Origin of the sequence: Pseudomonas sp. Sample_20 (assembly GCF_004307585.1) — a bacterium.
GTDB lineage: Bacteria > Pseudomonadota > Gammaproteobacteria > Pseudomonadales > Pseudomonadaceae > Aquipseudomonas > Aquipseudomonas atacamensis.
Window position 1 is genome coordinate 401,612 of sequence record NZ_RCOA01000020.1, and the last position, 56,590, is coordinate 458,201.

Consider the following 56,590-nt stretch of genomic DNA (forward strand, 5'->3'; position numbering starts at 1 on the left):
CGGAGATCACTGACTTCTACCTGCCGCCGGAAGGCTGCTCGTACCGCATGGCTGTGGTGACGATGAAGAAGTCGTATCCGGGGCATGCCAAGCGCGTGATGCTCGGCGTCTGGTCGTTTTTGCGACAGTTCATGTACACCAAGTTCGTTATCGTCACTGACGACGATATCAACGCACGGGACTGGAACGACGTGATCTGGGCCATCACCACGCGCATGGACCCCAAGCGCGACACGGTGATGATCGACAACACGCCGATCGACTACCTCGACTTCGCTTCGCCGATTTCCGGCCTGGGCTCGAAAATGGGCCTGGATGCCACCCACAAGTGGCCGGGCGAAACCACTCGCGAGTGGGGCCGCGTGATCGTCAAGGACGACGCCGTCACCCAACGGATCGATGCCATCTGGAATCAGTTAGGAATAGATTGATGCGTGTAACCCTGCAGCCTTCCGGAGCCGTGCTCGAGATCCAACCCGGTGAGCGGATTCTCGACGGTGCGCGGCGCCTGGGCTATGACTGCCCGCAAAGCTGCCGCAACGGCAATTGCCACGTGTGTGCAGCGCTGCTGGTCGAGGGCCGCGTCGAGCAGGCCGGCAAAGTCCACGATCATGGCGAGTTCTACACCTGCATCGCCGCACCGCTGGAAGACTGCGTGCTGCTGTGGGATGGCGTGCTCGCGCTGGGTGAACTGCCGGTGCGCAGCCTGTCGTGTCAGGTCATCGAGTGTCGCGAGGTCGGCGGCGACACCTGGCGCGTGCGTCTGCGTGCGCCAGCAGGCAAGCCGCCGCGCTATCACGCCGGGCAATATTTGATGATCGAGCGCGAGAGCGGTGAGAAGTCGGCGTTCTCCATGGCTTCGGCACCCCACGGCGGACGTGATCTGGAAATCCATGTGCTGGCGCGCGAAACCAGTGCGTTGAGCCTGATCGAGCAGCTGCAACGCAACCCGATGGTGCGTGTCGAGCTGCCCTTTGGCGACACCCATCTTGCGGAGCTGCCCGACGGTCCGCTGGTGTTGATCGCCGCCGGCACCGGCATGGGCCAGATTCACAGTCTGATCGAACATTGCCGCGCCGAAGGCTTCAAGCATCCAGTGCATCTGTATTGGGGCGTACGCCGCCCGGAAGATTTTTATCAGATCGAGCACTGGGATGAATGGCTGAAGCTGCCCAATCTGTTCCTGCACAAAGTGGTCAGCGACCAGTGCGGCTGGGAAGGGCGCTGCGGGATGCTGCACGAGGCGGTTTGCGAAGATTTCCCCGATCTGAAGGCGCTGCACGTCTATGCCAGCGGTTCGCCAGCGATGGTTTACGGCACCTTGGACGCGCTGGTCGAGGCGGGCATGGATGCGCATCAGATGCGCGCCGATGTGTTCGCCTACGCGCCGCGCTCCTGATACTTATAACTTGGCATATAGCCGATTGGTATTTATCTAATTAGGCAAATACCGCTAGGTTATATATCAATCAGGCAATTAAGCAGTGGCACTTAATTTGCCTTAAAACATATGTGCCTTATTGTTACAGCGGTGCGTTCTATTAAGTAATTCTTCACCCGCGGGGAGCTGAACGCTATTCGCCATGAGCGCCATTGAAAACGCAATTCTGAACCTGGCTTACCCTCCGCGGCTCGATCTTGGGCCGCAGCTGACGCACGAACAACTTCTCGCTTCCATGCAATCGACCATGGCGCGCCACAAGGGCGGGCCGGTGTGGCTGTTCGCCTATGGTTCGCTGATCTGGCGGCCGGAATGCACGGCAGTCGAGCGCATGCGCGGTCGCGTGCATGGCTATCATCGCGGCTTGTACCTGTGGTCCCACGAGCATCGGGGTACCCCGGAAATGCCCGGTCTGGTGTTCGGTCTGGATCGTGGTGGTTCATGCAGTGGCTTTGCCTACCGCTTGCCGGAAGACAATCTCGATACCGCGCTGTATGCGCTGTGGAAACGCGAGATGCCGTTTCCCTCGTATCGCCCGCACTGGCTCAATTGCCGGCTCGAAGATGGCACTCAGGTGCAGGCCTTGGGATTCGTTCTGGAGCGTCACCTGCCGAGCTATGCCGGCAACTTGCCGGATCATGTGCTCAGCCAGGTGTTCGCCAGCGCCAGCGGGCGTTACGGCACCACTCGCGATTATGTCGAGCAGACCGCGCACGCCCTGCGCAGCCACGCCATGCCGGATCGAAATCTGGAGGCGCGGCTCAAGCGCTGTAAATCACACAGCGATCAGGCGACCGCTTCACGGCTCTGACTGGCGACTTGCTTGTGCCACAGCGTTGGCGCAAGGAAGGCCATCGCCAGCAGGCAAGCGCCGACCAGCAGCACGAAACCGCCATCCCAGCCGAAGTGGTCAACGGTGTAGCCCATCGCCGCACTGGCCGCGACCGAACCCCCAAGATAACCGAACAGACCGGTGAAGCCCGCTGCAGTACCGGCGGCTTTCTTCGGCGCCAGTTCCAGCGCTTGCAGGCCGATCAGCATCACCGGGCCGTAGATCAGGAAGCCGATCGACAGCAGGGCGATCATGTCGACCATCGGATTGCCGGCCGGATTGAGCCAGTACACCAGAGTCGCCACAGTCACCAGGGCCATGAACACCATGCCGGTCAGACCACGGTTGCCACGGAAGATCTTGTCCGACATCCAGCCGCACAGCAGCGTGCCCGGGATGCCTGCCCACTCGTAGAAGAAATAGGCCCACGAGGTTTTATCCACGGTGAAGCCCTTGGCTTCCTTCAGGTACGTCGGCGCCCAGTCCAGCACGCCGTAGCGCAGCAAGTAGACGAAAACGTTGGCCAGAGCGATGTACCAGAGCATTTTGTTGCGCAGCACGTATTTGACGAAGATTTCCTTGGCGCTGAATTCGTCTTCGTGGCTGGCGTCGTAGCCTTCCGGGTAGTCGTTCTTGTACTGCTCGATCGGCGGCAGGCCGACCGATTGCGGGGTGTCGCGCATGGTGATGAAGGCGAATACCGCCACGCCCAGCGCGACCGCTGCCGGGACGTAAAACGCCGCATGCCAGTCATTGAACAGGCCCATGCCGATCAGGAACAGCGGGCCGATCAGACCGCCGCCGACGTTATGCGCTACGTTCCACACCGACACCACGCCGCCGCGTTCCTTCTGCGACCACCAGTGCACCATGGTCCGCCCGCTCGGCGGCCAGCCCATGCCCTGCGCCCAGCCGTTGATGAACAGGAGAATGAACATCATCGTCACGCTGGACGTTGCCCACGGCGCGAAACCGAAAATGAACATCACCCCGGCCGAGACCAGCAGACCGAACGGCAGGAAGAAGCGCGGGTTGGAACGGTCGGACACCAGGCCCATGAGGAACTTCGACAAACCGTAAGCGATGGCGATCGCCGACATCGCCAGACCAAGGTCGCCACGGCTGTAGCCTTCATCGATCAGGTACGGCATGGCCAGGGAGAAGTTCTTGCGCAGCAGGTAGTAACCGGCGTAGCCGATAAAGATACCGGCGAAGATCTGCCAGCGCAGGCGGCGGTAGGTGCTGTCTATTTTTTCTTCAGGCAATGGAGCCTGATGTGCGGCAGGACGAAAGAAAGCAAACATTCAAGAGCTCCAGTTTTCTTGTTTTGACTGCGGATGCGAATGTTACAGTTTCGTTACCGAAAATAGCATCGCTTCACGTCGGCAAAACAGCGGAAATTTGGGCAGATGAGCGTTCCTTTATGAACATGTCGCTCTGAGATAAGAAGGCGGCGCTGAGGGGATGGTGGCTCGGGTGGGTTTCTGCGGTTTAACGTATTGGCGAGGCGGATCTCAGCGTTAAAGCGATCCGGATGGTTGCTCCGGATCGCTCCATGTTTTAACGAACCTGAACAACAACCTTGCCCACAGCCTTGCGCTGGCCGAGATCATCGATCGCCTGCGCCGCATTGCTCAGCGGATACACCTGCGATACCAGAGGTTTCAGCTTGCCCTCGGCAAACCAGGCGAACAGCTGCTGGAAGTTGGCTGCGTTGTCCTGGGGCTGGCGTTGGGCAAAGGAGCCCCAGAACACGCCGAGTACCGCCGCGCCTTTGAGCAGGGCGAGGTTGACCGGCAGTTCCGGGATGCGTCCGCTGGCGAAGCCGATCACCAGCAGGCGACCGTTCCAGGCGATGGCGCGGATGGCCTGGTCGAACAGGTCGCCGCCGACCGGGTCGTAGATCACGTCGGCGCCCTGGCCGTCGGTGAGGCGTTTGATCTCCTCCTTGAGGCTGGCTTCGCTGTAGTTGATCAGCTCATCGGCGCCGGCAGCCTTGGCCACCGCGAGTTTTTCGGCGCTGCTGGCGGCGGCGATCACGCGGGCGCCCATGGCTTTGCCGATCTCCACCGCGGCGAGGCCGACGCCGCCCGACGCGCCGAGCACCAGCAGGGTTTCGCCCGGTTGCAGTTGGGCGCGTTGCTTGAGTGCGTGCATCGACGTGCCGTAGGTCATGCTGAATGCAGCGGCAATGTTGAAGTCCATCGACGGTGGAATCGGCAACACGTTGTAGCCCGGCACCGCCACCTGCTCGGCAAAACTGCCCCAACCGGTCAACGCCATGACCCGGTCGCCGACTTTCAGATGGCTGACCTTTTCCCCCACTTCACGCACCACGCCCGCCGCTTCACCGCCCGGCGAAAACGGGAAGGGCGGTTTGAACTGGTACTTGCCCTCGATGATCAGCGTGTCCGGGAAATTGACTCCGGCAGCGTGCACGTCCAGCAGGATTTCATTCTTCTTGGCGACAGGACTGGCGACGTCTTCCAGCACCAGCGATTCGGCAGGGCCGAAGGCTTTGCACAGCACGGCTTTCATCAGGGCTATTCCTTTGGGAGTGATGGCCGATAAGTGTAGGTGTGTGAATCAACGGGTCAACGAGCATGCCCGGCCCTGATAGTCAGCCATAAGCTTGTGCTTGCGCGGCGGGTCGTTATGCTAGGCCGCAAACCGGATAAGGAGCGAATTGTGAAAGCGTGGATCATGTTGTTGCTGGCCCTGTCTCTGCCTGTGGCAGCACTGGCCGAAGAAGCCAAAGAAGGCGAGGCGCCGAAGGTCAATTACATCACCCTGAGCCCGCCGTTCGTCGGCAACTATGGCCTGGACGGCACCGCCAAGCTCAAGGTCTACAAGGCCGATGTGGCATTGCGTGTGACTGGTGAGGAGGCGACCAAACTGGTCAAGGCCAACGAGCCGCTGATCCGCAATCAGCTGGTGGCGTTGTTCACTCAGCAGTCGACCGAGGCGATGGGCAGCATCGAGGGCAAGGAAAAGCTGCGTCAGGAAGCGTTGAAGCAGACCCAGCAGGTCATGAATGACGAGACCGGCAAGCCTGTTGTTGAGGATCTGTTGTTCAACAACCTGATCATTCAGTAAGTCATTCGCTGTCCGGGCAGGCCTCTTCGCGAGCAGGCTCACTCCCACATTGGACTGCATGTTCCTGTGGGAGCGAGCCTGCTCGCGAAAGCTATTTATCAGGCAAAAATGAATCAGGGTTTGAGCGCGATGACTGCCGCCCACTGCTCCGCCGTCACCGGCATCACCGACAACCGCGAGCCCTTGTGCACCAGCGGCAGCTCCGCCAGCGCCGTCTGCTGCTTCAGATAATCGAGCTTCAACACCCGTTTGAACGTCTCGACATGCTCGACATCGATCGCGCTCCAGGCATTTTTTTCTGCAGTAGCCTTCGGATCGAAGTAATGGCTGTCGGGCTCCAGCGCCGTCGGATCGGGATACGCTGCTTCGATAATTTTGCCAATTCCGGCAATCCCCGGCTCGGGGCAGCTGGAATGGTAGAAAAAGAACTCGTCACCAACGGCCATCGCCCGCAGGAAATTGCGCGCCTGATAATTGCGAACCCCGTCCCAGCGCGCCTTGCCGAGCTTTTCCAGACCCTTGATCGAGAGTTCGTCGGGCTCTGATTTCATCAGCCAGTAGGCCATGTCGTGTGCTCCTGAAGCGGTCATTGGGCAGGTTGTCGGGCAATTTTATGACAAACCGACAGTCGGTTGACGTCAGCGTTTGCGCACAGGTTCACGTTGCCGCAAAATGCCGGCCTTTAAAGCTTGACGCTGCTGCACGGCCTACGAACGGAAACCGCTGCTGTCATCGTGATGATGTGCCTTGAGGGGGGCAATCGATGAAACGCAAACCGGATTTGCTATGGACTTTGGTAATTTTGTTTGGCCTGGGCGTGGTGACCACCGGTTACGCGCAGAGCCTGTGGGCGAACAAGACCGACGCGCCGATTGAAGTGGCGCAACAGGTGCAACAGTCGACCGCTTTCAAACGCTGAACCTGTCTCTTCGACGCCGCTGTTCCATGCGGCGTCTACTCTGCGAAATACCACGCCTTGTCGGTAACCGTGCCTTGTAACGGCACATCCCAACTCGCCTGCGCTAAACGCTCGACCTTCTGACACTCATGGGCCAGGCCCAGCAGCGTCGGCTTGCGCCAGTTCTTGCGCCGGGCCAGATAGGCGAGGCTGCGATCATAAAATCCGCCGCCCATGCCCAGGCGCCCGCCGACATCGTCAAACCCCACCAGCGGCAACAGCACCAGATCCAGCGCCCAGACCTTGCGTTGCCGAGCCAGATTGGCCCGGGGCTCGAGGATGCGGAAGCGATTGGGCGTGAGCTTTTCGCCGGGGCGGATGCGCTGGAAGACCATTTTCGTTCGTGGCCACGCGCTGAGTACCGGCAGATAAGTCGCCTTGCCACGACGCTGGGCTTCGCGCAGCAGCAGGCGCGGATCGATTTCACCGTCGGTGGGCAAATACAGAGAGATATGTTTCGCCCGGCGAAAGTGCGGGTCTTGCGCCAATTGCCGGAACAGGCCTTTGGCCGCCCGGCGTTGTTCGCCCGGCGTCAGTGCGCGGCGCGCCTTGCGCAGCAGGCGGCGGAGTTGCGGGCGGGGCAGCAGCGCGGGTTCGGTCATGGTTCGGCTTCGGCAGGTGGATGCAAAAACGTACGCATAAAAAATCCGATGTCGGCATACACCGACATCGGATTCGAATCAGGCTCCCCGGATGAACCGCTGTCAACTCAGCCCTTGAACCCGAAAGTTCAAGGTGGAAGAAGCAGTAGACTTTAAGGCTTTCCGTCTAGCGGACATGCACACCAGCCCAACGTGCAACTTCCAGGGTAGTGCGAATCGGCTCCGGGACATCGTCAACTGGCAAGCACCCCAGGGAGTGCCGCGAGTATACCTCAAGCTGTCAGTCGAATCAGCCCTTGGCGGTGTTCTGATCGTCGGCCAGGACCAGATCGACACGATCGAGCAAGTCGCGCACCTGTTCGCGGGTCGAACCGCTGGCCTGGATGTCCGGGCGCTCTTCTTTGTGCAACAGGTCGTGGGTGATGTTCAGCGCGGCCATCACGGCAATGCGGTCGGCACCGATGACTTTGCCGCTGCTGCGGATCTCGCGCATCTTGCCGTCCAGGTAGCGGGCGGCGCTGACCAGATTGCTGCGTTCTTCCGGCGGGCAGATGATCGAATACTCTTTGTCGAGGATCTGCACGGTAACGCTATTGCTTGAACTCATGAGTCTTGCTCCAGGGCCTTGAGGCGCGAAATCATCGATTCGACCTTACGCCGGGCGATTTCGTTTTTTTCAATGAGGTGAGCGCGTTCCTCGCGCCAGGTTTTTTCCTGAGCTAGTAAGAGTGCGTTTTGACTCTTAAGTTGCTCGACTCGGCCAATCAGCAGTTCGAGTCTGGCCATCAGCGCTTGCAGGTCGGTGTCTTCCATTGGGTCCACGTGTTCGTCTGATGGGTGGTAACTGGCGGACAGCCTTTAATGGTCTTGGCGGGGCTGTCGATGTAGGATACAAGGCCTTCATTCTAGACATAGCGCCGTCTGGCGCCTAGCTGCCCATGACCATTGCGAATTCCCCGTACCAAGCCTTTGCCACCCTGCTGACTGCCAGCGGCCACAACGTCTCGCCTGCCGAACTGCACGGCGTGCTGCTCGGGCGCAGTTGCGCCGGGGCCGGCTTCGATCACGAAGGCTGGCTGATCGACGCCGCCGAACTGCTCGAAGGCGATATCCAGGACAACGTCCGCAATGCCCTGATCGGTCTGCAGGAGATGGTCAAAGGCGAGCTGACCGGCGACGACGTCACTGTCGTGCTGCTGCTGCCGACCGACGATGCACCGCTGGCCGACCGCGCTGCTGCACTGGGCGAGTGGTGCCAGGGCTTCCTCAGCGGTTTCGGCCTGAACTGCCGCGACAGCAGCATGCTCAGCACTGAAGCCACCGAAGTGCTGCAGGATCTGGCAGCCATTTCCCAGGTGCAGGACGCGCTGGAAGAATCCGATGACGGCGAATCCGACTACATGGAAGTCATGGAATACCTGCGCGTCGCGCCGTTGCTGCTGTTCTCGGAAACCAAGAAGTCCGATGTGCCGCCAGCCGCCAAACCTTCGCTGCATTAATCGCGTGCCAGGGAAAGCCATCTGCCCATGACCCATATCCCCAAAGCGGAATACAGCCGTCGCCGCAAGGCCCTGATGGCGCAGATGGAACCCAACAGCATCGCGATCCTGCCCGCCGCCGCGGTGGCAATCCGCAACCGCGACGTCGAGCACGTCTATCGTCAGGACAGCGACTTCCAGTACCTCAGCGGTTTCCCCGAGCCACAAGCCGTCATCGTCCTGATGCCCGGCCGCGAGCACGGCGAGTACATCCTGTTCTGCCGTGAACGCAACGCCGAACGCGAATTGTGGGATGGCCTGCGCGCAGGGCAGGAAGGCGCGATCCGCGAGTACGGCGCCGACGATGCTTTTCCGATTACCGACATCGACGACATCCTCCCGGGCCTGATCGAAGGCCGCGATCGGGTGTATTCGGCGATGGGCAGCAACCCTGAATTTGATCGGCACCTGATGGACTGGATCAACGTGATCCGTTCCAAGGCACACCTCGGCGCGCAGCCGCCGAATGAATTCGTTGCCCTGGATCATCTGCTGCACGACATGCGCCTGTATAAATCGGCGGCAGAAGTGAAGGTGATGCGCGAAGCCGCGCGGATTTCGGCGCAGGCGCATATCCGCGCGATGCAGGCCAGTCGTCCGGGGATGTATGAATACAGCCTCGAAGCCGAACTGGATTACGAATTCCGCAAGGGCGGGGCGAAGATGCCGGCCTACGGTTCGATCGTCGCCGCCGGGCGCAACAGCTGCATCCTGCATTACCAGCAGAATGACGCGTTGCTCAAGGACGGCGATCTGGTGTTGATCGACGCCGGTTGCGAGATTGATTGCTACGCCAGCGACATTACCCGCACGTGGCCGGTGAATGGCAAGTTCTCGCCGGAGCAGAAGGCGATCTACGAGTTGGTGCTGGCTTCGCAGGAAGCGGCATTCGCCGAGATCGCCCCCAATAAGCACTGGAATCAGGCGCACGAAGCCACGGTGCGGGTGATCACCGCAGGTCTGGTCAAGCTTGGCTTGTTGCAGGGCGAGGTTGACGAGTTGATCGCCAGCGAAGCCTACAAGGCCTTTTATATGCACCGCGCTGGCCACTGGCTGGGTATGGACGTGCATGACGTCGGCGAGTACAAGGTCGGCGGCGAATGGCGCGTGCTGGAGGTCGGCATGGCGCTGACCGTGGAGCCGGGCATCTACATCGCGGCGGACAATCAGAACGTGGCGAAGAAATGGCGCGGCATTGGCGTGCGCATCGAGGATGACGTGGTCGTGACCCGATCCGGTTGTGAAATCCTCACCAGCGGCGTGCCGAAAACCGTCGCCGAGATCGAAGCGCTGATGGCACAAGCAAGGACACACGCAGCATGAGTCGAGTCAATCTGGCAATCATCGGTGGCGGTCTGGTCGGCGCCAGTCTGGCGTTGGCGTTGCAGGCCGGGGCCAAGGCGCAGGGCTGGAAGATCGTCCTGATCGAACCGTTCGCCCCCGGCGACAGTTGGCAGCCGAGCTACGACGCCCGCTCTTCGGCGCTGTCGTTCGGCTCGCGGCAGATTTATCAGCGCCTGGGCGTGTGGCAGGAAATTTCCCGCCGCGCCGAGCCGATCAAACAGATTCACGTCTCCGACCGTGGCCGCTTCTCCACCGCGCGCTTGTCGGCGATGGAAGAGGGTGTGCCAGCGCTCGGTTACGTGGTGGAAAACGCCTGGCTCGGCCAGTGCCTGTGGCAGCACCTCGACAAAGACGTGATCACGTGGCGCTGCCCGGCGGAAGTCACGCGCATGGAACCGTTGGCCGATGGCTACCGCCTGACCCTCAACGACGAAACCACACTGGAATGCGATCTCGCGGTACTCGCCGATGGCGGCCGCTCCGGGTTGCGCGAACAGTTGGGCATCAACGTGCGCACGCGCCCGTACAACCAGAGCGCGCTGATCGCCAACATCACCCCGAGCGAAGCGCACAACGGCATGGCCTTCGAGCGCTTTACCGATGAGGGGCCGATGGCCCTGCTGCCGCTGCCGGACAATCGCTGCGCATTGGTGTGGACGCGGCTGGGCATGGACGCGCAGCGTCTGACTGAATTGAGCGAGCGTGATTTTCTCCGCGAGCTGCAAGGCGTGTTCGGTTACCGCCTCGGCACTTTGAAACAGGTCGGCGCACGGCATCTTTATCCGCTGTCACTGATCGAAGCTGAAGAACAGGTGCGCTCGCATCTGGCCGTGCTCGGCAACGCCGCACACAGCCTGCACCCGATCGCCGGCCAGGGCTTCAACCTTTCGCTGCGTGACGCCGATGCCTTGGCTGCCGCGCTGCTGGCCAGCGACAAGCCGCTGGGCGACTTCGCCACGTTGCAAGCCTATCGCGAACGGCAGCGCCTCGATCAGGACCTGACGGTGGGCTTCTCCGATCAGGTCACGCGCCTGTTCGGCAGCACCCAGCCGCTGGTGTCGCTGGGGCGCAATCTCGGCCTGCTCGGCCTCGACCTGCTGCCGCCAGCCAAGCGCTGGTTCGCCCGGCAGGCGATGGGCCTGGGAACCCGTCCGGATGCTTGAGTGGCTGAGCAAAAAATTCGGCAAGGCGCGGTTGATGCGCTGGGTAATGACCTTCTACCCACCGTATCTCGGCGCCGGAGTGCGCGTTCCGCACATCAGTGACGACTTTCGCGATGTGCAGGTGTCCATGGGTTTGGGCTGGTACAACCGCAACTACGTCGGCACCCAGTTTGGCGGCAGTCTGTATTCGATGGTCGACCCGTTCTTCATGTTGATGCTCATGGAAAACCTCGGTCCGAAGTACATCGTCTGGGACAAGGCCGCCGACATCGATTTCATTGCGCCGGGCAAAGGCCCGGTGTTCGCCCGGTTCAACATCGACCAGACTCTGCTCGACGAGATCCGCCGGCAGACCGCCAACGGCGATAAATACCTGCCGCAGTTGCAGGTCGACATTCATGACGGCGCCGGCAACCTCGTGGCGCGGGTCGGTAAAACCCTTTACGTGCGGCTCAAGCCGCAAGCGAGACAGGCCTAAAGCATGGAAATGCGCGCAGATCTGCTGATTGTCGGAGCCGGAATGGTCGGCAGCGCCCTGGCGCTGGCGTTACAGGACAGTGGGCTGGAAGTGCTGTTGCTCGACGGTAGCCCGCTGAGTGTCAAACCCTTCGCTGCCGACGCTGCGTTCGAACCGCGCGTCAGCGCATTGTCCGCGGCGAGTCAGCGCATTCTCGAACGCCTTGGCGTCTGGGACGGCATCGCCCAGCGGCGCAGCAGCCCGTACACCGACATGCACGTCTGGGACGGCAGCGGCACCGGGCAGATTCATTTCTCGGCAAGCAGTGTGCATGCCGATGTGCTCGGCCACATCGTCGAAAACCGCGTGGTCCAGGATGCTCTGCTCGAGCGTTTGCATGACTGCGACCTGGGCATGCTGGCCAATGCGCGGCTGGAACAGATGCGTCGCTCCGGCGATGACTGGCTGCTGTCCCTGGCCGATGGCCGCACCTTGCGCGCACCGCTGGTGATCGCGGCGGACGGCGCCAATTCAGCGGTGCGCCGTCTCACTGGGGTGGCGACTCGCGAGTGGGATTATCTGCATCACGCCATCGTCACCAGCGTGCGCTGCAGCCAGCCGCACCGCAAAACCGCCTGGCAGCGCTTTACCGATCACGGGCCATTGGCGTTTCTGCCGCTGGAACGTGATGGTCAGCAGGACTGGTGCTCGATCGTCTGGTCGACCACACCGGCTGAAGCCGAGCGCTTGATGGCGCTGGAAGAGACTGCGTTTTGCGCTGAGCTGGAGCGCGCGTTCGAAGGGCGCCTCGGTGAAGTGATCAGCGCCGACCCGCGTCTGTGCGTGCCGCTGCGTCAGCGTCACGCCAAACGTTATGTCGCTGAAGGCCTGGCCTTGATCGGTGATGCGGCGCACACCATTCACCCGTTGGCGGGGCAGGGTGTGAACCTTGGTTTCCTCGATGCAGCGGTGCTGGCGGAAGTGTTGCTGCAAGCGCATCAGCGCGGTGAGCGACTGGCAGACGTGAAGGTGCTGAGCCGCTACGAGCGTCGGCGTATGCCGCACAATCTGGCGCTGATGGCGGCGATGGAAGGCTTCGAGCGGTTGTTCCAGGCCGACCCGCTGCCACTGCGCTGGTTGCGCAATGCCGGGTTGAAGCTGGTCGAGCAGATGCCCGAGGCGAAGGCGTTGTTTGTGCGCGAGGCGCTGGGGCTGACCGGTGATCTTCCAGCTCTGGCAAAGCCCTGACCGCCTCATTGAGGCTGATGCCCCTTCGCGAGCAGGCTCGCTCCCACAGTTGAGATGCATTCCAATGTGGGAGCGAGCCTGCTCGCGAAAGCGTCCGCCCACTTACCGCAGTTTTGAGTCGTGCAACATCTGGTAACGCCTTCCCCCAGTGTTCGATTGTGGTGGTAAATGTGAGTCCTTATCATTTGGCCCACCTTTCCCGACCGTGAGACCACTCCCATGTTGGCACCCAAGCGTCTTCTGACCGCACTGGCCTTGACCCTGATCGGCAGCACCACTGCCCAGGCCGCCGATGAGGTGGTGGTTTACTCGTCGCGTATCGATGAGCTGATCAAACCGGTATTCGATGCCTACACCGCCAAGACCGGGGTGAAGATCAAGTTCATCACCGACAAGGAAGCGCCGCTGATGCAGCGCATCAAGGCCGAAGGTGAAAACGCCACCGCCGATCTGCTGCTTACCGTCGATGCCGGCAACCTGTGGCAGGCCGAGCAGATGGGCATCCTCCAGCCATTCACCTCGAAAACCATCGACACCAACATTCCCGCGCAATATCGCTCGTCCACCCACGCCTGGACCGGCCTGAGCCTGCGCGCGCGGACCATCGCCTATTCCACCGAGCGGGTGAAGCCGGGTGAACTGACCACCTATGAAGCGCTGGCCGACAAGAATTGGGAAGGCCGCCTGTGCCTGCGCACGGCGAAGAAGGTCTACAACCAGTCGCTGACTGCGACCATGATCGAAGTCCACGGCGCCGAGAAGACCGAGAAAATCCTCAAGGGCTGGGTCAACAACCTGTCCACTGACGTGTTCTCCGATGACGTTGCAGTGCTGGAAGCGATCAACGCCGGGCAGTGCGACGTCGGCATCGTCAACACCTACTACTACGGTCGCCTGCACAAGCAGAAGCCTGAATTGCCGGTGAAGCTGTTCTGGCCGAATCAGGCCGATCGCGGTGTGCATGTGAACCTGTCGGGCATCGGCCTGACCAAACATGCACCGCACCCGGAAGCCGCGAAGGCGTTGGTCGAATGGATGACCACGCCTGAGGCACAGAAGATTTTTGCCGACGTGAACCAGGAATTCCCGGCCAACCCGGCGGTGGCGCCATCGGAAGAAGTGGCGGCGTGGGGCAAGTTTGTCGCCGATACCTTGCCGGTTGAAGTGGCGGGCAAGCGTCAGGCCGAGGCGATCCGGATGATGGATCGGGCGGGGTGGAATTGAGGCGTTTCGTGTAACTGTTGATCGTTCCCACGCTCCGCGTGGGAATGCAGCCCTCGACGCTCTGCGTCGTGCCGCTGAAAGCGTGACGCGGAGCGTCACAGGATGTGTGCCCACGCAGAGCGTGGGCACAATCATTTGAACGAGATTGTTTCCTTGGCCCACCCCGCCCAACGCCGCTGGTACCCCATCGTCTTCGCCATCGCCGCGCTGGTGTTGTTGCCGCTGAGCGTGCTGCTGCTGTCGTGGCAGACCATCGATCAGCAGATCTGGTCGCACCTGTGGCAAACCCAGATGCCGCGTCTGCTCGGCAATACCCTGACGCTGATCCTCGGCGTCGGTGTCGGCGTGACCCTGCTGGGTGTCAGCCTCGCGTGGCTGACCAGCCTCTGTGAATTCCCCGGTCGGCGCTGGCTCGACTGGGCGCTGATGCTGCCCTTCGCCATTCCAGCGTATGTACTGGCGTTCGTTTTCGTCGGCCTGCTCGATTTCGCCGGCCCCGTGCAGTCCCTGTTGCGCGAATGGTTCGGCACCGGCCTGCGCCTGCCTCGGGTACGGTCCACCGGCGGGGTGATCGTGGTGCTGGTGCTGGTGTTTTATCCCTACGTTTATCTGCTGGCGCGCACCGCGTTTCTGGCTCAGGGCAAAGGCCTGATGGAAGCGGCGCGGGTGCTCGGCCAGTCGCCGTGGCAGGCGTTCTGGCGGGTTGCGCTGCCGATGGCGCGTCCGGCGATTGGCGCGGGCGTGGCGCTGGCGCTGATGGAAACCCTGGCCGATTTTGGCGCGGTCTCGGTGTTCAACTTCGACACCTTCACCACGGCAATCTACAAGACCTGGTACGGCTTCTTCAGCCTGCCCAGCGCCGCGCAACTGGCCAGTCTGTTGCTGCTGGTGGTGATGCTGGTGCTGTACGGTGAACGCCGTGCACGCGGGGCGAATCGAGCCGCCAACGAGCGGCCACGGGTGAAAGCGCTGTATCACCTGCGGGGAATCAAGGCCTTCGCGGCGACAGGCTGGTGTGGATTGGTGTTCGCCTGCGCCTTCGTCATCCCGGTGCTGCAACTGATCGTGTGGTTCTGGCAGCGTGGACGCTTCGATCTGGACGAGCGCTACGCCGGACTGATTCTGCACACGCTGTACCTGGGTGCCATGGCGGCGCTGATCACCGTCAGCGTTGCGCTGTTGCTGGCGTTTGCCCGGCGCCTGGCACCGACCCAAGCGATCAACTCCGGGGTCGGTCTGGCCAATCTCGGCTACGCCTTGCCCGGTTCGGTGCTGGCGGTGTCGATCATGCTCGCCTTCAGTTATCTGGATCGTGAACTGGTGATTCCGCTCTCCGCCTGGCTCGGTGGTGCCGGCAAACCGTTGCTGCTCGGCAGCCTCGCGGCGTTGCTGATGGCTTATCTGGTGCGCTTCATTGCCGTCGCCTATGGGCCGCTGGAAAGCGGTCTGGCGCGTATACGGCCATCTTTGCCCGAAGCGGCACGTAGTCTAGGTGTCAGTGGGCCGCGACTGTTTTTCAAAGTGTATCTGCCGCTGCTGCTGCCCGGCACCTTGAGCGCCGCGTTGCTGGTGTTCGTCGATGTGCTCAAGGAAATGCCTGCGACCCTGCTGATGCGCCCGTTTGGCTGGGACACGCTGGCGGTGCGCATCTTTGAAATGACCAGTGAAGGCGAATGGGCGCGCGCCTCATTGCCGGCATTGACCCTGGTGCTGGTCGGGCTGTTGCCGGTCATCGGCCTAATCCGACGTTCGGCGCACCGAAACACTTAGTCGTCAGTCCTACATCATGCGGCTACAATGCGCGGCATTCGGTGCGGTTCGTCTGACAGACCCGTGCGCTGGGATCGGCTGCAAGCCTTATTCATCAAGGCTTTCCGCCGTATAGCGGCGGTCCGCACCCTCGCCACGCCCGGAAGGAGAAACCCATGGGACAGCGTACGCCTCTGTATGACCTGCACCTCGCGCTCGGCGCGAAGATGGTCGATTTTGGCGGTTGGGACATGCCACTGCATTACGGCTCGCAGGTCGAGGAGCACCACGAAGTGCGCCGCGATTGCGGGGTGTTCGATGTTTCCCATATGACCGTGATCGATGTCACCGGCGCCCAGGCCAAGGCCTGGCTCCAGCATCTGCTGGCCAACGACGTCGAACGACTGCACCGCCCCGGCCGGGCGTTGTACAGCACCATGCTCAATGAGCGCGGTGGCATCGTCGACGACATGATCGTCTATCGCCTCGACGACGCGTACCGGCTGGTGTTCAACGCCTCGACCCGCGATCAGGATCTGGCCTGGATGAACGCCCAGCTCGGCGCCTACGACGTGCAACTGCACGAGCGCGCCGAGCTGGCGATGCTCGCCATCCAGGGCCCGCAGGCCCGGCACAAGATTGCCGAACTGGTGACCCAGTCGCGCGCCACGCTGATCCAGCAACTCAAACCTTTCGAAGGCGCTATCGACGGCGACTGGTTCATCGCGCGTACCGGTTACACCGGCGAGGATGGCCTGGAAATCTGCCTGCCCGCGAATCAGGCGCCGGGTTTCTTCAACGATCTGGTCGGTGCGGGTATTTCGCCGATCGGTCTCGGTGCTCGCGACACCTTGCGGGTCGAGGCCGGAATGAACCTGTACGGTCAGGACATTCATCAGGACGTTTCACCGCTGGCCTCGAACATGGCCTGGAGCATCGCCTGGGAGCCGGCCTCGCGGCAGTTCATCGGCCGTGCGGCGCTGGAGGCGGAAAAAGCCGCCGGTGTGGCGCACAAACTGGTCGGTCTGGTACTGGAAGAGCGCGGCGTTTTGCGCGCTCACCAGGTGGTTCGCATCGCCGATGTTGGCGAAGGGGAGATCACCAGTGGTAGTTTCTCTCCTACGCTGAGCAAATCGATTGCCCTTGCGCGTGTACCGATGGCAACCGCCGACCGCGCCGAAGTGGAAATCCGTGGCAAGTGGTATCCGGTGCGAGTGGTCAAACCGACCTTCGTACGCCATGGCAAAACCTTGATCTAACCTTTTCTGGCGGGTATGACCGCTGACCAATTTCCGAGGAACCGAAGATGAGCGATATCCCTGCCGAACTGCGTTTTGCCGAAAGTCATGAATGGGCGCGTCTGGAAACCGACGGCACCGTCACCGTGGGCATCAGCGATCACGCGCAGGAAGCGCTTGGCGACGTGGTGTTCGTCGAACTGACCGAAGTCGGCAAGGTGTTCGCCGCCGGTGACCAATCCGGCGTGGTCGAGTCAGTGAAAGCCGCCTCCGACATCTACGCCCCGGTCAGCGGTGAGGTCATCGCGATCAACGAAGACCTGAGCGGCTCGCCCGAACTGCTGAACTCCGACCCGTACGGCGCGTGGATCTTCAAGCTCAAGCCAAGCGACAAGGCCGAGCTGGACAAGCTGCTGGATGCTGCGGCTTACAAGGCTGCCATCGGCGAGTAAGTCGCCGGCAACACGCAAAGCCCCGATTCGTCGGGGCTTTTTTATGGGTGACGAGTATCCCTTTGTGGGAGCGAGCCTGCTCGCGAAAGCGCCATATCAGTCAATGCCAAGGTTTCTGAAACACCGCTTTCGCGAGCAGGCTCGCTCCCACAGGGGCGGCGTGATCTTGAAAATTCGCCTGCTATGCTGGTTTGACCGTGTCGATTGACGCCAAGCGCCAGCCAGGAGAGCCCGTCATGTCCCAGTCGCCGTCCCTGAGCCAGTTACGCGATCCCGAAGCCTTTCTGCGCCGCCACCTCGGCCCGGATGCCGCCGAGCAGCAGGCGATGCTCGACAGCCTCGGCCTGGGCAGTCGCGCCGAGCTGATTGAGCAGACCGTGCCGCCGGGCATTCGCTTCAATCGCGCACTGGATCTGCCGCCAGCCCTCGACGAACAGACTGCGCTGGCGAAACTCCGCGGTTATGCCGAGCAGAATCAGCTGTTCACCAGCCTGATCGGCATGGGCTATCACGGCACCGTCACGCCGACCGTCATCTTGCGCAACGTGCTGGAAAATCCCGGCTGGTACACCGCGTACACCCCATATCAACCTGAGATCGCCCAGGGCCGGCTCGAAGCCCTGCTGAATTTTCAGCAGCTGACCATCGACCTCACCGGCCTGGAACTGGCCAACGCCTCGCTGCTCGATGAGGCTACCGCAGCGGCCGAAGCCATGGCTTTGGCCAAGCGCGTGGCGAAGTCGAAGAGCAATCTGTTTTTTGTGGATGAAAATTGCCATCCGCAAACCCTCTCCGTGGTACAGACCCGCGCCGAAGGTTTCGGCTTCGAGCTGATCGTCGACGCGGTGGATAACCTGGCGCAGCACGAGGTGTTCGGCGCGCTGCTGCAATACCCCGACACCCACGGCGAAATCCGCGATCTCAAACCCTTGATCAACCACCTGCACGCACAACAGGCCCTGGCCTGCGTCGCCACCGATTTGCTCAGCCTGCTGGTGCTGACGCCGCCGGGTGAGTTGGGTGCCGATGTGGTGTTCGGTTCGTCCCAGCGTTTCGGTGTGCCGATGGGTTATGGCGGCCCGCACGCGGCGTTTTTCGCCAGCCGCGAGGAATACAAACGAGCGATTCCGGGGCGGATCATCGGTGTGTCGAAAGATGCTCGCGGCAACGTCGCGCTGCGCATGGCCCTGCAAACCCGCGAGCAACATATCCGCCGCGAGAAAGCCAATTCGAACATCTGCACAGCGCAGGTGCTGCTGGCCAATATCGCCAGTTGCTACGCGGTGTATCACGGCCCGGAGGGTTTGAAGCGTATCGCCCAGCGCGTGCATCGCCTGACCTGCCTCCTTGCGGCGGGACTCGAGCGCAACGGCATCAAACGGCTCAACAGGCAGTTCTTCGACACGCTGACTCTGGAGGTCGGCGGTGCGCAAACGGCGATCATCGAAAGTGCTCAGGCAGCGCAGATCAACCTGCGCATTCTTGGGCGCGGCCGCGTCGGTCTGAGTCTGGACGAGACCTGTGATGAACACACCGTGGCGAAGCTGTTCGATGTGCTGCTCGGCGCCGATCACGGCCTGAGCGTTGATGCGCTTGATACGCAGGACATCGCCTCGGGAATTCCCGACGAACTCCAGCGCAGTACGCCGTACCTGCAACATCCGGTGTTCAACGCTCACCACAGCGAAACCGAGATGCTGCGTTACCTCAAACAGCTGGAAAACAAGGATCTGGCGCTCAACCAATCGATGATCCCGCTGGGCTCGTGCACGATGAAGCTCAACGCCACCAGCGAGATGATCCCGATCACCTGGCCGCAGTTCGCCCATCTGCATCCGTTTGTGCCGAGGGAGCAGGCTGTCGGTTACACGCTGATGATCGAGGAGCTTGAGCGTTGGCTCTGCGCGATTACCGGTTTCGATGCGATCTGCATGCAGCCCAACTCCGGCGCGCAGGGCGAGTACGCCGGGCTGCTGGCGATCCGTAAATATCACGAGAGCCGAGGGGAGGGCGCGCGGGATATCTGCCTGATTCCGTCGTCGGCTCACGGTACCAATCCAGCGTCGGCGCAGATGGCTGGGATGCGTGTGGTCATTGTCGAATGCGATGAGGCGGGCAATGTCGATCTGGATGATTTGCAGCTGAAAGCCGCCGAGGCCGGGAACAAGTTGTCGTGCCTGATGGCGACTTATCCGTCGACCCATGGGGTTTACGAGGAAGGCATCAGCGAAATCTGCGCAGTGATCCATCAGCACGGCGGCCAGGTGTATATGGATGGCGCCAATCTCAATGCCCAGGTCGGCCTGGCCAGACCGGCGGACATTGGCGCCGACGTCTCGCACATGAACCTGCACAAGACCTTCTGCATTCCCCATGGCGGCGGCGGGCCGGGCATGGGCCCGATCGGCGTTCGCGCGCATCTGGCGCCGTTCGTCGCCAATCATCCGGTGGTGCCGATTGACGGGCCGCTGGCACAGAACGGCGCAGTCAGCGCAGCACCGTGGGGCAGTGCGAGCATTTTGCCGATCAGCTGGATGTACATCGCCATGATGGGCCCGCAACTGGCGGACGCCAGCGAGGTGGCGATTCTGGCGGCGAATTATCTGGCGCAGCATCTATCCGGAGCATTCCCGGTGCTTTACGCCGGGCGCAACGGCCGGGTGGCGCATGAATGCATTCTTGATCTGCGCCCACTGAAGGCGCAGACCGGCATCAGCGAGGAGGACGTCGCCAAGCGTCTGATGGATTACGGCTTCCACGCGCCGACCATGTCCTTCCCGGTACCGGGTACGTTGATGGTCGAGCCGACCGAGAGCGAGTCCAAGGCAGAGCTCGACCGCTTCATCGCGGCGATGCTGAGCATTCGCGCCGAGATCAATGAAGTGCACAAGGGCAACTGGCCGGGCGAAGACAATCCGCTCAAACGCGCGCCGCATACCTTGGCCGATGTCACTGGGATCTGGGAACGGCCTTACAGCATCGAACAGGCCATCACCCCGGATGCGCACACTCGATTGCACAAATATTGGCCGGCGGTGAATCGGGTGGATAACGTCTACGGCGATCGCAATCTGTATTGCGCGTGTGTGCCGGTGGAGGATTACCGCTGATCTCTAAATCCACCACCGTCCCTGTGGGAGCGAGCCTGCTCGCGAAAGCAATCGTCCAGCCAGCATTTTCGGTGACTGGCTCACCGCTTTCGCGAGCAGGCTCGCTCCCACAAGGCATGGTGGTGAGGCGGTAATCCGGGCAAAAAAATGCCGCTCGATCGAGCGGCATTTTTGAGGGTGCGAGGCTTACTCGGAAGCCACGGCGTTCTTCGCCAGAATCGCGTTCGCCAGTTCCATGTCCGAAGCCTGCAGGCCCGGGGTGTCGGCGCGTACTTTCTGCATCGCTGCTTCCAGGTACGGGCCACGGATGCCGCCGTCGCTGGCGACGAAGCTGCCGGCGTCGTCCTGGGCGGCGACGATCAGCTTGTGATCCTTGAACGTCAGGTAGGTCGAACCGGTGGTGGCGCCGGAGGAGATGACGTTACGCCAAAAGCTGTCCGCCATGGCCGAACCAACGGGAAGCGACAGCAGGGCCAAGGTGGCGACAGCGAGTTTGAGACGCATGATGAGGTGACTCCTGGGATTGACTACGGGGTTGGATAGCCGATCCCCCGATCCAGTTCCGTGCTGAATTATTTCAACTCACTTTGCGGCGTCACCCGCAGCACTTCTTCCACCGTGGTCAGCCCCGCCGCGACTTTCTGCGCGCCGGACAGGCGCAGGCTGCGCATGCCTTCCTTGAAGGCCTGACGCCTGATCGCGGTGAGGTCGGTATCCGGGGTGATCAACGCTTTGAGGCTGTCGCTCAATTGCATGATTTCGTACACGCCGGCGCGCCCGCGATAGCCGGTGTCGCGGCATTCCAGGCAACCGATCGCCCGTTGCGCATTACTCGGCAGCGGCGCCTGCCAGGGCCGGGTCAGGGTTTGCCAGTCTTCATCTTCGAGCGTCAGCGGCGCCTTGCAGTGCGGGCACAAGGTGCGCACCAGACGCTGAGCCATAACGCCGAGCACGGTGGCTTTGATCAGGTAATGCGGCACACCGAGTTCGAGCAAACGGCTGATGGCGCTCGGCGCGTCGTTGGTGTGCAGGGTGGACAGGACCAAGTGCCCGGTGAGCGCGGCCTGAATCGCCATTTCCGCAGTTTCCAGATCGCGGATCTCGCCGATCATGATGATGTCCGGGTCCTGTCGCATCAGCGCGCGCACCCCGGCGGCGAAGGTCAGTTCGATGTTGTGCTGCACCTGCATCTGGTTGAAGGCCGGCTCGACCATTTCGATCGGGTCTTCGATGGTGCAGAGGTTGACCTCTGGCGTCGCCAGTTTTTTCAGCGTGGTGTACAGGGTCGTGGTCTTGCCAGAACCGGTCGGCCCGGTGACCAGAATGATGCCATTGGGCTGGCGGGTCATGTCCTGCCAGCGGCGCAGGTCGTCGGCGCTGAAACCCAACTGATCGAAATTCTTCAGCAGCACTTCGGGGTCGAAAATCCGCATGACCATTTTTTCGCCGAACGCCGTCGGCAAGGTCGATAGCCTCAACTCCACTTCGCCGCCGTCCGGGGTCTTGGTCTTGACCCGGCCATCCTGGGGTTTGCGCTTTTCCGCGACGTTCATGCGCCCGAGGCTTTTCAGGCGGCTGACGATCGCCATGGTCACCTGCGGCGGGAATTGATAGACGTTGTGCAGCACGCCGTCGATGCGAAAGCGCACGGTGCCGTGCTCACGGCGCGGTTCGATGTGGATATCGCTGGCGCGCTGCTGGAAGGCGTACTGGAACAGCCAGTCGACGATGTTGACGATGTGCGCGTCGTTGGCGTCCGGCTCCTGGTCGCTGGCGCCGAGGTTGAGCAGTTGTTCGAAGTTGCCGAGGTTGCCGCTCTGGGCGTCGGCATTGCTGGCACCGCTGACCGATTTGGCCAGCCGGAAAAACTCGACGCTGAAGCGCTGGATGTCCACCGGGTTGGCCACGACACGTTTGATCGGCAGCTTCAATACGTGGGTCAGGTCGGCTTCCCAGCCGCTGACGTAGGGCTGAGCGCTGGCCACGGTGACCGAGTCGCGGTCCACGGCGACGGCGAGAATCTTGTGGCGCTGGGCGAAGGCGTAGGACATCAGCGGCGTGATCGCCGCGACATTGATTTTCAGCGGATCAATGCGCAAATACGGCTGACCGGCCTGTTGCGCCAGCCACAGGGTCAGGCTTTCCAGATCCAGATGTTTGCCCGGACGGCTGAGGTCGTCGAGTTGCTGGCTGGCGATGAATTCCAGCGGATGCATCTGCCCGTGAGCAGCATGGCGACGGCGGGCATTGAGCGCCTGTTCCGCCGCGTCCTGGCAGATGAAGCCTTGGGCGACCAGTTCCCGTAATACATCGTTGAGGTCCAGCCAGCGGTCCTGAGTGACAAATTGAACGGACATGCGGCTTTCCTTTTTAAGCGTCATGCGCAAAAGGATAGTCGTGGCCCCGCTGACCGTTGGGCCACTACCCGACGAAGCCGTTGCCGGATTTGTCAGCCGGCAGCCTGGGCGGGCGCCTGCCACGCCGCGTCGGCGTTGTGCAGGTCCACTGTGCAGACGCTGATCAGGTTGCGCAGTTTCTCCGCGATCACTTGCGCGCGATGCCAGCTCAGGCCGCTCATGAGCAGATCGATCGACAGCAGATCGTCCTGGCGCTGGACGTTGACCTGCTCCGGGGTCAGAAACTGCAAGGCGAACAGATTCAGCACCCGCACCAGCAGATCCGGCTCGGCCTCGGCGAGGATCCGGTACTGCGCCAGGCAATGGGCGTTGTTGACGTTCCAGACATCGGCGCGGGTGGCGGGGCTGTTCACGGCTTCAAGGTGCGGCATGGTGAATCTCCAGATCAGTGGAGAAATTTTTACATTCGGTGCGGGGTATTTCTTGGCTATGATCGGCGCCTGAACGGATTTATCGAAAGAGTTTATTCGTGAAAGCTGATCTTTGAGGATTTTTTATGCACAGCGAGCTGGACGCCTACGACCGCAAGATCCTCGCTTTGCTCCAAGAAGACGCTTCGCTGTCGAGCGCGCAGATCGCCGAGCAGGTGGGCCTGTCGCAATCGCCGTGCTGGCGGCGGATTCAGCGGATGAAGGAGGAGGGCATCATTCGCGGCCAGGTGACCTTGCTGGATCGCAAGAAAATCGGCCTGAACACGCAGATTTTTGCCGAGATCAAACTCAACGCTCATGGGCGTTCGAACTTCACCGAATTCACCGAGGCGATTCGCGGCTTTCCGGAAGTGCTGGAGTGTTATGTGCTGATGGGGGCGGTGGATTTCATGCTGCGCATTGTCGCGGCGGATATCGAGGCGTACGAGCGGTTCTTTTTCGAAAAGCTGTCGCTGGTGCCGGGGATACAGGAAGTGAATTCGATCGTGGCGCTGTCGGAGATCAAGTCCACCACCAGCCTGCCGGTCTAGTGCGGATGGCCTTTGTGGCGAGGGGATTTATCCCCGCTGGGCTGCGCAGCAGTCCCCGCTTTTTTAAGAACGGGGCCGCTTTGCGACCCAGCGGGGATGAATCCCCTCGCCACAGGGTCATCACATGCGCAGGAGGATTTTCCAGGCGCGGTTCTGGTACACCGCAATCGCCTGATGCTTGCGCGCATCGAGCAGTTCGTCGGTGATGGTCGGCTCGTTGGCCAGTTGCGCCAGTTTGTTCAGTTCACCGTACAGGCGATCCATTTCCGGGATGTCCAGCACGTTGCGCGCGTGGTGCAACCAGACCTGAATGCGTTCGATACGCGGCAGTTGTTCAGCGAGATCTTCCGGCTGCTGCTGATAGCGTTGCAGCTGCAGAGCGGTGGCTTCTTCGCCCAACAGACGCGGCAACCAGCTGTGCAGTTGCGCGTCACCCTGACGGTTGCCACGGGTGTTGCGGTCGGCGGTCCAGGTGCGGGCCAACAGCCAGCGTGAAGCGTTCAGCGAGAACTGGCCCCAGCGCGGATCTTCCAGCTCTTCGAGGAACTGCTCCGGCGCGGCCTTGCGCACGTCTTCGTCCTCGATGCCGACCTGCACCAACGGGCGCCAGTCTTCGAGCAAGGCATCGAGGGCCACACGCAAATCGTGGGTCGACTGACGCGGCGCCGCCTGGCCGAGGCTGCTGAGCAGGGCGCGCATTTCCGCGAGGTTCTCGACCCAGTCCTGCAACAGACGCCAGTGACCGTTGAAGCGATATTGTTCGGCCAGACGCTGGCTGCTGCCGAGCAGATGCCAGCTCAGCGCGGCGAAGGCGTCGTCGAGACGGGTTTCGCTGGTCAGCTGCGGCGCCGGCAGGCTCAGCGAGTAACTGTTGGCGTCGTGCAGACGATAACCGCGCTCAGCCTTGCTGATATCGCATGGAATCAGCGCCAGGGTTTCGGCCAATTCGGCAGCTAGTTCCAGCAACGCGGCAGGCTCGCCTTCGCGCAGTTCCAGTTCCAGCTCGCAGATTTCTTCCTTCTGCTTGCCGACCACCACATGACCGAGGTCCAGCGCGGCTTCGATGACCACTTTGGTCTTGCCACGGCCCCAGGCGATTTCGGCGCGCTCGCGGACGAAATCGGTGGTGAAGATCGGCTTGAGGGTTTTCTTGTCCAGCTCGGCCAGCGACTCGGGCCAGCATTCGCCGTCGAGTTTTTTCACGTCGAGCTTGGCTTTCGCCAGTTTCCAGTCGTACTCGTTACGCTCGGACAGACCGGCGACGCTCTGGCCACGGGTCTTGAGGGTCTGAATCACTTCGTCACCGTCCTTGCGCAGGCGCAGGGCGACTTTGGCTTGGGCGAGGTCGCGCTCGGGGGTGTCGAAGTACTGGTTCATCAACTCACGGCGTTCCCAGCCACTTTTGTTGCGTTTCTTCAGCAGCGGGTGCTCGCGCAGGGCAGCGAGGGTTTCGCGGCTGACGCGGAGTTTGATTTCAGTTTCTTTTTGCATGGCCGGAACATCCAGAATCGGGAGCGCAGCCGGGGGAATGTGTGGCTGCCAAGGCCGTGCAGTGTACAGGAGTCAAACTTCCTACGCCCTGCGGCGGTTTATTCCGCGCGCCGGATGGTTCTATAGTGGGCCTCAATCCGGGACCTGGAGTCAGTGATGCCATTGCCGTCCATGCAAGACCAGTTCGCCGCGCTGATTGCCGCGCCATCGGTCAGCTGTACTCAACCGAACCTGGACCAGTCCAACCGCGCCGTCATCGATCTGCTGGCGGGCTGGCTTGGTGACCTGGGCTTCAGCTGCGATATCCGGCAGGTCAGCCCCGGCAAATTCAATCTGCTCGCCAGTTTCGGCAGCGGCCCCGGCGGCCTGGTGCTGGCCGGGCACAGCGACACCGTGCCGTACGACGACGCGTTGTGGCAGACCGACCCGCTGAAGCTCACGGAGGTTGATGGCCGCTGGGTCGGGCTGGGCAGCTGCGACATGAAGGGTTTCTTCGCGCTGATCATCGAAGCCGTACGGCCGCTGCTCGATCAGCCGTTCAAGCAACCGCTGCTGATCCTCGCCACCTGCGACGAAGAAAGCTCGATGTCCGGCGCCCGCGCGCTGGCCGAGGCCGGGCAACCGTTGGGCCGCGCGGCGGTGATCGGCGAGCCGACCGGGCTCAAGCCGATTCGCATGCACAAAGGCATCATGATGGAGCGCATCGACATCCTCGGGCAGAGCGGCCACTCGTCTGATCCGCGCCTGGGCCACAGCGCCCTTGAAGCGATGCACGATGCCATCGGCGAACTGCGCGGTCTGCGTCTGTTGTGGCAGCGCGAATTCAGCAATCCACAATTCAGCGTGCCGCAACCGACGATGAACTTCGGTTGCATTCATGGCGGCGACAACCCCAATCGCATCTGCGGCCAGTGTTCGCTGGAGTTCGACTTGCGGCCGCTGCCGGGCATGGACCCGAGCCTGCTGCGTGCGGAAATTCTGCGCAAGCTCAACCCGGTGGCCGAGCGGCATAAGGTGAAGATCGATTACCGACCGCTTTTCCCGGAAGTGCCGCCGTTCGAGCAGTCCGAAGATGCCGAACTGGTGCGCATCGCTGAAAAGCTCACCGGCCATCGCGCCGAAGCAGTAGCGTTCGGCACCGAAGCGCCTTATCTTCAGCGCCTCGGCTGCGAAACCATCGTCCTCGGCCCCGGCGACATTGCCTGCGCGCATCAACCCGGCGAGTACCTTGAAATGTCACGTTTGCAGCCTACCGTGCATCTGATTCGGCAGTTGATTGAACATTACTGCCTGACGACAGACGAACGATGACGGCCCTGTGTGGGAGCGAGCCTGCTCGCGAAAGCGTTTTGTCAGTCGCCATTGATGAACCTGATCCACCGCTTTCGCGAGCAGGCTCGCTCCCACTGGGTTAAATGTCTTGCATCAACCCGGTAAATTGCCTGCACCACAACCCGTATTCATGAGGAGAGCGCGCGTGTCGCCAAGCCTGTTCCGACGATAACCATCAGCCCGCTGTGCGTTTTTCGTTTCGCCCCTTTTTTCGGCTGCTCTTTATTACAGGCCCAGGTTCATGCCCGAATACGTCAATTGGCTTCGCCACGCGTCCCCTTACATCAATGCCCATCGCGATTGCACCTTCGTTGTCATGCTGCCCGGCGACGGCGTCGAGCATCCGAATTTCGGCAACATCGTCCACGACCTGGTCTTGCTGCACAGTCTTGGCGTGCGTCTGGTGCTGGTGCACGGCTCGCGCCCGCAGATCGAAACCCGCCTCGCCGCCCGTGGCCTGACCCCGCATTACCATCACGGCATGCGCATCACCGATGCCGCGACGCTGGAGTGTGTGATCGATGCGGTCGGCCAGTTGCGCATCGCTATCGAAGCCCGGCTATCGATGGACATGGCTTCGTCGCCGATGCAGGGCTCGCGCCTGCGCGTGGCCAGCGGCAACCTCGTCACCGCGCGGCCGATCGGCGTGCTGGAAGGTGTCGACTATCACCACACCGGCGAAGTGCGTCGGGTCGATCGCAAGGGCATCAATCGCCTGCTCGACGAGCGCTCGATCGTATTGCTGTCGCCGCTGGGCTATTCGCCGACCGGTGAAATTTTCAACCTCGCCTGCGAAGACGTCGCTACCCGCGCCGCGATTGATCTGGGCGCGGACAAGCTGCTGTTGTTCGGCGCCGAGCTCGGCCTGATCGACGAAAACGGCAAGCTGGTACGCGAGCTGCGCCCGCAGCAAGTGCCGGCCCATTTGCAGCGCCTCGGCATGAGCAACTATCAAGCGGAGTTGCTCGATGCCGCCGCCGAAGCCTGCCGTGGCGGCGTGGCGCGCAGTCATATCGTCAGTTACGCCGAAGACGGCGCGCTGCTGACCGAACTGTTCACCCGTGACGGTGGCGGTACGCTGGTTGCGCAAGAGCAATTCGAACTGGTGCGCGAGGCGGCGATTGAAGACGTCGGCGGTTTGCTCGACCTGATCAGTCCGCTGGAAGAGCAGGGCATTCTGGTGCGCCGCTCGCGGGAAGTGCTGGAGCGCGAGATCGAGCAGTTCAGCGTGGTCGAGCGCGAAGGCATGATCATCGCCTGTGCGGCGCTGTATCAGATTGCCGATTCCGATGCCGGCGAACTGGCGTGTCTGGCGGTGAATCCGGAGTATCGCCACGGCGGACGCGGCGACGAATTGCTCGAACGCATCGAAACCCGCGCGCGGGCGCAGGGTCTGAAAACCCTGTTCGTACTCACCACGCGCACCGCGCACTGGTTCCGCGAGCGCGGGTTCGAGCCAAGCAGCGTCGAACGCCTGCCAGCGGCACGGGCGTCGCTGTACAACTATCAGCGCAACTCGAAGATCTTCGAAAAGACCCTCTGAACAACAGCGAGGTCTGTGGCGAGGGGATTCATCCCCGCTGGACTGCGCAGCAGTCCCCTTGCGTTTCCAAGTGAAACCATAGGTGGTCGCTACGCGACCCAGCGGGGATAAATCCCCTCACCACAGGGTTCTGCATTCAGTCAGTGATGAATTTGGCGCTGACGTACGGCGAATAATCAGGCAGCACCGCCTCGACCTTGCCTTGTTCCTTCAAGAATTTCGCCGTTTCGGCAATGGCCTTGGCGGTGCCGCCGTCCAGCAGCGCCGTGCTTTGCTGCGCCTTGGCATCCGGGAACGCCGAACCGGCCAGCAGTTCCGGCACATCTGCTGCGTTGGCACCGGTCAATTTGGCGATTTTCTGCACAGGCACCGAGTCGGCCGTCCAGCTGTCTTTGTGTGCGGCGTAATCAGCGAACGACTCCAGGGTGACCTTGGCAAACTTGGCCACGACCTCGGGATGCTTCTCGGCAAAGTCCTTGCGCGCCACCCACACCTCGAAGGTCGGCGCACCCCACTGGCCGACCTGGGCGGCGTCGGTCAGGGTCTTACCGGTCTTGCGGATCTCGCCTAGCGCCGGCGACCAGACAAACGCCCCGTCAATGTCGCCACGCTTCCACGCGGCGGCGATTTCCGCCGGTTGCAGGTTGACCACTTTGACTTGCGAAGTATTCAGGCCCCAGTGCTTCAGCGCTCCAAGCAGACTGTAGTGCGAGGTCGACACGAACGGTGTGGCGATGGTTTTACCGATCAGGTCCTGCGGTTTGTCGATGCCGCTGCCGTTGCGCACCACCAAGGCTTCTGCGGCATTAATCTGCGCCGAAACGATAAACGCCACGATCGGCAGATTGCGTGAAGCAGCTGCTGCCAGTGGGCTTGAGCCAAGGTTGCCGATCTGCACGTCGCCAGAAGCAATGGCAGTGACGACTTCCGGGCCGCTGTTGAAACGACGCCAGTCGATCTTCTCGCCGATGGTTTTTTCATAGACACCATCGGCCTGCGGCACTTTGCTCGGATCGATCCCGGTCTGGTAACCGACCGTCAGACCGGCGGCATGTGTGGAAAAAGAAAACAGTGCCGACACACAAACTGTAACAAATTGACTTGATAGTGCGCGTTTCGCCATGATGCGTCGCCTTTTCGATGGGATTTGCCGTGTTGGGAGCACGGCAAAGCTAATCGATCTAAAAAAAGGTCAACAAATACCATTTAGGAATGAGCTTAGGCGCCGATACGCTGTTTCCCGGCGCAAAGGGCCATTAATGGGCCATATGTCCGAATGGTATGAAAAAGGATGAATAAATTCTTTTTGGGATTATCAGGAAGTCTTTACGCTGCAGGGACCCAATCACTGGCGATTAGACGATGGTCGTAGACACACAAGGTTACGATTGACTTGGCAGTCACGGTCTGGCGCTAATCGCGCATCTTAGGATTCAGGGCAAATCGACCCCGAACCAGGAACACAAGAATTAGAACGAGAGGAGCGATACATGAACAAGTCCACCTTGGCCCTGGCTGTGGCCGTTGGGGTTATGGCGCAGCAGGCAGGCGCCGCCGGTTTCATCGAAGACAGCAAGGCTACTCTGGGTCTGCGCAACTTCTATATCAACACTGACAACCGTAACGGCACTGCCGAACCAAGTCGCAACGAAGAGTGGGGCCAAGGCTTCGATCTGCGTTTCATTTCCGGTTACACCCAAGGCACTGTCGGCTTCGGTATCGATGCCATCGGCCTGCTGGGCGTACGTCTGGATTCGGGCGGCGGCACCAACGGTAACGTTGCCTCCGGCGGCGGCCCAGGTACTGCTTACGGCGGCACTGTTTTCCCAAGCGAATCCAACGGTCAGGCGGTTGACAACTTCTCCAGCCTGGGTCTGACGGCCAAGGCCAAGATCTCCCAGACCGAACTGAAGCTGGGTACTCTGCAGCCGAAGAACCCGGTCATCGTCACTAACGATGGTCGTCTGCTGCCGCAAACCTGGCAGGGTGGCCAGATCACTTCCGGCGAGATCAAGGACCTGACTCTGGTCGGTGGCCAGATCGAGCACGTGAAAGGTCGTAACTCCAGCAACAATGAACAGCTGTCGATCGGTGGTGCAAGCGCGCGCACCATTAACAGCAACAAGTTCATCTATGCCGGTGGTGACTACAAAATCACCAAAGACCTGACTGCCCAGTACTACTACGGCAACCTGGAAGATTTCTACAAGCAACACTTCCTGGGTCTGGTTCACAACTGGGCAATCGGCCCGGGCGTTTTGAAGTCTGACTTGCGTTACTTCAACAGTTCCGACGACGGCGCAAACGGCAACACACCTGCTTACTTCAGCAACGGTAGCTACTCTGGTTTCGCCAACGGTCGCGGCAAAGTCGACAACAACCTCTACAGTGGTTTGTTCCTCTACACCGTTGCCGGTCACACCTTTGGTGGCGGCTATCAGGTGAGCAACGGCAGCAGCGACTTCCCTTGGCTGAACCAGGGCGACGGTTCGTCGAACTACACCATCACCGACATGCAGATCCAGAAGTTCGCCCGTGCCGGCGAGCGCACCTGGCAAGCACGCTACTCCTATGACTTCGCCAAGGTTGGCTTGCCAGGCCTGACCGCCGGTATGGTTTACCTGCGTGGTGACAACGTCGATACGTACAACGCCGGTCGCGTCCAGACTTCGAATGGCGCTTCCGAGTGGGAACGCGATTTGACCGTGGCGTACGTGGTTCCGGAAGGCCCGTTGAAGAACGTCGGCTTCATGTGGAAAAACGCTTCGTGGCGCACCGACATCGCTGGTCAACGCGACCAGGACGAAAACCGCCTGATCCTCAGCTACTCGATCCCGCTGTTGTAATAGCGCTCGAGCAACTGAAGCAAAAAAAGCCCCGTCCGGCATCGCGCCGGACGGGGCTTTTGCGTTTCGAGTCAGGCTCACCCCCGTAAGCCCTTCTCGATTTCCCTCTTTGCTGCAACTCAAGGCCTTCTCGAACCTTGCGTTGGATGTTCGTCGCGATGCCGTCTGGTGTCCAATGAACAGATGTTTAATATTCACTAATGATCTAGATATCTAGTTATTTATTCTTTTTCACACTGATTGATCCCGAGCTACAGTTGTTGTCTCCCATCCCTCATCAGGAGCAGCACCATGAGCCTCAGACTCGGCGACATCGCCCCCGATTTCGAACAAGACTCCAGCGCCGGCAAGATTCGTTTCCACGAATGGCTGGGCGACAGCTGGGGCGTGCTGTTTTCCCATCCGGCGGACTTCACTCCGGTGTGCACCACCGAGCTGGGTTTCACCGCCAGGCTCAAGGATGAATTCAGCCAGCGCGGCGTCAAGGCCATCGCGCTGTCGGTCGACCCGGTGGACTCGCACCACAAGTGGATCGAGGACATCAACGAAACCCAGAATACCATCGTCAATTTCCCGATCCTGGCCGATGCCGATCGCAAGGTCTCCGATCTCTACGACCTGATCCACCCGAACGCCAATGACACGCTGACTGTGCGTTCACTGTTCGTCATCGATCCGAACAAGAAGATTCGTCTGACCATCACCTACCCGGCGAGCACCGGGCGCAACTTTCACGAGATCCTGCGGGTGATCGACTCGCTGCAGCTCACCGACAACTACAAGGTCGCCACCCCGGCCAACTGGCAGGACGGTGAAGAGGTGGTGATCGTGCCGTCGCTCAAGGATGAGGACGAGATCAAGCAGCGCTTCCCCAAAGGCTATCGCGCGGTGAAGCCGTACCTGCGCCTGACGCCGCAGCCGAATAAATGAATCAGTGAGATTTTGATCGTTCCCACGCTCTGCGTGGGAATGCCGCCCGTGACGCTCCGCGTCACAGTGGACGCGGAGCGTCCATGGATTCATTCCCACGCAGAGCGTGGGAACGATCTTCGTGTGACTACAACGCAGGGGATTTCAGGCCGTTTCGACGGCCTTTTTTTTCGCCTGGATTCTGCTCAGCGGTATATCTCTTAAATGCATAACCAAATGAATAAATATGATTTATGGATATATAAATCAGCTGGTAAGGTCACTGCCATTGAAGCGAGATCGCAGCCTGCGAATCGCCCGTAACGCTTAAAGGTATCTGCAATGCTGGTCGTCTCACTCGGTGGCAGCCCCAGTCTGCGCTCCCGTTCCGGGGTGCTGCTGGAGCGTTCGCAACGCTGGTTGCAACAGCAAGGGGTGGAAGTGGTGAGTTATCAGGTGCGGGACTTCCCGGCCGAGGATCTGCTCCACGCGCGCTTCGACAGTCCGAAGGTCCTCGACCTGCTGCAACAGATCGCAAACGCCGATGGCCTGCTGATCGCCACGCCGGTGTACAAGGCCTCGTTTTCCGGAGCGCTGAAGACCCTGCTGGATCTGCTCCCCGAGCGTGCCTTGAACCACAAGGTTGTCTTGCCGATGGCTACCGGCGGCAGCATCGCCCACATGCTGGTGGTCGATTACGCGCTCAAGCCTGTGCTGTCGGCACTCAAGGCCCAGGAAATGCTTCAGGGCATTTTCGCCGAGGACAGCCAGATCGCTTACGGCGAAGGCAGTGCCACCGCGCAACTGGCGCCGGCCCTGGAGCAGCGCTTGCACGAGGCCCTGGACCAGTTCATCGGCGCCATGGCGCGCCGGCCGAAACCGCTGGAGCCAGGCCTGCTGAACGAACGTTTGTTGAGTGCTCGCTGGAGCATTTAAGCCTTATCGAAATTTGAAGTACTGGCCTTACTCGCCCGCCAACGGGCAAGCAGGTGCAGCCACAACCCAACAGCAAAAAGGAGAGCGCTATGCGCACTGTATTTTTGCGTCGTGGTCTGGTCGCTCTGTTTGCTGCGGCTGTCACCTTCGGCGCCATCACCCAAGCTCAAGCCGAGACATTGCGGATCGGTTATCAGAAGTACGGCACGCTGGTGCTGCTCAAAGCCAAGGGCACGCTGGAAAAACGCCTCGCTGCGCAAGGCGTCGACGTGCAATGGACCGAGTTTCCCGGCGGCCCGCAGCTGCTCGAAGGCCTCAACGTCGGCTCGATCGATTTCGGCGTGACCGGCGAAACCCCGCCGGTTTTCGCCCAGGCCGCTGGCGCGGATCTGCTCTACGTCGCCTATGAACCACCAGCGCCGAACAGCGAAGCGATCCTCGTGCCGAAAGACTCGCCGATCAAATCGGTGGCCGATCTCAAGGGCAAGAAAGTCGCCCTGAACAAAGGCTCCAACGTGCACTACCTGCTGGTGCGTGCACTGGAAGACGCCGGCCTCAAGTACAGCGATATTCAGACCGTGTTCCTGCCGCCGGCCGATGCCCGCGCTGCGTTCGAACGTGGCAGTGTCGACGCCTGGGTCATCTGGGATCCGTACCAGGCCGCTGCCGAGAAACAACTGCAAGCGCACACCCTGCGTGACGGCAAAGGCATCGTCGACAACCACCAGTTCTACCTCGCGACCAAACCTTACGCGCAGAAAAATCCTGAGGTGATCAAGACCCTCGTCGAAGAAGTGCGCGCGGTTGGTGAATGGTCGCAAGCCAATCCCGAAGACGTGACGCAACAGGTCGCGCCACTGCTTGGCCTGCCGGCGGACATCACTCTGACCTCGGTGAAACGCCAGGGCTACGGCGCGCTGTTCCTGACCCCGGAAGTGGTCGCCGCGCAACAGAAAATCGCCGACACGTTCTTCCAGCTCAAGCTGATTCCCAAGCCGTTGAGCATCAAGGATGTGATCTGGACCCCGCCGGCCGCTGTGGCCCAAAGCTCCCAAGCCCAGTAATTCGAATCCAAAAGGAGACCACTCCATGAGCCTCAACATCTTCTGGTTCCTGCCTACCCACGGCGACGGCCATTACCTTGGCACCGCCGAAGGCGCCCGCGCTGTTGATCACGGTTACCTGCAACAGGTCGCGCAAGCGGCGGATCGTCTGGGTTTTGGCGGGGTGCTGATTCCGACCGGGCGTTCCTGCGAAGACTCGTGGCTGGTCGCGGCCTCGCTGATTCCAGTGACCCAGCGTCTGAAATTCCTCGTCGCCCTGCGCCCCGGGATCATTTCCCCGACGGTTGCGGCGCGCCAGGCAGCCACGCTGGATCGTTTGTCCGGCGGGCGCGCGCTGTTCAATCTGGTCACCGGTGGCGATCCGGAAGAACTGGCCGGCGATGGCCTGTTCCTCAACCATGAAGAGCGTTATCAGGCTTCGGTGGAATTCACCCGTATCTGGCGCCGTGTGCTGGAAGGCGAAACCGTCGATTACGACGGCGAGCACATTAGCGTGAAGGGCGCGAAGCTGCTGTATCCGCCGATCCAGCAACCGCGTCCGCCGCTGTATTTCGGTGGCTCTTCGGAAGCGGCGCAGGATCTGGCGGCCGAGCAGGTCGAGATGGTCCTGACCTGGGGCGAGCCGCCGGCCGCGGTGGCCGAGAAGATCGCACAAGTCCGGGCCAAAGCCGCCAAGCTCGGCCGCACCGTGCGCTTCGGTATTCGTCTGCATGTGATCGTCCGTGAAACCAACGCCGAAGCCTGGCAGGCAGCGGACCGGCTGATCTCGCATCTGGACGACGACACCATCCAACGTGCGCAGGCTTCGCTGGCGCGCTTCGATTCGGTCGGCCAGCAACGCATGGCCGCGCTGCACGGCGGTAGCCGCGACAATCTGGAAGTCAGCCCGAACCTCTGGGCCGGCGTCGGTCTGGTACGTGGCGGTGCCGGTACTGCGCTGGTCGGCGATGGCCCGACCGTGGCAGCGCGGGTCAAGGAATATGCCGATCTGGGCATCGACACCTTCATCTTCTCCGGTTATCCACACCTGGAAGAATCGTATCGGGTGGCCGAGTTGCTGTTCCCACACCTCGACGTCGAGCGCCCGGAACTGCCGAAAAGCGCCGGTTATGTCAGCCCGTTCGGTGAGATGGTCGCCAACGACATCCTGCCCAAAGCCGCGTCGCAGAGCTGAGGCGCGGCCATGAAGAAATTTATCCACAGCCTCGCGCCTTGGGCGTTGCCGGTGTTGCTGCTGGCGGTGTGGCAGTTGTCGGTGTCGGCGGGCTGGTTGTCGACACGGATTCTGCCGGCACCGGTGGCGGTGATCGAAGCCGGCGTCAGTCTGGTACGCAGCGGCGAGATCTGGACGCACCTGGCAATCAGCGGCTGGCGCGCGGCACTCGGTTTTACCATCGGCGGCAGCATTGGTCTGGTGCTGGGCTTCATCACCGGCCTGTCGAAGTGGGGCGAGCGCCTGCTCGACAGCTCGGTGCAGATGATCCGCAACGTGCCGCATCTGGCGCTGATTCCGCTGGTGATCCTGTGGTTCGGCATTGACGAGTCAGCGAAGATTTTCCTCGTGGCGCTGGGCACCTTGTTCCCGATCTACCTGAACACGTATCACGGCATCCGCAACGTCGACCCGGCGCTGGTGGAAATGGCGCGCAGTTATGGTCTGAGCGGTTTCAGCCTGTTCTGGCAGGTGATTCTGCCGGGCGCGCTGCCGTCGATTCTGGTCGGCGTGCGCTTCGCCCTGGGCTTCATGTGGCTGACGCTGATCGTCGCTGAAACCATCTCGGCCAGCTCCGGCATCGGCTATCTGGCGATGAACGCTCGAGAGTTCTTGCAGACCGACGTGGTGGTGCTGGCGATCCTGCTTTACGCGGTGCTCGGCAAACTCGCCGACCTCGCCGCCCGTGGACTTGAACGTGTGTGGCTGCGCTGGCATCCGGCCTATCAGGTTGCCAAGGGAGGTGCGGCATGACCGCTCAACAACCTCCACGCCTGTTGCGCGGGATTCCACTGGCGGTGCGCAACCTGCAGAAAACCTTCGGCGCGCGCCAGGTGCTGCGCGACATCGATCTGCACATTCCGGCGGGGCAGTTTGTCGCCGTGGTCGGGCGCAGCGGTTGTGGCAAGAGCACGTTCTTGCGCTTGCTCGCCGGCCTCGATCAACCGACTGGCGGCGAGCTGCTGGCCGGCTCCGCGCCGCTCAGCCAGGCGCGCGACGATACGCGGCTGATGTTCCAGGAAGCGCGGCTGCTGCCGTGGAAAAGGATCATCGACAACGTCGGTCTCGGCCTCAAGGGCAACTGGCGCCAGCAAGCGCTGGATGCACTGGACGCAGTGGGTCTGGCCGATCGCGCGGATGACTGGCCGGCGGCGTTGTCCGGTGGCCAGAAGCAGCGCGTGGCGCTGGCCCGGGCGCTGATCCATCAGCCGCGTCTGTTGCTGCTCGACGAACCGCTCGGCGCACTGGATGCCCTGACCCGCATCGAGATGCAGCAACTGATCGAACGGCTGTGGCAGCAACACGGTTTTACCGTGCTGCTGGTGACCCATGACGTTAGTGAAGCGGTGGCGATTGCCGATCGGGTGATCCTGATCGAGGACGGCGAAGTCGGCCTCGACCTGCACGTCGAACTGCCGCGCCCGCGTGTCCGTGGCTCGCATCGCCTCGCCGCACTGGAAACCGAAGTGCTCAACCGTGTTCTGTCCCTGCCCGGCGAACCGCCGGCGCCGGAACCCGTTTCACCCCTGCCTGCGCAATTGCGCTGGGCGCAATAACACCTTTATCAACGACAGGAATCAATGCCATGACTATCAAAGCCATCAACGTGCGCAACCAGTTCAAAGGCTCGATCAAGGAAATCGTCCTCGGCGACGTGCTGTCGGAAATCGACGTGCAGACCGCTTCGGGCATCGTCACTTCGGTGATCACCACCCGCTCTGTGAAAGAGCTGGAGCTGGTGGTCGGCAGCGAAGTGATCGCCTTTGTGAAATCCACCGAGGTATCGATCGCCAAGTTGTAAGTCGGTGAGCAAAAAACAACCCCGGAGGGTGTGAGCCCTGCGGGGTTTTTTGTGCCTGCCGATCGTTCCCACGCAGAGCGTGGGAACGATCATGTCTCAGCGCTTGGGCAGATACGGCGGCAGATACAACCCGATATAGGCATCAAACACCCGCATCCCTTCCTCGGCCATGCGCGGGGTGATCTGCCCGTGCTGCTGCACCGAACGGGCATAAACCCGGTCGCCCAGTTCCATCGCCAGGGCAAACACATCGACATCGTCCGGCAGCCTCGGCAATTCGAAATGCTGGTCGAACAGCTTGTGCATCAGGTCGCCCAGTTCCAGATCGTGCTGGCGGTCAGCCTGGGTCACTTCGGTCAGGCCGTGTTGCGCCAGGATCAATTGCCGCGCGGCGGCGTCTTCGTCGTAAATCTCGAGCATGCGCTGTTCGACCAGTCGCGACAGGTCACGCCAGTCACGCAAAGCATCGTGATCGATCGGCGCTTGCAGGCAGGCGCGGAAGGCTGCGTGGACATCGGCGGTCAGCGCTTCGAGCAGCGCCGGTACGCTGGCGAAGAAGTGATACACGGAGGAGGGCGGAATCTGCGCGCGGTCGGCGACGCTGTAAATCGACAGACTGGCCACGCCCTCGGCCGCCAGCAGCGTGCGCGCGGCATCGAGGATCGAATCGATCCGCGCCTGACTGCGGGCACGGGGTTTGCGAACGGTGGCGGGACGCGTCATGGAAGTCTCCTGCGGGGCAGCGGGCATTGTACGAGGCGGTTCAGGTGTTGTCTGCCAGTACCCTGTAGCGAGGGGATTTAGCGAAACGTCGCACCGCCCCGTTCGGCTGCGCAGCAGTCGTAAACCCTGAGAGCCGGGTATTCCTGACACACCGAGTGGGATGGATTTGGGGCTGCTTCGCAACCCAACGGGGATAAATCCCCTCGCCACAGGTTTTGTGTTCGGCCATAAAAAAACGCCGCTGGCTGAATCAGCCAACGGCGTTTTTCCTGAAGCTGTAATCCGTTTAAACGGTATGCAGATACCAGTTGTACTCAAGGTCGGAGATGGAGTGTTCGAACTCCTCCAGCTCGCTTTCCTTGCAGGCGACGAAGATATCGATGTACTTCGGATCGATGTACTTGGCCATCACCTCGCTGTCGTCCAGCTCGCGCAGGGCATCGCGCAAGTTGTTCGGCAGGCTCTGTTCGTTCTGCTCGTAGCTGTTGCCTTCGACAGGCGCGCCCGGTTCGATCTTGTTGACCAGGCCGTGGTGCACGCCGGCCAGTACCGAAGCCATCAGCAGGTACGGGTTGGCGTCGGCGCCGGCCACGCGGTGCTCGATACGTACGGCATCGGCAGAGCCGGTCGGTACGCGGATCGCCACGGTGCGGTTGTCCAGGCCCCAGCACGGCGAGTTCGGTACGTAGAACTGCGCGCCGAAGCGACGGTAGGAGTTGACGTTCGGGCAGAGGAAAGCCATCTGCGCCGGCAGGGTCTCGAGCACACCGCCGATCGCGTGACGCAGCGCGGCGTTCTGCTCGGGATCCTCGCTGGCAAAAATGTTTTTGCCGGCTTTGTCCAGAATCGAAATGTGTACGTGCAGACCATTGCCCGCCTGGCCCGGATACGGCTTGGCCATGAAGGTGGTGTCCATTTCATGGTCGTAGGCGATGTTCTTGATCAGACGCTTGAGCAGGACGGCATAGTCGCAGGCCTTGATCGGGTCGGCAACGTGGTGCAGGTTCACTTCGAACTGCGCCGGGGCACTTTCCTTGACGATCGCATCGGCCGGGATGCCTTGCTCTTTGGCACCTTCCAGAATGTCCTGAAGGCAGTCGACGTATTCGTCGAGGTCGTCGATCAGGTAGACCTGCGTCGAGTGCGGGCGTTTGCCGGAGATCGGCGAGCGTGGCGGCTGCGGACGGCCGTTCACGTTTTCCTGGTCGATCAGGTAGAACTCGAGTTCGAAGGCGGCGCAGATGGTCAGGCCGAGCTCGTCGAACTTGGTCACCACCTGGCGCAGCACTTCACGGGGATCGGCGAAGAACGGATCGCCTTCGAGTTCGTGCATGGTCATCAACAGCTGCGCGGTCGGGCGCTTCTGCCATGGCTCGTTGCACAGGGTATCGGGGATCGGATAGCAGATGCGATCGGCGTCGCCGATGTCCAGGCCCAGACCGGTGCTTTCCACCGTGGAGCCATTGATATCCAGAGCAAATAGAGAGGCCGGCAGGTTGATGCCTTTCTCGTAAACCTTGTGGAGGCTGGTGCGTTCGATGCGCTTGCCGCGCACCACACCATTCATATCCGCAATCAGAAGGTCAACGTACAGAACCTCAGGATGTTCCTTAAGGAACGCGTTCGCTTCGTTAAGCTGAACGGCACGCGGGGGTACCGACATGATGCAACACCTTTGTTGTTAAAAATATCAATCATTGATCTTTTCTGGTTTCAGTCAACCCGAACGGCCTGCCGAAGTCAAGCGAGGCCTTTTTTGCCCCGAAAAAGCGCTTGAAGGGCATTTATGGGGCACTTTGGGGCGTTTTTCCAAACCTTGAACGTTGCTCAGCTGCGGGCTTGAGCAGGCCGTGTTGTATTTTTTACGGGGGAGTTGTGTAAAAAAATGAACAAGGCTAAGCTCCGGTCAAACCCATAACAGCAATAATACCGGGGTGCTTCATGTCTCGCCTGCCGTTAATCGGCATCACCGACTGCTCGCAACAGTCCGGTCTGCATGCTCATCACATCAGTGGCGATCAAACCGTCCGTAGCGCAGCCAGCAAGGCGCGCAGCCTGTTGACGACACGCTCGTCAACATCCGGCAAAACGGCAGCGTCCGATATTCTGGACGTCGGGCACAGCATCCGCTTTATGGCGTCTCCTTTCACTATAGAACTCTTTCCCTCCCAAAGCCCGTGCCGCACTCAGCGTCATGCTTGTGATTCTGCACGTTTGCAAAGTGCACGGGAAATGCAACGCCAGCGTCAAGGGCAGGTAAGCTCCTCTTTCATTGTCTATGCGCGGTGCCAGGCGTAAGCCGGCACTGCGCGAGCAAGCCCCCTTCAACGCGACGCCGCAAGCGTCAAAATTGCCTGACATCGCGTCAGGAGACTCAGCCCAGAGGCATTTATGAGTAACAACCTCGACCAGCTCACCGATTGGTTGAAAGACCGCAAGATCACAGAAGTCGAATGCATGATCGGCGACTTGACCGGTATTACCCGTGGCAAGATTTCGCCGACCAACAAGTTCATCGCCGAGAAAGGCATGCGTCTGCCGGAGAGCGTGCTGCTGCAGACCGTGACCGGCGACTACGTCGAAGACGACATCTATTACGAACTGCTCGACCCGGCCGACATCGACATGATCTGCCGTCCCGACCAGAACGCCGTGTACCTGGTGCCGTGGGCCATCGAACCGACCGCGCAGGTGATCCACGACACCTACGACAAGCAAGGCAACCCGATCGAGCTGTCGCCGCGCAACGTCCTCAAGAAAGTCTTGAAGCTGTATGCCGACAAGGGCTGGCAGCCGATCGTGGCGCCGGAAATGGAGTTCTACCTGACCAAGCGCAGCGACGACCCCGACTATCCGTTGCAGCCGCCGATCGGCCGCTCGGGCCGTCCGGAAATCGGCCGGCAGTCGTTCTCCATTGAAGCGGCCAACGAATTCGACCCGCTGTTCGAAGACGTCTACGACTGGTGCGAATTGCAGGAGCTGGACCTCGACACGCTGATCCACGAGGACGGCACGGCGCAGATGGAAATCAACTTCCGTCACGGTGACGCCCTGTCGCTGGCCGATCAGATTCTGGTGTTCAAGCGCACCATGCGTGAAGCCGCGCTCAAGCACGACGTGGCAGCGACATTCATGGCCAAGCCGATGACCGGCGAGCCGGGCAGCGCGATGCACCTGCACCAGAGCATCATCGACATTCAGACCGGCAAGAACGTCTTCTCCAACGAAGACGGGACCATGAGCCAGTTGTTCCTGCACCACATCGGTGGTCTGCAGAAACTGATTCCCGAGCTGTTGCCGCTGTTCGCGCCGAACGTCAACTCGTTCCGCCGCTTCCTCCCGGACACTTCGGCACCGGTAAACGTCGAGTGGGGCGAAGAGAACCGTACCGTCGGCCTGCGCGTACCGGATGCCGGCCCGCAGAACCGCCGCGTGGAAAACCGCCTGCCGGGCGCCGACGCCAACCCATACCTGGCGATCGCCGCGAGCCTGCTCTGCGGTTACATCGGCATGGTCGAGGGCCTGAACCCGAGCGCGCCTGTGGTCGGCCGTGGATACGAGCGCCGCAACCTGCGCCTGCCGCTGACCATCGAGGACGCGCTGGAGCGCATGGAAAACAGCGCGACCATCGAGAAGTACCTCGGCAAGACCTTCATCACCGGCTACGTCGCGGTCAAGCGGGCCGAGCATGAAAACTTCAAGCGCGTGATCAGTTCCTGGGAGCGTGAGTACCTGCTCTTCGCCGTCTGATACGCCGGGCGCGGCGGCCAGCCGTCGCGCCTTCACCGATAACAAGGAGAATTGGCATGACCAGCAACAACCCGCAAACCCGTGAGTGGCAAGCGCTGAGCAGCGATCACCACCTGGCCCCGTTCAGCGACTTCAAGCAACTGAAAGAGAAGGGCCCGCGGATCATCACCAACGCCAAGGGCGTTTATCTGTGGGACAGCGAAGGCAACAAGATCCTCGACGGCATGGCCGGCCTCTGGTGCGTGGCGATCGGTTACGGTCGCGATGAACTGGCCGATGCCGCCGCCAAACAGATGCGCGAACTGCCGTACTACAACCTGTTCTTCCAGACCGCACACCCGCCGGCACTGGAACTGGCCAAGTCGATTGCCGACGTGGCGCCAGAAGGCATGAACCACGTGTTCTTCACCGGTTCCGGCTCCGAAGGCAACGACACCATGCTGCGCATGGTCCGTCACTACTGGGCGATCAAGGGCCAGCCGAACAAGAAAGTCATCATCAGCCGCAAGAACGGTTATCACGGTTCGACCGTGGCCGGCGCGAGCCTCGGCGGCATGACTTATATGCACGAGCAGGGCGACCTGCCGATTCCGGGCATCGTCCACATCGCCCAGCCGTACTGGTTTGCCGAAGGCGGCGACATGTCGCCGGAAGAGTTCGGCATCTGGGCGGCCAATCAGCTCGAAGAAAAGATTCTCGAAGTCGGCGTCGACAACGTCGGTGCCTTTATTGCCGAGCCGATCCAGGGTGCCGGCGGCGTGATCATTCCGCCTGATACCTACTGGCCGCGCATCAAGGAAATCCTCGCCAAGTACGACATCCTCTTTGTTGCCGACGAAGTGATCTGCGGCTTCGGCCGTACCGGTGAGTGGTTCGGTAGCGATTTCTACGACCTCAAGCCGCACATGATGACCATCGCCAAAGGCCTGACCTCCGGCTACATCCCCATGGGCGGATTGATCGTGCGTGATTCGGTGGTGGCCGTGCTCAATGAAGGCGGCGATTTCAACCACGGCTTCACCTACTCCGGTCACCCGGTGGCAGCCGCGGTGGGCCTGGAAAACATCCGCATCCTGCGCGACGAAAAAATTATCGAGAACGCCCACAACGAAACGGCACCGTATTTGCAGAAACGTCTGCGCGAGCTGAATGATCACCCGTTGGTGGGTGAAGTTCGCGGCGTCGGTCTGCTGGGGGCGATCGAGCTGGTGCAAGACAAGGCCACGCGCAAGCGTTACGAAGGCAAGGGCGTGGGCATGATCTGCCGGCAGTTCTGCTTCGACAACGGCCTGATCATGCGCGCAGTCGGCGACACCATGATCATCGCGCCGCCGCTGGTGATCAGCAAAGCGGAGATCGATGAGCTGGTTACAAAAGCACGCAAGTGTCTGGACCTGACCCTCAATGCGCTGCAGGCCTAGGTGCTAGGCTTTGGGCGGGGGAGCTGCGGCGCACTCGCTCAAAGCTGTCAGAAAGGCTGGTCTTTTGTTGAAAGACCGCCTCGGATCTTGCCAGACTAGCCGCGGTTCCAGTTGTCCGGGTTCGGCCGCTGAACAAAGTGGTTCAAAAAAGAAAAATTTGGAGCATGACGCATGAAGGCATTAGGTAAAAAGCTAGCTGGCAAGACTCTGCTCGCGCTGTCCATGGCGGGCATGATGGCGGGTGCGGTGCACGCGGACGACAAGGTGCTGCACGTCTACAACTGGTCCGACTACATCGCGCCGGACACCGTGGCCAACTTCGAAAAAGCCACCGGAATCAAAGTCGTCTACGACGTCTTTGACAGTAACGAAACCCTGGAAGCCAAACTGCTGGCCGGCAAGTCCGGTTACGACATCGTGGTGCCTTCCAACAATTTCCTCGCCAAGCAGATCAAGGCCGGGGTTTACCAGGAGCTGGACAAGTCCAAGCTGCCGAACTGGAAAAACCTCGACGAAGACCTGCTCAAGGCCGTTGGCGATGCCAGCGACCAGGGCAACAAACACGCCTTCCCGTACATGTGGGGCTCGATCGGCATCGGCTACAACCCGGCCAAGGTCAAGGCTGCGCTGGGTATCGACAAGATCGATTCGTGGGACGTGGTGTTCAAGCCGGAAAACATCGAGAAACTCAAAAGCTGCGGCGTGAGCTTCCTCGATGCCCCGACCGAAATGATTCCGGCGGCATTGCACTATCTGGGCAAGCCGACCAACAGCAAGGACAAGGCTGATCTGAAAGCCGCCGAAGACCTGTTCCTGAAGATCCGTCCGTCGGTCGCCTACTTCCACTCTTCCAAGTACATCTCCGACCTGGCCAACGGCAACATCTGCGTCGCCGTCGGTTACTCGGGTGACCTGGAGCAATCCAAGACCCGCGCTCAGGAAGCCGGTGACAAGGTCAAACTGGCCTACACCATTCCGAAAGAAGGCGCCGGTACTTTCTATGACATGGTCGCCATTCCCAAGGATGCCGAAAACGTCGAAGCCGCCTACAAGTTCATGAACTACCTGATGGAGCCGCAAGTGATGGCCGGCATCACCAACGCCGTGCGTTTCCCGAACGGCAACAAGGCGGCGACGCCTATGGTGGACAAGGACATCACCAGCGACCCGAGCATCTATCCTTCGGCTGAAGTGAAGAAACAGCTCTATGCGATCAGCGATCTGGACGCCGCCACACTGCGCCTGATCACCCGTAGCTGGACCAAGATCAAATCGGGCAAATAAGCCGGTTTGTCGCCACAACCACTGGCCGTCGTCGTCGCGGCGGCGGCCAGCGGATAATTAAATGACAGAAAGTTTTGCTGGATCGGTTTTTCGAGGGTAAGTTGCGCGCCGGTTTTGTTGTCGGGCAGCCATGGCTGTCATGCAGCGCGGGGCAACTTGGGCCCAATCCATTTAGAGGACCTCCACTTGCCTGTATTTTCTTCTTTGCGCAAAGCCCTGCTGGCCGCTGCCGGCCTGACAATCGCTGTCGGAGCCCAGGCCGCCGGTACGGTGCATATTTATAACTGGTCCGATTACATCGGCGAATCGACCCTGGCCGACTTCGAGAAAGAGACCGGGATCAAACCGGTCTACGACGTTTTCGACTCCAACGAAACCCTGGAAGGCAAGCTGCTCGCCGGGCGCACCGGTTACGACGTGGTCGTGCCCTCGAACCACTTCCTTGGCAAGCAGATCAAGGCGGGCGCGTTCCAGAAGCTCGACAAGTCGCAGCTGCCGAATTATTCCAACCTCGACCCGGTGCTGCTCAAGCGCCTGGAACAGAACGACCCCGGCAACCTCTACGCCGTGCCGTATCTGTGGGGCACCAACGGCATCGGCTACAACGTCGACAAGGTCAAGGCCGTGCTCGGTATCGACAAGATCGATTCCTGGGCCGTGCTGTTCGAGCCGGAAAACATCAAGAAGCTGCACAGTTGCGGTGTCGCGTTCCTCGATTCGGCTGACGAAATGATGCCGACCATGCTCAATTACCTGGGCCTGAACGCCAACAGCACCAACACCAAGGACTACGAAAAGGCCACCGCCAAGCTGCTCGCGGTGCGTCCCTACGTGACCTATTTCCATTCCTCGAAGTACATCGGCGATCTGGCCAACGGCGACATCTGCGTGGCCATCGGTTTCTCCGGCGACATCTTCCAGGCGAAGAACCGTGCCGAGGAAGCCAAGAAGGGCGTCAACATCGCCTATTCGATCCCGAAAGAGGGCGGCGCGCTGTGGTTCGACATGCTGGCGATCCCCAAGGATTCGTCCAACGTCAAGGAAGCCCACGCCTTCATCAACTATTTGCTGAAACCTGAGGTGATCGCCCAGGTCAGTGATTACGTCGGTTACGCCAACCCCAACCCGGGTTCGGACAAGCTGATGGAACAATCCATTCGCACCGATGAAGCGGTTTACCCGCCGCAAGCAGTCCTCGACAAGACCTACGTGTCGACCGAGTTGCCAGCCAATATTCAGCGTTTGATGACCCGTAGCTGGACCAAGGTCAAGTCGGGCAAATAACGCACAAACTATCCAGGGTTCGTCTTGCGGGGCGAACTGCTGCTTCTGTTGGGAGTTTCGTAAATGGCAGTTGCCTCCGGCGCCTACAAGAAAGCCCTCGAGGGCGACCAGACACCAAAACAGGTGCTGGTCAAAATCGACCGGGTCACGAAGAAGTTCGACGAGACGATTGCCGTGGACGACGTGTCCCTGGAAATCAAGAAGGGCGAAATTTTTGCTCTGCTCGGCGGTTCGGGATCGGGCAAATCCACCTTGCTACGGATGCTTGCAGGCTTCGAACGGCCCACGGAAGGGCGGATTTTCCTCGACGGCGTCGACATCACCGACATGCCGCCGTACGACCGTCCGATCAACATGATGTTTCAGTCCTACGCACTGTTCCCGCACATGACCGTGGCGCAGAACATTGCCTTCGGCCTGCAGCAGGACAAGATCCCCAAGGCTGAAATCGACGCCCGCGTGGCCGAGATGCTCAAGCTGGTGCAGATGAGCCAGTACGCCAAGCGCAAGCCGCATCAACTGTCCGGCGGTCAGCGTCAGCGCGTGGCCCTGGCCCGCTCGCTGGCCAAGCGCCCGAAGTTGTTGCTGCTCGACGAACCGATGGGTGCACTGGACAAGAAACTGCGTTCGCAGATGCAACTGGAACTGGTGGAAATCATCGAGCGCGTTGGCGTGACCTGCGTCATGGTCACCCACGACCAGGAAGAAGCCATGACCATGGCCGAGCGCATCGCGATCATGCACCTCGGTTGGATCGCGCAAATCGGCAGTCCGATCGACATCTACGAAACCCCGACCAGCCGTCTGGTCTGCGAATTCATCGGCAACGTCAACATCTTCGAAGGCGAAGTGATCGACGACGCCGAAGGCCACGCGACCATTACCTGCAAGGACCTCGACCGGCAGATCTACGTCGGCCACGGCATCAGCACCTCGGTGCAGGACAAGTCGGTCACCTACGCGATTCGCCCGGAAAAACTGCTGGTCACCGCCGACATGCCGACCTGCGAGTACAACTGGTCGAGCGGCAAGGTCCACGACATCGCTTATCTGGGCGGACACTCGGTGTTCTACGTCGAATTGCCGAGCGGCAAACTGGTGCAGTCGTTCGTCGCCAACGCCGAACGTCGCGGCGCGCGTCCGACCTGGGGCGATCAGGTCTACGTGTGGTGGGAAGACGATAGCGGCGTGGTACTTCGCTCATGAATATGCGCAAATTCAAACGCCGTATAAACCGAATCATCCCCAATGGCCGGCAGATGGTCATCGGGGTGCCGTTCATCTGGCTGTTCCTGTTCTTCATGCTGCCGTTCTTCATCGTCCTGAAGATCAGCTTCGCCGAAGCCGACGTGGCGATCCCGCCTTACACCGAGATCTACACCTACGCCGAGCAGAAGCTGCAAGTGCTGCTGAACCTGGGCAACTACGCGTTACTTGGTGACGACGAGCTGTACATCGCGGCCTATCTTGGCTCGCTGAAAATGGCTTTTATCAGCACCGTGCTCTGCCTGCTGATCGGTTACCCGATGGCCTACGCCATCGCCAGCGCGCGCAAAGAGCTGCAAACGGTACTGGTGCTGCTGATCATGATGCCGACCTGGACGGCGATCCTGATCCGCGTGTACGCGTGGATGGGCATCCTCAGCAACAACGGCCTGCTCAACGGCTTCCTGATGAGCATGGGCCTGATCGACGAGCCGCTGCAGATTCTCAATACCAACCTGGCGGTGTACATCGGGATTGTCTATTCGTACCTGCCGTTCATGATCCTGCCGCTGTACGCCAACCTGGTCAAACACGATCAGAGTCTGCTGGAAGCCGCCTCGGATCTGGGTTCGAGCACCTTCAACAGCTTCTGGAAAATCACCATTCCATTGTCCAAGAACGGCATCATCGCCGGCTGCATGCTGGTATTCATTCCTGTGGTCGGCGAGTTCGTGATCCCGGAACTGCTCGGCGGCCCGGAAACCCTGATGATCGGTAAGGTGTTGTGGCAAGAGTTCTTCAACAACCGCGACTGGCCGGTGGCGTCCGCGCTGGCGGTGGTGATGCTGGCGATCCTGATTGTGCCGATCATTCTGTTCAACCGCAGTCAGGCCAAGGAAATGGAGGGTAAAGAATGAAACGCTTCCGTTTCTCCAGCCTGATGCTGGTATTGGGTCTGCTGTTCATCTATCTGCCGATGCTGATCCTGGTGATCTACTCGTTCAACGCCTCGAAACTGGTGACGGTGTGGGGCGGCTGGTCGGTGAAGTGGTACGTCGGCCTGCTCGACAACTCGCAACTGATGGGCTCGGTGTTGCGCTCGCTGGAAATCGCCTGCTACACCGCCGTGGCGGCGGTGGCACTGGGTACCCTGGCAGCGTTCGTGCTGACCCGTATTACGCGCTTCAAGGGCCGTACGCTGTTCGGTGGCCTGGTGACTGCACCACTGGTGATGCCGGAAGTGATCACCGGTCTGTCGCTGTTGCTGCTGTTCGTGGCCATGGCGCAGATGATCGGCTGGCCGCAGGAGCGCGGCATCGTCACCATCTGGATCGCCCACACCACGTTCTGCGCGGCGTATGTGGCGGTGGTGGTGTCGGCGCGCTTGCGTGAGCTGGACCTGTCGATCGAAGAGGCGGCGATGGACCTGGGTGCACGGCCGTGGAAGGTGTTCTTCCTGATCACCATCCCGATGATCGCGCCATCGCTGGCGGCGGGCGGGATGATGTCGTTCGCACTGTCGCTAGATGACCTGGTGCTGGCGAGCTTCGTGTCCGGCCCGGGTTCGACGACCCTGCCGATGGAAGTGTTCTCGGCCGTGCGCCTGGGTGTGAAGCCGGAGATCAACGCCGTGGCCAGTCTGATTCTGCTGGCGGTGTCGCTGGTGACCTTCCTCGTCTGGTTCTTCAGCCGCCGCGCCGAAGAAGCCCGCAAGAAAGCCATCCAGCAAGCCATCGAAGAAAGCGCGGCTGATTCGTGGAAGCAACCGGACGCACGTCGCGCGCCTGCGCCACAGACTGTGTGAGCCGGCGGGTTGGTTTCATTCCTGAGGCCAACCCAAATCAAAATGTGGGAGCGGGCTTTTGTGGTGAGGGGATTTATCCCCGATGGACTGCGCAGCAGGCCTTTTTTTTGGGGTCGCTTCGCAACCCAACGGGGATAAATCCCCTCGCCACAGGGCCCAGCTCCAAATCTGGTTTTAAGCAGTCCAGGGAGACTGGCGGATGACCTCGACGAAATTCATCGGTTTGAACCCCGGCTCCTGATCCACCAGCACATCAGTCTTCACATTGCCAAACGTGGTCTGCGGGCGATGACGCAAGCCGTCGGCGAACGCGCAGATGATGCACTCCTTGAAACCCTCCCCACGTGGATGCGCATGCACCACCGCTTCGCGCTGCACGCTGCTGAACGCCGCGTAGTCCATGCCCAGCACGTCCATCTCCACCCCGGCGGTCACCAGCGCGACGGTCGGGCGCAGATGCCTGGGTACGCCCGGCGTGGTGTGCAATGCGATCGACAGCCACACCTGCTCGATGTCGTCGTCGCTCAGCCCGTACGGTTTGAGAAAGGCTGCGGCGGCATTTGCGCCGTCCACTTCAAAGCGCTCGTCATCGCTGCGATGACCTGCGACCAGGCCGAGGTCGTGGAACATCGCACCGACGTACAGCAACTCTGGGTCATAGGTCAGTTGCTGACGCCCACCGCTTAACGCGCCGAACAGAAACACCCGGCGCGAGTGGTGATAAAGCAGGTCGGATTCGATGTCGCGAATGTACTCGGTGGTGGCCCGGGCGAGGGCGCTGTCAGGGATCTTGATGCCGGCGATAGTGCTGGTCATAACGGTTTCCTCATCAAAACGCCGTGGTGGCGCTGCTGGGGAAAGTCTGTTCTCGGCGCGAAAGGCGAACAATCGAGGCGTGGCTGCGATCCTTGCCATTGCACCGGCAAATCGTGCCAAGCTCACTTGTCGGGTGTGGGCTGGCCAGGGTTAGCTCGACCAACCAGTTGGACATGGCCCATGTGGGAGCGAGCTTGCTCGCGAAAGCGGTTTCTCATTCGACAGCTATGTTGCGTGTGTTGGCCTCTTCGCGAGCAAGCTCGCTCCCACGGGTATGTGTGTTTGCCAAAGGATCGAGGACGTTTCAGTCATGAACAAATCCGTCGCCATTGTGGTGTTCCCCGGCGTGCAGTCACTGGACGTCAGCGGCCCGATGGACGTGTTCGCCGAAGCCAACCGCTTTCTTGCGCCGCAGGAGCACTATCGCTTGCAAGTGATCGGCGTCGAGCATGGACCGATGGCCTGTTCCAACGGAATGAGCCTGAATGCCCACCGCCATTTCAGCGAAACAACCGAAGCTTACGACCTGTTGCTGGTCGCCGGCGGCCCGCAATTGCCGTTCATGGATTTTGGCCCCACGTTCGATGCCTGGCTGCGTGAAGCCTGTGGCCGCGCCCGGCGGTTCGGCTCGATCTGCAATGGCGCGTTCATGCTCGCCCGCGCCGGTTTGCTCGAGGGGCGCACTGTCACCACGCACTGGAACGATGCCGAGGCGTTGGCGCAGTTGTGCCCGACCACGCGGGTCGAGGCGGATCGCCTGTATGTCGAGGACGGCGCGCTCTATACCTCGGCCGGGGTCACGGCAGGCATCGATCTGTCGTTGTACTTGCTGGCGCGCGACCACGGTGCCGAGGTCGCGCTGAGTGTGGCGAAACGGCTGGTGGTGTTCACCCAGCGCTCGGGCGGGCAATCGCAGTTCAGCCCGTTCCTCACGCCGCATGCCGAGCCGACGTCAGCGGTGGCGCTGGTGCAGTTGTATGTGCTGGCCAACCTCACTGGCGATCTGACGATCGCCGATCTGGCCAATGCCGCGAACATGAGTGCGCGCAATTTCTCCCGGGTGTTTGCGCGAGAAGCGAAAGTGACACCGGCGGAGTTTGTCGAACGGGCGCGGGTGGATGCGGCGCGGGTCATGCTGGAAAGCACCACGGCGCCGCTGAAGACCGTGGCCTATCAGTGCGGGTTTCGTGATGCGCAGCATATGCGCAGTGTGTTCAACCGGCGCTTGGGCGTGACGCCCCAGCAGTTTCGGCTGAATTTTGCGCTGGATGTTTGATCCGGGCTTGAGCTCGAAAGCCCTCACCCCAGCCCTCTCCCAGAGGGAGAGGGGGCCGACCGCGTTGTCTGGCGTGTTACATCGACCTGAAAGACCTTATCGATTATGGATTCGGTGCCAATCTTGCACGTCGGCGTTTCTCCCCAATATCCCCCAATCGGTCCCCTCTCCCTCTGGGAGAGGGCTAGGGTGAGGGGCTCTTCAGGGCTTGCGCGCAGGCAACAGCTTCAACGTACTGCGCGTATTCGCCAGCACCTCTTCCTCGCTGAAATGCGCCTGCACATATATCCCCTCCACATACGCCTCGGCCTGGTCGTCATAGTGACTGTCCAGTGGCACGCCACTTTGGCCGACCGGGTTGATCGTCAGGCCATGCACCGGATCGGCAAAATCCACCAGACGTCGCGTCGACGGTCCATAGGTCACCGGCCATGGCGCCGGGCCGATCTTCGCCGAGAGGTTGTTCGGCACTTCGTGGCTGCCCGGCGCTGCGAACGGGCCGACGTTGAACAGGCGATCCAGCGGCTTCTGCTGCCCCAGCGGATGGCCGTGGGTGAGGGTGTGCGCCGCGCCCCACTGCCAACCGGCCACGTTATCGCCGAGGGTCAGTTTCAGATGCGCCATGCTCGCCGCCCACGCCGTGCGCACGACATCGGCGCGGGTTTCTTTGGCTGGCGTGCTGCGATTGTCCCACCACGGTGAATCCGCCTTGGCCGCCAGGCGTGGCAGCGCCGAATCGATCACCCGCGTCGACAGCAGTGTTTCGAAGAAGTCATTGCCCAACTCATCGCGCATCGCCGCATCGGCAAGGTCGTAGAGGAACTGGTTGAACAGCGTCGCGCTGATCGAATTCAGCGGATAGTCGCCAGGCCACTGCGCCAGTTGCTCGACCAGTTTCAGTTGCGCCGGATCACTGACCACCTCACGCAACACCGGCAACAGCGGCGCCAACAGACGCGGGCCGTAACCGGTCGCCGTGCCCAGCTGCAGTTGCTGGTTGGACTCGTTGCTCCACTTCACCCGGTTGTCGCTGAGCTGACGGTCAAGCTGCTGACCGCGATCGGCAAGGTTGTAGTAACCGGGAATCTCCATGCCGGTCGGCGACACGGGCTGGAAGTTGGCCGAGACGATATAGCCGCGCGCCGGGTTCTCTTCCTGCGGGTTGGCGCTGAACGGGAAGTAACCTTCCTTGTCCGCTTCAGCCGTGCTGCCGTCGAGGATGAAGCCCGGTTTCACCCCGGCCGGACGTTTGGGCAGCAGGGCCGAGGCCCACCAGGCGATATCGCCTTTGGCGTTGGCGTACACCAGATTCAGACCCGGCGCCTGCACCTTGGCCGCTGCCGCGCGGGCCTTGGCCAACGTGTCGGCGCGGTTGAGCTGGTAGAAACCGTCGAGGATCGGGTTGGGTGTTTCGAGGAAGGCCCACCACATCGCGATCGGGGTCTTGCCGGCAGCGCTGCCGAGGGCATCGTTGACGATGGGGCCGTGCGGGGACTGGCGCAAGGTGAGAGTCACCGGCGCCTGACCCTTTACATTGATCTGTTGTTCGCTGACGAGCATCTCGGTCCACTGGCCGCGATACCAGACCTGATTGGGGTTGTCCGGGTTGACCTTCTCGGCGATCAGATCGAGATCGTCGTTCTGGAACATGGTCAGACTCCAGCCGAAATCGAGGTTGTGTCCCAGAAACGCGAACGGCACCAGCGCCTGATGATGGCCGTACAACTCGAAACCCGGTGCCGACAGCTGCGCCTCGTACCACACCGACGGCACCGAGAAACGGATATGCGGATCGCCGGCCAGCAACGGCTTGCCACTCTGGCTGCGGCTGCCGGCAATCACCCAGGCGTTGCTGCCCTCGAACTGCGGCAGGCCGTTGTCGAGCAGCGCCTGTTCGCTGAGGCGGGCGAGGGCGGTGAGGTCCTGCCAGTCGCCGGCGGCGAGGGCCGGTGCGTGCCGGGTGTGATCGGTGGCCAGAACGCCTTTGGCCTGCCAGTCGAGATCGAACACATTGAGGTAATCGGCGCCGAGCTGATCGCGCACGTAGGTCAGCAGCGGCTCGGTGCGAAACGCGGCGGCAAAGCTGTAGGCCATGTAGCCGGCGACGCTGATGCTGTCTTCGGCAGTGAACGGCCGCTTGGGGATGCCCAGCACGTCGAACTCGATCGGCGCGGCGTGGGTGTCCTGATATTGGTTGATGCCATCCAGATAGGCTTGCAGGCCCTTCCATGCCGGCGACTGCCTGTCGAGGCTGGCGACGTAACTGGCCGCGCGCTCGCGAATGCGCAGGCTGCGAAACAGTTTGTCGGTGTCGAGCAGTTTCGGCCCGAGCACTTCGGCCAGCTCGCCCCGGGCGAGGCGGCGCATGGCTTCCATCTGGAACAGGCGGTCCTGCGCGTGCACATAACCGAGGGCGCGATAGAGGTCGGTTTCGTTCTCGGCGCGGATATGCGGCACACCGCGCTCGTCGTAGCGCACGGTCACCGAGCCTTGCAGATTGCGCAGCTCGACCTGGCCCTGGCGCGTCGGCTGCTTGCTGTAGATATACCCGCCGGCGGCGCCGAGCAGGACAACGATGAGCAAGGCAACGACGATCAACGCACGCTTCATGGTGACTCCTTGTGCAGGCGAAAAGGCCGCCCGTCGGGCTGCAAACATTTAGCACAGAGCATCTGTGCGGTGCAGCGCTGTCCTTGAAAAGTCCGGAATGCCTTACTTCGCGTCCGCCGGCCACGGGCAATAACAACCCACTGCCAGCGTATGCGTGGCATTGACCGGGCGATCTTCCGTCAGGGCATGCAGAATCGGTTCGATAAAGCTGTTGCTGGAGTTGCAGGTCAAACCTTCGCTGTACGGGCCGAAGTAGGCGAGTTTGCCGCTGCGATCCCAGATCGCCACGGCGGGGCTGGCGGGGATCTGTTCGGCGCCGGGCAGGACGATGATGGTTTTCAGGCTGGCGAGGGTGGCGGGTAACTGGCCGTGGCTGCCGGGCTTTTGCACGGCGAAGAACTCCACGCCGCGAGGGCCGAACTGTTCGACCATCTCGCTCAGGTGCTGTTGATTGCCGACATTGCACGGACAGGCCGGGTCCCAGAAGTGCACAAGACGAATATTGCCCGGCCCGGCGAGGTTGTCCGGCAGGCGCAGCGGGTCGCCGGAAAATACTGCCGTATGTTCGCTGAACGCGCGCAGATAGCGGCCCTGAAACCAGTCATATGCCGTCCACAGCACCCCGGCGCAGATCAGCGCGAGCAGGCTGGCGAACAGTGCGGTGCGGTAGGGCGAACGCATGGTTTTCGATCCTCGAAAGGCCGGCTAGCTTGCCATGTCTGCCTCTACAGATGAATATCGCAGGCCGATAAAGTCCGTTTACCGCTCTGGAATACCCGCATGCCTGATACTTTCGACCCCGATCATTTACGCGCGAGCCTCAAGCCATTGGCCGAGTGGCAGCCGTTATCGGATGAGGCGAAGGCTTATCAGCGCTTCTACAAGACCGACTTCGCCGAGCGCGATGTCTGGCGCGGCATGGGCCGTTTCGAAGTCGATGGCTACGAGCTGGTCAGCCATTGCTGGTGGCCGGAGAAGGTCAAGGCGACGTTGTTTCTGCTGCACGGTTACTACGATCACATCGGCCTGTACCGGCATGTGATCGAGTGGGCGCTGGATCAGGATTTCGCCGTGATTGCCTGTGACTTGCCAGGGCACGGATTGTCGAGCGGGCCACGGGCGAGCATTCGTGATTTCTCTGAATACCAGGATGTGTTGCAGGCGCTGTTCGCTGAAGCGAACTCGATCGCGCTGCCGCAGCCTTGGCATTTGTGCGGGCAAAGCACCGGTGGCGCGATTGTCGTCGATCACCTGCTCAACCATGGCGAGAACAGCCCGGCGCAAGGGCAGGTGATTTTGCTGGCGCCATTGGTAAGGCCGAGGGCGTGGGGCTGGTCGCAGCTGAGTTATTACCTGCTGCGGCCGTTTGTACGCGGGGTCGTGCGACGCTTTAGCGAGAATTCCAACGATCCGGAATTTCTGCCGTTTCTGCAGGCCGATCCGTTGCAGCCAAGACGTCTGCCGACGAAATGGGTGGGCGCGCTGTCGCGCTGGATCATCCGTGTCGAGCACGCGAAAAAAAGTCCGCGACGGCCGCTGATCATTCAGGGGCAGGCGGACATGACAGTCGACTGGCAGCACAATCTGCAGGTGTTGAAATGGAAGTTCGACCGGCCGCAGATTCTGCTGCTGGCCGAGGCACGGCATCACCTGGCCAATGAAACGGCGGAGATGCGTGAGGAGTATTTCGAATTCTTGAGCAAGCGGATCAGGGGCCGGAATCTCTAATGCCTGGGAGGGCCTCTTCGCGAGCAGGCTCGCTCCCACATTGGAATGCAAACCCTGTGGGAGCGAGCTTGCTCGCGAAGGCGGCTTATCTGGCGACGAAGATTATTGGCCGACCGCCAACCCCGCCCGAATCGCCGCCAGCGCCGCCTGGTAATAAGCCTTGCCCTCGGTCGACTCGGCAAATGTCGCGAACTCTTCCAGCTCTTCATCCGACAAGTCGCGATAGACATAGAGCAGCGTGTTGTTCAGATCGGCGCCGATCTGATCCATCAGCCGCTGGCGCTGACCGTTCAACATGCCCTGCGCCTGTCCACCGCCGAGCAGTCCCGGGATCATCGAACTCAAGCTGTCCGCCGCTACGCCGGCAATCGCCAGGCTGACCTCGGCGCCCGCCTCACGGGCTGGCAGGGCCTGGGCGAGATGGCCGATGATCAGCAAGCGACTGTCGCTGGCCTGCATCTTCGGCAGGCCCTGGGCATTTTTTGCCAGTTGATCGCGACGGGTTGCGAGCAATTCGGCGGCGACGATTTTCTTACCCAGTGGTGACTGGAAGAAGGTCAGCGCTGGTTTCGGGTCGGCGAGTTTCTGCCGCAGTTGCGCTTCGGCACGCTGATCCATGGCCTGCGCGGCAAAGCGTTGATTGCTGTTGTTGACCAGCGCCTGAAATACCGCAGGCGGCAGGCTGTTCTGATAGCGCTGCTGGGCGGCGCTCAGGGCATCGTTGAAATGCGCGCGTTGTTCTGGCCAGCCGGCGACCTTGTACAACTGATCGTGGCCGTCCGCCCAGGCGGGCAATACGCAGAACATCAACAGTGAAAAAAGCAAACGGCGCATAGGGACTCCTGTCAGCAGCGGACTATTGTCCGTGCGGTGCCGGTACTTGTCGAGAATTCGTAGCAAGCCGCTGCGTGGCTCTGTCGGATTTATCGCCGTCGGCATACTATGCGCGCCATGCCGATATCCTCTGAACACCCGCTGCTGTTACGCATTGTCGACGACCTGGCCGAACACGGCTGGTCGCAGCAGAACATCTTCCTGCCCGCCGATCTGACCCGGGCGCTGGCGGCCGAGTGCCGTAAACGTGAAGCCGAAGGTGAGCTGGCGCCGGCAGCGGTCGGTCGCGGGCCGTTTTCGGAGATTCGCGAGGGTATTCGCGGCGATCACATCCAGTGGATCGACCCGGGTCAGGCCGAGGCCACCGACCGTTACCTGAGCCTGATGGACATTCTGCGCGAGGCACTCAATCGCGGTCTGTTTCTGGGGCTTGAGGATTTCGAATGCCATTTCGCCCTGTACCCGCCCGGCGCGTTTTACCTCAAGCACGTTGACCGCTTTCGCGATGATGACCGGCGCATGGTGTCGGCGGTGATCTATCTCAATGACGCCTGGCTGCCGGAGGACGGTGGCCAATTGCGCATGTACCTGGGCGAAGAACGTGTGCATGACGTACAGCCGACCGGCGGCTGTCTGGTGGTGTTTCTCTCCGGCGAAGTGCCCCACGAAGTGATGCCGGCCCATCGCGAGCGCCTGTCGCTGACTGGCTGGTTCCGTCGCCGTGGCAACGAGCCGTTCTGAACATGGAAAAGATCCTGGTCAGTCGCTGCCTGTTGGGCCATCGCGTGCGTTATGACGGTGGTGCGAGCGGGCCGTTTGATCTGCTTGAGCAGTGGATCGAAGAAGGGCGCGTGGTGCCGTTGTGTCCTGAGGTGGCGGGTGGATTGCC

At 61.1% G+C, this 56,590-nt stretch carries 54 protein-coding genes, 1 other RNA gene and 1 pseudogene (2 of these 56 cut by a window edge); 38 read left to right on the forward strand and 18 right to left on the reverse strand.

The genetic code is table 11. The features are described from left to right. The 3 genes from ubiD to D8U70_RS05545 form a co-directional block, all read left to right on the forward strand. Positions 1-431, forward strand: the 3' portion of a protein-coding gene (ubiD, locus tag D8U70_RS05535; protein WP_039757427.1) for a 4-hydroxy-3-polyprenylbenzoate decarboxylase. The gene continues 1,036 nt to the left of window position 1, outside the view; only the last 431 of its 1,467 coding nucleotides appear in the window; its start codon lies off the left edge, out of view; the stop codon is at positions 429-431. Next, a complete protein-coding gene (locus tag D8U70_RS05540) occupies positions 431-1,399 on the forward strand; it encodes a CDP-6-deoxy-delta-3,4-glucoseen reductase (RefSeq protein WP_122506187.1) in 969 nt (322 codons plus the stop codon). The genes ubiD and D8U70_RS05540 overlap by 1 nt, the downstream gene beginning before the upstream one ends. 184 nt (positions 1,400-1,583) lie before the next feature. Beyond that, positions 1,584-2,252, forward strand: coding sequence for a gamma-glutamylcyclotransferase (locus D8U70_RS05545; protein ID WP_024014748.1), 669 nt, complete (start codon positions 1,584-1,586; stop codon positions 2,250-2,252). On the opposite strand, the gene glpT is transcribed toward D8U70_RS05545, so the two are convergent. Both glpT and D8U70_RS05555 read right to left on the reverse strand, forming a co-directional pair. Then, the gene (glpT, locus tag D8U70_RS05550; RefSeq protein ID WP_024014747.1) at positions 2,228-3,577 is read right to left on the reverse strand and encodes a glycerol-3-phosphate transporter; all 1,350 of its coding nucleotides are present in this window, start codon (positions 3,575-3,577) and stop codon (positions 2,228-2,230) included. The genes D8U70_RS05545 and glpT overlap by 25 nt on opposite strands. A 256-nt stretch (positions 3,578-3,833) precedes the next feature. After that, positions 3,834-4,811 (reverse strand): NADPH:quinone oxidoreductase family protein, encoded by a 978-nt coding sequence (locus D8U70_RS05555; RefSeq protein WP_130928447.1) that lies wholly within the window; start codon positions 4,809-4,811, stop codon positions 3,834-3,836. 150 nt (positions 4,812-4,961) lie between these two features. Here D8U70_RS05555 and D8U70_RS05560 point away from each other — a divergent pair, with 150 nt between their 5' ends. Next, positions 4,962-5,369 carry a flagellar basal body-associated protein FliL gene (locus D8U70_RS05560; RefSeq protein ID WP_056791694.1) on the forward strand — a complete coding sequence of 136 codons (408 nt, stop codon included), beginning with the start codon at positions 4,962-4,964 and terminating at the stop codon, positions 5,367-5,369. Positions 5,370-5,482: 113 nt separating this feature from the next. Here the strand turns inward: D8U70_RS05560 and D8U70_RS05565 are convergent, their stop codons facing one another. Further along, positions 5,483-5,935, reverse strand: coding sequence for an EVE domain-containing protein (locus D8U70_RS05565; protein ID WP_110644474.1), 453 nt, complete (start codon positions 5,933-5,935; stop codon positions 5,483-5,485). A 197-nt stretch (positions 5,936-6,132) separates the two neighbouring features. Here D8U70_RS05565 and D8U70_RS27705 point away from each other — a divergent pair, with 197 nt between their 5' ends. Beyond that, positions 6,133-6,288, forward strand: coding sequence for a hypothetical protein (locus D8U70_RS27705; RefSeq protein WP_024014743.1), 156 nt, complete (start codon positions 6,133-6,135; stop codon positions 6,286-6,288). Positions 6,289-6,323: 35 nt separating this feature from the next. Here D8U70_RS27705 and D8U70_RS05570 read toward each other — a convergent pair whose 3' ends face one another. The 4 genes from D8U70_RS05570 to D8U70_RS05585 form a co-directional block, all read right to left on the reverse strand. After that, complete coding sequence (locus D8U70_RS05570) at positions 6,324-6,929, reverse strand: 5-formyltetrahydrofolate cyclo-ligase (RefSeq protein ID WP_016772631.1); 606 nt, start codon at positions 6,927-6,929, stop codon at positions 6,324-6,326. An 80-nt stretch (positions 6,930-7,009) separates the two neighbouring features. Then, positions 7,010-7,188, reverse strand: a non-coding RNA gene (gene ssrS / locus D8U70_RS05575) — 6S RNA. Between the two features lie 30 nt (positions 7,189-7,218). Continuing rightward, positions 7,219-7,536 (reverse strand): cell division protein ZapA, encoded by a 318-nt coding sequence (locus D8U70_RS05580; RefSeq protein WP_016772632.1) that lies wholly within the window; start codon positions 7,534-7,536, stop codon positions 7,219-7,221. After that, positions 7,533-7,742 carry a TIGR02449 family protein gene (locus D8U70_RS05585; RefSeq protein ID WP_007911197.1) on the reverse strand — a complete coding sequence of 70 codons (210 nt, stop codon included), beginning with the start codon at positions 7,740-7,742 and terminating at the stop codon, positions 7,533-7,535. Before D8U70_RS05585 ends, D8U70_RS05580 begins: the two co-directional genes overlap by 4 nt. 125 nt (positions 7,743-7,867) lie before the next feature. Between D8U70_RS05585 and D8U70_RS05590 the strand changes: the two genes are divergently transcribed. The 10 genes from D8U70_RS05590 to gcvP all read left to right on the forward strand — a co-directional run bounded on the left by D8U70_RS05590 (position 7,868) and on the right by gcvP (position 20,452). Continuing rightward, complete coding sequence (locus D8U70_RS05590; protein ID WP_130928448.1) at positions 7,868-8,428, forward strand: YecA family protein; 561 nt, start codon at positions 7,868-7,870, stop codon at positions 8,426-8,428. A gap of 27 nt (positions 8,429-8,455) precedes the next feature. Continuing rightward, complete coding sequence (gene pepP, locus D8U70_RS05595; protein WP_130928449.1) at positions 8,456-9,790, forward strand: Xaa-Pro aminopeptidase; 1,335 nt, start codon at positions 8,456-8,458, stop codon at positions 9,788-9,790. Next, positions 9,787-10,974, forward strand: coding sequence for a 2-octaprenyl-6-methoxyphenyl hydroxylase (gene ubiH / locus D8U70_RS05600; RefSeq protein ID WP_073470979.1), 1,188 nt, complete (start codon positions 9,787-9,789; stop codon positions 10,972-10,974). Before pepP ends, ubiH begins: the two co-directional genes overlap by 4 nt. Continuing rightward, entirely contained in the window at positions 10,967-11,452 is a 486-nt protein-coding gene (locus D8U70_RS05605) for a DUF4442 domain-containing protein (RefSeq protein ID WP_130928450.1), read from the forward strand. Before ubiH ends, D8U70_RS05605 begins: the two co-directional genes overlap by 8 nt. 9 nt (positions 11,453-11,461) lie before the next feature. Continuing rightward, positions 11,462-12,679 (forward strand): 2-octaprenyl-3-methyl-6-methoxy-1,4-benzoquinol hydroxylase, encoded by a 1,218-nt coding sequence (locus D8U70_RS05610; RefSeq protein WP_177433948.1) that lies wholly within the window; start codon positions 11,462-11,464, stop codon positions 12,677-12,679. A 219-nt stretch (positions 12,680-12,898) separates the two neighbouring features. Further along, positions 12,899-13,903, forward strand: coding sequence for an extracellular solute-binding protein (locus D8U70_RS05620; RefSeq protein ID WP_073470981.1), 1,005 nt, complete (start codon positions 12,899-12,901; stop codon positions 13,901-13,903). A gap of 153 nt (positions 13,904-14,056) precedes the next feature. After that, positions 14,057-15,673, forward strand: coding sequence for an iron ABC transporter permease (locus tag D8U70_RS05625; protein ID WP_130928452.1), 1,617 nt, complete (start codon positions 14,057-14,059; stop codon positions 15,671-15,673). Positions 15,674-15,828: 155 nt separating this feature from the next. Further along, positions 15,829-16,911 carry a glycine cleavage system aminomethyltransferase GcvT gene (gene gcvT, locus D8U70_RS05630; RefSeq protein WP_071172161.1) on the forward strand — a complete coding sequence of 361 codons (1,083 nt, stop codon included), beginning with the start codon at positions 15,829-15,831 and terminating at the stop codon, positions 16,909-16,911. 47 nt (positions 16,912-16,958) lie between these two features. Then, positions 16,959-17,342, forward strand: a complete 384-nt coding sequence (gcvH, locus tag D8U70_RS05635) for a glycine cleavage system protein GcvH (protein ID WP_073470982.1) — start codon at positions 16,959-16,961, stop codon at positions 17,340-17,342. Between the two features lie 236 nt (positions 17,343-17,578). Further along, a complete protein-coding gene (gene gcvP, locus D8U70_RS05640) occupies positions 17,579-20,452 on the forward strand; it encodes an aminomethyl-transferring glycine dehydrogenase (RefSeq protein WP_130928453.1) in 2,874 nt (957 codons plus the stop codon). Between the two features lie 186 nt (positions 20,453-20,638). On the opposite strand, the gene D8U70_RS05645 is transcribed toward gcvP, so the two are convergent. The 3 genes from D8U70_RS05645 to D8U70_RS05655 all read right to left on the reverse strand — a co-directional run bounded on the left by D8U70_RS05645 (position 20,639) and on the right by D8U70_RS05655 (position 23,240). After that, positions 20,639-20,959 carry a DUF2388 domain-containing protein gene (locus D8U70_RS05645; protein WP_177433949.1) on the reverse strand — a complete coding sequence of 107 codons (321 nt, stop codon included), beginning with the start codon at positions 20,957-20,959 and terminating at the stop codon, positions 20,639-20,641. A gap of 65 nt (positions 20,960-21,024) precedes the next feature. Then, entirely contained in the window at positions 21,025-22,809 is a 1,785-nt protein-coding gene (locus D8U70_RS05650; RefSeq protein ID WP_122506176.1) for a GspE/PulE family protein, read from the reverse strand. A gap of 92 nt (positions 22,810-22,901) precedes the next feature. Further along, positions 22,902-23,240: a hypothetical protein gene (locus D8U70_RS05655; RefSeq protein ID WP_122748319.1), complete on the reverse strand. Its 339-nt coding sequence runs from the start codon at positions 23,238-23,240 to the stop codon at positions 22,902-22,904. A 125-nt stretch (positions 23,241-23,365) separates the two neighbouring features. On the opposite strand from D8U70_RS05655, the gene D8U70_RS05660 reads away from it, so the two are divergent. Then, positions 23,366-23,830 (forward strand): Lrp/AsnC family transcriptional regulator, encoded by a 465-nt coding sequence (locus D8U70_RS05660; RefSeq protein ID WP_024014730.1) that lies wholly within the window; start codon positions 23,366-23,368, stop codon positions 23,828-23,830. A gap of 120 nt (positions 23,831-23,950) precedes the next feature. Here D8U70_RS05660 and D8U70_RS05665 read toward each other — a convergent pair whose 3' ends face one another. Beyond that, positions 23,951-25,321, reverse strand: coding sequence for a CYTH domain-containing protein (locus D8U70_RS05665; protein WP_130928455.1), 1,371 nt, complete (start codon positions 25,319-25,321; stop codon positions 23,951-23,953). Positions 25,322-25,477: 156 nt separating this feature from the next. Between D8U70_RS05665 and argE the strand changes: the two genes are divergently transcribed. Next, positions 25,478-26,632, forward strand: a complete 1,155-nt coding sequence (gene argE / locus D8U70_RS05670) for an acetylornithine deacetylase (RefSeq protein ID WP_130928456.1) — start codon at positions 25,478-25,480, stop codon at positions 26,630-26,632. 262 nt (positions 26,633-26,894) lie between these two features. Further along, complete coding sequence (argA, locus tag D8U70_RS05675) at positions 26,895-28,196, forward strand: amino-acid N-acetyltransferase (protein WP_016772647.1); 1,302 nt, start codon at positions 26,895-26,897, stop codon at positions 28,194-28,196. A gap of 136 nt (positions 28,197-28,332) precedes the next feature. Here argA and tauA read toward each other — a convergent pair whose 3' ends face one another. Further along, a complete protein-coding gene (gene tauA / locus D8U70_RS05680) occupies positions 28,333-29,322 on the reverse strand; it encodes a taurine ABC transporter substrate-binding protein (RefSeq protein ID WP_130928474.1) in 990 nt (329 codons plus the stop codon). A 364-nt stretch (positions 29,323-29,686) separates the two neighbouring features. Here tauA and D8U70_RS05685 point away from each other — a divergent pair, with 364 nt between their 5' ends. The 8 genes from D8U70_RS05685 (at position 29,687) to D8U70_RS05720 (ending at position 36,965) form a co-directional block, all read left to right on the forward strand. Beyond that, positions 29,687-31,042: an OprD family porin gene (locus D8U70_RS05685; RefSeq protein ID WP_130928457.1), complete on the forward strand. Its 1,356-nt coding sequence runs from the start codon at positions 29,687-29,689 to the stop codon at positions 31,040-31,042. 291 nt (positions 31,043-31,333) lie between these two features. After that, on the forward strand, positions 31,334-31,972 hold the full coding sequence (locus tag D8U70_RS05690; protein WP_122705621.1) for a peroxiredoxin: 639 nt from the start codon (positions 31,334-31,336) through the stop codon (positions 31,970-31,972). Positions 31,973-32,293: 321 nt separating this feature from the next. Then, positions 32,294-32,887, forward strand: a complete 594-nt coding sequence (gene ssuE / locus D8U70_RS05695; protein WP_039757455.1) for an NADPH-dependent FMN reductase — start codon at positions 32,294-32,296, stop codon at positions 32,885-32,887. Between the two features lie 89 nt (positions 32,888-32,976). Beyond that, entirely contained in the window at positions 32,977-33,951 is a 975-nt protein-coding gene (locus D8U70_RS05700; RefSeq protein WP_110644464.1) for a sulfonate ABC transporter substrate-binding protein, read from the forward strand. A 25-nt stretch (positions 33,952-33,976) separates the two neighbouring features. Next, the gene (gene ssuD, locus D8U70_RS05705) at positions 33,977-35,125 is read left to right on the forward strand and encodes an FMNH2-dependent alkanesulfonate monooxygenase (protein ID WP_016772653.1); all 1,149 of its coding nucleotides are present in this window, start codon (positions 33,977-33,979) and stop codon (positions 35,123-35,125) included. 9 nt (positions 35,126-35,134) lie between these two features. Continuing rightward, positions 35,135-35,917 carry an aliphatic sulfonate ABC transporter permease SsuC gene (ssuC, locus tag D8U70_RS05710; protein ID WP_011336451.1) on the forward strand — a complete coding sequence of 261 codons (783 nt, stop codon included), beginning with the start codon at positions 35,135-35,137 and terminating at the stop codon, positions 35,915-35,917. After that, positions 35,914-36,720, forward strand: a complete 807-nt coding sequence (ssuB, locus tag D8U70_RS05715) for an aliphatic sulfonates ABC transporter ATP-binding protein (protein WP_130928458.1) — start codon at positions 35,914-35,916, stop codon at positions 36,718-36,720. Before ssuC ends, ssuB begins: the two co-directional genes overlap by 4 nt. A 29-nt stretch (positions 36,721-36,749) precedes the next feature. Then, positions 36,750-36,965 carry a TOBE domain-containing protein gene (locus D8U70_RS05720; RefSeq protein ID WP_003229256.1) on the forward strand — a complete coding sequence of 72 codons (216 nt, stop codon included), beginning with the start codon at positions 36,750-36,752 and terminating at the stop codon, positions 36,963-36,965. Between the two features lie 96 nt (positions 36,966-37,061). Here D8U70_RS05720 and D8U70_RS05725 read toward each other — a convergent pair whose 3' ends face one another. Together D8U70_RS05725 and D8U70_RS05730 are read right to left on the reverse strand one after the other, a co-directional pair. After that, on the reverse strand, positions 37,062-37,688 hold the full coding sequence (locus D8U70_RS05725) for a TetR/AcrR family transcriptional regulator (protein WP_130928459.1): 627 nt from the start codon (positions 37,686-37,688) through the stop codon (positions 37,062-37,064). 286 nt (positions 37,689-37,974) lie between these two features. Next, a complete protein-coding gene (locus D8U70_RS05730; protein WP_016772657.1) occupies positions 37,975-39,351 on the reverse strand; it encodes a glutamine synthetase family protein in 1,377 nt (458 codons plus the stop codon). A 278-nt stretch (positions 39,352-39,629) separates the two neighbouring features. Here D8U70_RS05730 and D8U70_RS27935 point away from each other — a divergent pair. From D8U70_RS27935 to D8U70_RS05765, 8 genes and pseudogenes are all read left to right on the forward strand, one after another. Beyond that, positions 39,630-39,746, forward strand: a pseudogene (locus tag D8U70_RS27935) (gamma-glutamyl-gamma-aminobutyrate hydrolase family protein); the annotation flags it as partial. Positions 39,747-40,079: 333 nt separating this feature from the next. Further along, positions 40,080-41,438 (forward strand): glutamine synthetase family protein, encoded by a 1,359-nt coding sequence (locus D8U70_RS05735; RefSeq protein ID WP_016772658.1) that lies wholly within the window; start codon positions 40,080-40,082, stop codon positions 41,436-41,438. 56 nt (positions 41,439-41,494) lie between these two features. Continuing rightward, complete coding sequence (locus D8U70_RS05740; RefSeq protein ID WP_073470991.1) at positions 41,495-42,859, forward strand: aspartate aminotransferase family protein; 1,365 nt, start codon at positions 41,495-41,497, stop codon at positions 42,857-42,859. A gap of 171 nt (positions 42,860-43,030) precedes the next feature. Then, complete coding sequence (locus D8U70_RS05745; RefSeq protein WP_016772660.1) at positions 43,031-44,143, forward strand: polyamine ABC transporter substrate-binding protein; 1,113 nt, start codon at positions 43,031-43,033, stop codon at positions 44,141-44,143. Between the two features lie 186 nt (positions 44,144-44,329). Next, complete coding sequence (locus D8U70_RS05750) at positions 44,330-45,427, forward strand: polyamine ABC transporter substrate-binding protein (RefSeq protein ID WP_130928460.1); 1,098 nt, start codon at positions 44,330-44,332, stop codon at positions 45,425-45,427. Between the two features lie 63 nt (positions 45,428-45,490). Further along, positions 45,491-46,633 (forward strand): polyamine ABC transporter ATP-binding protein, encoded by a 1,143-nt coding sequence (potA, locus tag D8U70_RS05755; protein WP_016772662.1) that lies wholly within the window; start codon positions 45,491-45,493, stop codon positions 46,631-46,633. A gap of 35 nt (positions 46,634-46,668) precedes the next feature. Beyond that, a complete protein-coding gene (locus tag D8U70_RS05760; protein ID WP_177421658.1) occupies positions 46,669-47,550 on the forward strand; it encodes an ABC transporter permease subunit in 882 nt (293 codons plus the stop codon). Further along, positions 47,547-48,437: an ABC transporter permease subunit gene (locus tag D8U70_RS05765; RefSeq protein ID WP_122705623.1), complete on the forward strand. Its 891-nt coding sequence runs from the start codon at positions 47,547-47,549 to the stop codon at positions 48,435-48,437. Before D8U70_RS05760 ends, D8U70_RS05765 begins: the two co-directional genes overlap by 4 nt. A 174-nt stretch (positions 48,438-48,611) precedes the next feature. On the opposite strand, the gene D8U70_RS05770 is transcribed toward D8U70_RS05765, so the two are convergent. Continuing rightward, complete coding sequence (locus D8U70_RS05770) at positions 48,612-49,253, reverse strand: HD domain-containing protein (RefSeq protein WP_122705625.1); 642 nt, start codon at positions 49,251-49,253, stop codon at positions 48,612-48,614. Between the two features lie 310 nt (positions 49,254-49,563). On the opposite strand from D8U70_RS05770, the gene D8U70_RS05780 reads away from it, so the two are divergent. Continuing rightward, positions 49,564-50,529 carry a GlxA family transcriptional regulator gene (locus D8U70_RS05780; RefSeq protein WP_130928461.1) on the forward strand — a complete coding sequence of 322 codons (966 nt, stop codon included), beginning with the start codon at positions 49,564-49,566 and terminating at the stop codon, positions 50,527-50,529. Positions 50,530-50,730: 201 nt separating this feature from the next. Here D8U70_RS05780 and D8U70_RS05785 read toward each other — a convergent pair whose 3' ends face one another. Beyond that, on the reverse strand, positions 50,731-53,139 hold the full coding sequence (locus D8U70_RS05785; RefSeq protein WP_130928462.1) for a penicillin acylase family protein: 2,409 nt from the start codon (positions 53,137-53,139) through the stop codon (positions 50,731-50,733). A gap of 102 nt (positions 53,140-53,241) precedes the next feature. Then, positions 53,242-53,820, reverse strand: coding sequence for a DUF6436 domain-containing protein (locus D8U70_RS05790; RefSeq protein ID WP_016772668.1), 579 nt, complete (start codon positions 53,818-53,820; stop codon positions 53,242-53,244). 99 nt (positions 53,821-53,919) lie between these two features. Between D8U70_RS05790 and D8U70_RS05795 the strand changes: the two genes are divergently transcribed. Next, entirely contained in the window at positions 53,920-54,867 is a 948-nt protein-coding gene (locus D8U70_RS05795; RefSeq protein ID WP_130928463.1) for an alpha/beta hydrolase, read from the forward strand. A gap of 102 nt (positions 54,868-54,969) precedes the next feature. Here D8U70_RS05795 and D8U70_RS05800 read toward each other — a convergent pair whose 3' ends face one another. Next, positions 54,970-55,701: a DUF2059 domain-containing protein gene (locus D8U70_RS05800; protein ID WP_024014712.1), complete on the reverse strand. Its 732-nt coding sequence runs from the start codon at positions 55,699-55,701 to the stop codon at positions 54,970-54,972. 108 nt (positions 55,702-55,809) lie between these two features. Here D8U70_RS05800 and D8U70_RS05805 point away from each other — a divergent pair, with 108 nt between their 5' ends. Continuing rightward, positions 55,810-56,442 (forward strand): 2OG-Fe(II) oxygenase, encoded by a 633-nt coding sequence (locus D8U70_RS05805; protein WP_130928464.1) that lies wholly within the window; start codon positions 55,810-55,812, stop codon positions 56,440-56,442. A 2-nt stretch (positions 56,443-56,444) separates the two neighbouring features. Then, positions 56,445-56,590: the 5' portion of a DUF523 domain-containing protein gene (locus D8U70_RS05810; RefSeq protein ID WP_110644456.1), read on the forward strand. Its footprint extends 340 nt past the window's final position; 146 of the gene's 486 nt are visible here — the first part of the coding sequence; its start codon is at positions 56,445-56,447; its stop codon lies beyond the right edge, outside the window.

Bases quoted from the DNA above. Each gene is read 5' to 3' on its own strand.
- D8U70_RS05540 (WP_122506187.1), top strand. From the start codon at position 431: ATGCGTGTAACCCTGCAGCCTTCCGGAGCCGTGCTCGAGATCCAACCC.
- D8U70_RS05545 (WP_024014748.1), top strand. From the start codon at position 1,584: ATGAGCGCCATTGAAAACGCAATTCTGAACCTGGCTTACCCTCCGCGG.
- glpT (WP_024014747.1), bottom strand. From the start codon at position 3,577: ATGTTTGCTTTCTTTCGTCCTGCCGCACATCAGGCTCCATTGCCTGAA.
- D8U70_RS05555 (WP_130928447.1), bottom strand. From the start codon at position 4,811: ATGAAAGCCGTGCTGTGCAAAGCCTTCGGCCCTGCCGAATCGCTGGTG.
- D8U70_RS05565 (WP_110644474.1), bottom strand. From the start codon at position 5,935: ATGGCCTACTGGCTGATGAAATCAGAGCCCGACGAACTCTCGATCAAG.
- D8U70_RS27705 (WP_024014743.1), top strand. From the start codon at position 6,133: ATGAAACGCAAACCGGATTTGCTATGGACTTTGGTAATTTTGTTTGGC.
- D8U70_RS05570 (WP_016772631.1), bottom strand. From the start codon at position 6,929: ATGACCGAACCCGCGCTGCTGCCCCGCCCGCAACTCCGCCGCCTGCTG.
- D8U70_RS05580 (WP_016772632.1), bottom strand. From the start codon at position 7,536: ATGAGTTCAAGCAATAGCGTTACCGTGCAGATCCTCGACAAAGAGTAT.
- D8U70_RS05585 (WP_007911197.1), bottom strand. From the start codon at position 7,742: ATGGAAGACACCGACCTGCAAGCGCTGATGGCCAGACTCGAACTGCTG.
- D8U70_RS05590 (WP_130928448.1), top strand. From the start codon at position 7,868: ATGACCATTGCGAATTCCCCGTACCAAGCCTTTGCCACCCTGCTGACT.
- pepP (WP_130928449.1), top strand. From the start codon at position 8,456: ATGACCCATATCCCCAAAGCGGAATACAGCCGTCGCCGCAAGGCCCTG.
- ubiH (WP_073470979.1), top strand. From the start codon at position 9,787: ATGAGTCGAGTCAATCTGGCAATCATCGGTGGCGGTCTGGTCGGCGCC.
- D8U70_RS05605 (WP_130928450.1), top strand. From the start codon at position 10,967: ATGCTTGAGTGGCTGAGCAAAAAATTCGGCAAGGCGCGGTTGATGCGC.
- D8U70_RS05610 (WP_177433948.1), top strand. From the start codon at position 11,462: ATGCGCGCAGATCTGCTGATTGTCGGAGCCGGAATGGTCGGCAGCGCC.
- D8U70_RS05620 (WP_073470981.1), top strand. From the start codon at position 12,899: ATGTTGGCACCCAAGCGTCTTCTGACCGCACTGGCCTTGACCCTGATC.
- gcvT (WP_071172161.1), top strand. From the start codon at position 15,829: ATGGGACAGCGTACGCCTCTGTATGACCTGCACCTCGCGCTCGGCGCG.
- gcvH (WP_073470982.1), top strand. From the start codon at position 16,959: ATGAGCGATATCCCTGCCGAACTGCGTTTTGCCGAAAGTCATGAATGG.
- gcvP (WP_130928453.1), top strand. From the start codon at position 17,579: ATGTCCCAGTCGCCGTCCCTGAGCCAGTTACGCGATCCCGAAGCCTTT.
- D8U70_RS05650 (WP_122506176.1), bottom strand. From the start codon at position 22,809: ATGTCCGTTCAATTTGTCACTCAGGACCGCTGGCTGGACCTCAACGAT.
- D8U70_RS05655 (WP_122748319.1), bottom strand. From the start codon at position 23,240: ATGCCGCACCTTGAAGCCGTGAACAGCCCCGCCACCCGCGCCGATGTC.
- D8U70_RS05660 (WP_024014730.1), top strand. From the start codon at position 23,366: ATGCACAGCGAGCTGGACGCCTACGACCGCAAGATCCTCGCTTTGCTC.
- D8U70_RS05665 (WP_130928455.1), bottom strand. From the start codon at position 25,321: ATGCAAAAAGAAACTGAAATCAAACTCCGCGTCAGCCGCGAAACCCTC.
- argE (WP_130928456.1), top strand. From the start codon at position 25,478: ATGCCATTGCCGTCCATGCAAGACCAGTTCGCCGCGCTGATTGCCGCG.
- argA (WP_016772647.1), top strand. From the start codon at position 26,895: ATGCCCGAATACGTCAATTGGCTTCGCCACGCGTCCCCTTACATCAAT.
- D8U70_RS05685 (WP_130928457.1), top strand. From the start codon at position 29,687: ATGAACAAGTCCACCTTGGCCCTGGCTGTGGCCGTTGGGGTTATGGCG.
- D8U70_RS05690 (WP_122705621.1), top strand. From the start codon at position 31,334: ATGAGCCTCAGACTCGGCGACATCGCCCCCGATTTCGAACAAGACTCC.
- ssuE (WP_039757455.1), top strand. From the start codon at position 32,294: ATGCTGGTCGTCTCACTCGGTGGCAGCCCCAGTCTGCGCTCCCGTTCC.
- D8U70_RS05700 (WP_110644464.1), top strand. From the start codon at position 32,977: ATGCGCACTGTATTTTTGCGTCGTGGTCTGGTCGCTCTGTTTGCTGCG.
- ssuD (WP_016772653.1), top strand. From the start codon at position 33,977: ATGAGCCTCAACATCTTCTGGTTCCTGCCTACCCACGGCGACGGCCAT.
- ssuC (WP_011336451.1), top strand. From the start codon at position 35,135: ATGAAGAAATTTATCCACAGCCTCGCGCCTTGGGCGTTGCCGGTGTTG.
- ssuB (WP_130928458.1), top strand. From the start codon at position 35,914: ATGACCGCTCAACAACCTCCACGCCTGTTGCGCGGGATTCCACTGGCG.
- D8U70_RS05720 (WP_003229256.1), top strand. From the start codon at position 36,750: ATGACTATCAAAGCCATCAACGTGCGCAACCAGTTCAAAGGCTCGATC.
- D8U70_RS05725 (WP_130928459.1), bottom strand. From the start codon at position 37,688: ATGACGCGTCCCGCCACCGTTCGCAAACCCCGTGCCCGCAGTCAGGCG.
- D8U70_RS05730 (WP_016772657.1), bottom strand. From the start codon at position 39,351: ATGTCGGTACCCCCGCGTGCCGTTCAGCTTAACGAAGCGAACGCGTTC.
- D8U70_RS05735 (WP_016772658.1), top strand. From the start codon at position 40,080: ATGAGTAACAACCTCGACCAGCTCACCGATTGGTTGAAAGACCGCAAG.
- D8U70_RS05740 (WP_073470991.1), top strand. From the start codon at position 41,495: ATGACCAGCAACAACCCGCAAACCCGTGAGTGGCAAGCGCTGAGCAGC.
- D8U70_RS05745 (WP_016772660.1), top strand. From the start codon at position 43,031: ATGAAGGCATTAGGTAAAAAGCTAGCTGGCAAGACTCTGCTCGCGCTG.
- potA (WP_016772662.1), top strand. From the start codon at position 45,491: ATGGCAGTTGCCTCCGGCGCCTACAAGAAAGCCCTCGAGGGCGACCAG.
- D8U70_RS05765 (WP_122705623.1), top strand. From the start codon at position 47,547: ATGAAACGCTTCCGTTTCTCCAGCCTGATGCTGGTATTGGGTCTGCTG.
- D8U70_RS05770 (WP_122705625.1), bottom strand. From the start codon at position 49,253: ATGACCAGCACTATCGCCGGCATCAAGATCCCTGACAGCGCCCTCGCC.
- D8U70_RS05780 (WP_130928461.1), top strand. From the start codon at position 49,564: ATGAACAAATCCGTCGCCATTGTGGTGTTCCCCGGCGTGCAGTCACTG.
- D8U70_RS05785 (WP_130928462.1), bottom strand. From the start codon at position 53,139: ATGAAGCGTGCGTTGATCGTCGTTGCCTTGCTCATCGTTGTCCTGCTC.
- D8U70_RS05790 (WP_016772668.1), bottom strand. From the start codon at position 53,820: ATGCGTTCGCCCTACCGCACCGCACTGTTCGCCAGCCTGCTCGCGCTG.
- D8U70_RS05795 (WP_130928463.1), top strand. From the start codon at position 53,920: ATGCCTGATACTTTCGACCCCGATCATTTACGCGCGAGCCTCAAGCCA.
- D8U70_RS05800 (WP_024014712.1), bottom strand. From the start codon at position 55,701: ATGCGCCGTTTGCTTTTTTCACTGTTGATGTTCTGCGTATTGCCCGCC.
- D8U70_RS05805 (WP_130928464.1), top strand. From the start codon at position 55,810: ATGCGCGCCATGCCGATATCCTCTGAACACCCGCTGCTGTTACGCATT.